This window comes from uncultured Algimonas sp. (assembly GCF_947498175.1).
In the GTDB taxonomy this organism is placed as follows: domain Bacteria; phylum Pseudomonadota; class Alphaproteobacteria; order Caulobacterales; family Maricaulaceae; genus Litorimonas.
This window is the reverse complement of the sequence record NZ_CANMJB010000003.1, coordinates 1-54,959: the sequence shown is the minus strand read 5'-3', so window position 1 is coordinate 54,959 and position 54,959 is coordinate 1. Positions and strand designations below refer to the sequence as shown.

Genomic DNA, 54,959 nt, shown 5'->3' with positions numbered 1-54,959 from the left:
GGCCAGACGGCGGCCAACAGCTTCAAACCCGCCATCCTGACGAACGGCGTTCGCACCGCCGTGCCGCCCTTCGTCGGCACGGGCGAGCGTCTGGTCATCAATACGGAAGACGGCTCCTATGTGACGCGGGCAACGGATTGATGCGCTGGCTTTCGGCCTTCATTCTCAGTGGCGTCATCTATGGCGGCTTCATCTATGGCGGCCTCATCTATGCCGGCCCCGTGGGGCTTTTCAATGCGCATCGATCCGGAGACCCGCTCGACTGGACCCACGCCCTCGTTATGGGCGGCGTGTCCGGGGCTTTCATGATGGGGCTCCTTTATTGGTATCAGAATAGAAAAAGGGAAAAGGCCGAATAGCATGACTGAAAATCTCGGCCGCCGCCTCGCCATATTGCGCTTCATCCCGATCGTCGTTCTGGTGATCGTGGCGTTTGGTCTGGAATACATGTTCGGCGTCGGGCGGCTCTGGGCGGCGGGGGCCGGGCTGGTCGTTGCCGTCCTAGTGCGGCTGGTCCTGCCGAAGATTTGGGCGTCGTGAGCGCTTGGCCGTGAGGTTCCAGTCATGAGCGAGAAAATGAAAACCGCACTGGCGGGCGCGTTCGGCGGGGTCATCATCGCCGTATTCATCTTTCTATTCTTCCGCGACGCGGAAGCCGGGTTCATGGGCAACGTCCTGTTGCTGACGCTTGCGCCGCTGGGTGGATTCGCGGGCGGATGGCTGGGGTACAGGAAGAAATAGGCAGTCGGCGGATGCCGAGGCGTGAAGAAGCGGCTCGCGCTTTTTCGCGGCGCTGCTATAGGCCCGGCTTTTCTCGAAGCTGGAAACGGATTGGAACGAACGCGATGAGCGGAATGTCGGCGATCATGGGCGTCATGCAGGCGGCGGCGCGCAAGGCGTCGCGCAACCTGTTGCGCGACTTCGGCGAGGTCGAAACCTTGCAGGTCAGCCGCAAGGGTCCGGCGGACTTCGTGTCGCGCGCCGACCGCAAGGCGGAGCGGACGATCCACGAAGAACTGAGCCGCGCCCGGCCCGGCTACGGCTTCCTGATGGAGGAAGCGGGCGCGATCGAAGGCACGGACAAGTCCCACCGCTTCATTGTCGATCCGCTCGATGGAACGACCAACTTCCTGCACGGCATCCCGCATTTCTCCATCTCCATCGCGCTGGAGCGCGAAATCGACGGAGACCCGCGCGAATTGGTTGCGGGCATGGTCTATAATCCCGTCACCGACGATATGTGGTTCGCCGAAAAGGGTCGCGGCGCCTACATCAATGACGGCACGCGCGGCGGCGGCGACCGGCGCCTGCGGCCTTCCGGACGGACGGATTTCGCCGACTGCATTTTCGCCACGGGCGTTCCGTTCAAGGGCCGGCCGGGCCATGCCAAATTCCTCAAGGAACTGCATCAGGTCATGGGAACGTCCGCCGGCGTGCGCCGCTTCGGCGCGGCATCGCTCGATCTGGCCTGGGCGGCGGCCGGGCGCTACGACGGCTTCTGGGAACGCGGCCTTACACCGTGGGATGTGGCCGCCGGGATCGTGATCGCGCGAGAAGCGGGACTACAGGTCGAAAGCCTGTCCGGCGGCGACCCGCTGGACGGCGACATCATTTGCGCGAACGAGACGATCTTTCCGCTGTTGAAGGAGCGGGTGACCTAGCGGTCTTGATTCCGCATCCGTGTCCGCCTATGTGCCCGCCTTCGCGGTGGACCGACCAAAGCAAAGCCGTACCCAACATAGAGAAGACCCATGAAAAAAGACGGACATCCCGCCTACCATACCATCACCGTGAAGATGGTCGACGGCACGACTTATGAAACGCGCTCCACCTGGGGCAAGGAAGGCGATACGCTGAGCTTGGACATCGATCCCAAGACGCATCCGGCCTGGACCGGTGGCGAAGCGCGGATTTCGGACCGTGGCCGCGTGTCGAAGTTCAAGGACAAATTCAAAGGCTTCGCCTAGCCTCATCGGAAAGAATGCCCGTTTCGGCGCCTTAGGCGACGAGGCTGTAGCGGCATTTTAACCGGGCCGGAGCGGAGAGCGGCCGTCAGGCCGCATGAAGACATCGGTGTAATCGAGACGGCCCTGCGGGGCCGTTTTGCATTGTGGGCTTGCAAGCATGCGCCGCGGCTTTCCTTCTCGTGCCGCGGCGCGAGCGCCTTATGGGCTGGATCGGCTTTCGGTCCGCTCCGCGGCCCGGTGACAGGGACGACGAAGCCGATGCGTAGGGCTAATCCCGTATGGGCTGCGTCGCGAGCACCTTCCCGTCCTTGCGCATCTGCGTGTAGCCGTCGCGACGCCAGGCGGAGAGATCGCGGCGGTTCTTGCGGAACTTTTCGGACCGGAGATATTCCTCGCCGGTGAATTCCACCATGGTCACGACGATCTCGTCATCATCGACCTGGATGTGGTTGAAGGCGGGATTGTTGTCGCGGCGGCGCGTTGACAGGGTGCCGGACGAAATGGACAGCAGTTCGCTGCCGCCGGGTTCGCGTTCGACCACGAAAGGCACGTGGACGTGTCCGGACAGGACCACGTCGCAATTTCCGTCAGCCAGCCGCTTCAACCCTTCGGGGCCGTTATCGGTCTCCTTCTGCAGCGGCGATTCCGGCGGGTAGATGAAGGGATGGTGGACGTTGAGGAAGCGCAGCTTTTGCCAGTCGGATGTGTTGAAATCGGCGATCTTGGCGTCCAGTTCGTCGAGATCGACGACGCCGACCGACCAGTCGAGTTTCATCTGCACACCTCTGGCCGTATTCTTGGACAAGATGACGACATCATCGTCTTCGTAACGACCGACATCCAGCGGATCGATATAATCGGCGTAACGGTCGAAAGGTTTGAGAATGCGGTCGAGGATGCCGTACATCGGCGTGTCGTGATTGCCCGCCGTGATGACCTTCGGCCCGGCCAGTCCCTCGATCCATTTGGCAGCGGCTTCGAATTCCTCTTCCGACCCGGTCTGGGTGACATCGCCCGAAATGACGGACACGTCGGGCTGAAGACGCTCGATGGTCGCGTCCAGCCGTGCGAGGGCGTCCCCATCCTCGACGCCGAAATGAATGTCGGCGAAATGCAGGATCGAGGTCATGCGGGCCTTCCTGGCATGGCTTTGGCGGAAGGAAAGCTCATGGCCGGCCAAGGCGCCATGACCTGGCCGCACGCCTTGTCGAGCCGGATCGTGACCTCGCCGTCGAATGTATGCGGTTCGCCGTCCAGAAGGGCTTCCATGGGTCGGTCGGCGCGCATGCGGAAGCGATCGGTCTGCACGGTCTCGACCTCCTGGCTCTGGCGCAGATTGCCGAGCATGGCCGACAGGCCCAGGGACAATGTCGCCCCGCCGGTCACCGTGTCGAACAGGGTCAGATCGAACGCATCGGGGTCGAGCGACTCGCCGTCCATGAACGGGCAGGTCACGTTGATGAGTTCCAGGGGCCGGCCGTCATAATCGCCGTCGTTGAGCGCGAAATAGAGCGGCGCGGAGTCGGACGTCCGTTTCAGCGCATCCACCGCGCCCTTGGCCGCCTCCATGACGCGGCCGTCTCGCAGTTCCTCGCGCGCTTCGCTCATGCGCGTGGGCTTGCCCATCATGCAACCGACCAGGAAAGGATGATCCCGACCATCCGCGTCGGTCACGACGCCTGCGGTCATCGGCCGGGGCTGGGCGACGGCGAGCCCGCGCATCAGGCATTCCTGCCAATCGTCGGAGCCGTAGAGCCCGCCCATGAGCATGTTCATCGTGCCGCCAGGCAGCGCGATGAACGGCACATCCTGTTCGCGGGCGATAGAGGCCACGGCGGCGGCCGTGCCGTCCCCGCCATAGGAGACGAGCAGATCGCCGCCCGCCTCGCGCATGCCGTCCATCATCGAGCCCATGTCTTCGGACCGGCCGACGAACATTTCCGGGCGGCCATAACCGAACCGTTCGAAAATGGAGGTGAGCGCGCCGGATATGTCCTCGGAGGACGAGGAGGACAGATTGGTCAGCACGACGGGTTTGCGCGGGGCGGATTGGAAGTTCAAAGCAGGGGGCTCACAAGACGGAGGATGTTCTCTTTCCAACGGAGGAACGGGCCGCGCTGTTCCCATTTCTGCGGGTCGAGCATTTCGGAGTCGCGAATATAGTCTTCGATCAGTCTGTTGATCTGGTCGGCGAAGTTTCTATCGTAGACGCAGAGCGTCATTTCCAGATTGAGGTAGAAGCTGCGCATGTCGACATTGGCCGTGCCGATCATGGTCATCTGGTCGTCGATCTGGACCAGCTTGGTGTGCAGCATTCCGCCAGTGAAGCGGTGGATTTCGATTCCGGCGCCGATGAGGCTGTCGAACGTGCTTTCGCCCGCATGTCGCGCCATGATGGAATCGACTCGGCGCGGCACGATGATGCGCACCGTGACTCCCCGGTGGGCCGCATTGATCAGGGCCAGCTGGATCGTCTCGTCAGGTACGAAATAGGGCGTCACGACGGTCACGGATTTGCGTGCGCCGAAAATCGACGCGGAAATCAGCTCGTGGATGACGGAGCGTTCCATTTCGGGGCCCGACGGGACCAGCTGCATGACGGCGCCGTCGTCGAAGACCGGTGCGTCGTCGCCGTCATCGGACAGTTCCGCCAGATCTTCCTGCGAATAATCCATGCCCTGGCTGTCGAAGATATAGTCCGTATTGAAGACGCAGGACAGGGACGACACGATATGGCCTTCCAGCCGCATCATCACGTCCACCCATTCGCCGAAGCCTTCGCCCTGCTTGAATTTCACCGGGTCGGTCAGATTGAAGCTGCCCGTATAGCCGATGTCCTGGTCGATCACGATCAGCTTGCGGTGGTTGCGCAGGTCGGTGCGCTTGGAAAACGCCTTGAGCGGATTGACCGATAGCGAATGGACCACGTCCACGCCCGCCTTCACGAGGCGGTCATCCCAGTCGGACTTGAAGAAAGGGCGCCCGCCGAAATCGTCCACCATCAGGCGCGTATCCACGCCGCGGCCGGCCGCGCGTTCCAGCGCTTGCAGCACGTCCACGATCGATCCTCGCGGTTCCACGATGTAGAATTCCAGATAGACACTGTCCTGGGCCGCATCGATGTCGCGTATCATGGCCTCGATCAGAGGCGGCGCTTCGGTGTAGAGCTTGTAGCGGTTTCCGGCGGCCGGGAAGAAACCGGTCTGGATGGACAGCATCCAGGACATTTCCTGCAGATAGTCCGCGACGGGCAGGTCTTCGCGGTCCACCCGGCGTTTGCCGATGCCGAAATCCCTTTGGTAGTATTGGCGGATCGCCCAGCCCGCTTTGCGGCGCTTGCGGCCCAGCGACTGGCTGCCGAACAGGAAATAGAGCACCGGCCCGACGATCGGCAGGACCGCCAGCAGGATGATCCAGGACAGGGTGGTGGCGACATTGATCTGCCGGCCGATGACGATGAGCGACAGCGTCACCGTCACGATGATGTGCGCAAGCAGCAGGAGCGGGCTTGTCGGCAGCATTTGTCTTTCCCCGTTCCAGCTTTCACCCTATCGGATGCATTCATCCTCCAGGACCCGGACGGAACGGCTGGCCGCGCCACGGGTTCCTCATAGATCCGGACGCGCCCCTGAAAAGTGGCGGGCGGCAAGTCGAGAAGCAAAGGTGTCCGGACCCGTCAATGAGCCAGACCTTCTCGATATTGTCCTACAACATCCAGGCGGGCATCGGGACCCAGCGGGCGCACCATTACGTCACGCGCGCCCATCACCAGCTCATGTCCACCAAGGCCAAGAAGCAGCGCCTGCGCGCCATCGGCAAGTTCCTGGCGGCCTATGATGTCGTCTGCTTGCAGGAGGTCGATCCGGGCGGGCGACGCGCCGGGTTCGAAAACCAGGGCGAATTGCTGCGCGACGCCAGCCGCCATCCGCATCATGTCTTCCAGGAAAACCGCGCCGTGCGTGCCATTTCGCGGCACGGCAACGCCATCCTGTCGCGCGTGCCGATCGTCAGCTGCGAAGATCTGAAACTGCCGGGGCGAATCGGCGGGCGCGGGGCATTGGTCGTGGAACTGGATATGGAGCCGGCAACCGTGGTGGCGTGCGTGCATCTATCACTTGGTCCGGAGGACCAGACCGAGCAGCTGGACTTCCTCGCCGATCATCTGAATCTGCCGCGCTACGGGCGGGCGCGCAGCATCGTCTGCGGCGATCTGAACTGCACGGCGCGCTCGGCGCCTTTGAGCCGTTTTTCCACGATGACGGGATTGCGGCCGATCACGGTCGGACCGCACAAGACCTTTCCGTCCTGGGCGCCCCGGCTTGGGCTGGATCATATCCTGACCGACGACATGTCGCACGATCACGATGTCAGCGTCGAAGATGCAGACTATTCCGACCATCGCCCGGTCTCGGCGGAGTTCCGGGCGTCCGTCCTGCGGTCCTAATCCAGGATCTCGTAGTCGATCGGCTTATAGGTGAAATTGTTGCTCTGCCCGGCGGAGCAGGCCGTCATGGCGACGACGAGATCCATCAGGGCTTCGAACTCGACTGCGTCGCCGGGTCCGCTTTTGGGCGGCAGGACCTTGATCTCGCCGGTCTGGCCGTTCACATCCACGTGCATGAAGACGTTGAAGGCAATCGGCACGCGGTCGGGCGAAATGCCGTAAGGCGCGAGCGCGGTTTCGAGATTGCCTTGGCAACCGGGCAGGATCGGATGGTCGTCGTAAAGCAGCCGGAACGTATCGCGGCTGCAGGGCGTCAGGGTGAAATCGTGGCGTCCGACATCGTCGCGGCCGATCCTGAACATCGGATTGGAGCGGTTGGAATAGAGCAGATCGCCGGTGGAGAGGAACATCTTCGAGGCGTAATCGATGGAACGACCCGAGGAGATGAATTCTTCCCGGTCGTGGGCATTGTAGGCGACGAGGTCGGAAACCTGCTGCCCGTCCGGATCGATGACGCGCAAGGTCTGCCCGGCTTTCATCTCGAAGGCGGTTCCGCTCTTGGGCGGGATCCTCTGAACGCTCATGAGGCCGCCTTCATCAGGGGCTCGTTCGGCAGTGGAAGATCCGGTTTGAGCGGTAGCTCCACGGGCTTGCGCGCGCTGAAGGGACATTGCCAGTCCTCGCCGACCTGGCGTCCGCTATATTGCGCGGCTTCCGAGCCTTGGCCGAAATCCCTCAGCATCGGGTTGATCGATCCGGCCAGCGCCTCGTCGCGTTCGCGTATGATCCGCTTCATCTGGTCGTAGCGGCCGTCGGCGCGCAAAGCCTCGAACTGGGCATTGGAATTGAAGACGAGCGCCGCATGGTCGAAACGGCGGGCCGGGCGGGACGCGCCGGGATGCAGGCCGATCACGAAGAAGCTCTCGCCTGCGATCGACAGGGAAAAATTGTTCGTTCCGGGGTCGTCGGACGTGTCGTCGGACCATTGCTGGCCCATTTGCGTGTCGATATAGTGCAACCCTTGCAGTCGTGCCCATAGCGCATGTTCGAACGCCGTTTCCGACAAGTCCGGCGTATCCGGGAACATCACGACGAAAGACTGAACCACCATGCATCCCGGTTCCAGTTGTGCGGCGAAGTCCGACAGGGCCAGCCAAAGTGCCAGATCGTCGGCGTTGGATTGCAGGTTGCCGAGCGTCTTCGTTTCCAGCGCGCCGCGTACGAGGGCGGCTTTCGCCCCGACGCAAGGGAAGGCCTTGTCCTGGACGAAGGACTCAAAGCGCGTCTCGCTATCGGGGGCTGGCGGATTGTCGGACGGTCTGGGCACGCTTGCGTCTCCTTATCGGGCTGGCGCCCCTATGATTTGCATCCGGAACGTTGGAATCCGTCAACGGGAAGCAATGCCGCTTCGTTCCGAAAGGGTTGCATCAGTTCCGACTCTCGCAACTTCGATCAAGTCGGGAAGGATCGAGTCTGCAGGAAACCCTGGTGTTGGTGGGTGGAAACGAAAGCGGGCCCGGCTTCCGCCAGGCCCGCAAAAGATGGAACTCGAAAGGGAACGGGGAAGGCCGTGACGAGTCCCGTATCAGCTAGCGTCGCCACTTTCGACTCAACTGACCCGTGTTGTCTACGAAACCGCACAGAACATTGCGATAACCGCAGCTATTATATTTCAACGACTTAGTAAAATGCCAAGGTTGGGATCGAAACTGACTCCCGAATTTAAAGTGTTATAAAACATATCTGTCAGTTTTTAACTGCAATCATTGGACTCAATCTCCGCGATTAACATTAGTTAAACGTCCGATCTCCAAGTCATGTTATGAAGGAATACGGTCGAAAGTCCTATTCCGGGCTCGATTATGAACAGAAATGCCGACATTTTCCTTGAGGACGGGCATCGCCAAGACATGGTGTGCAAGGAGGGTGCGGGGAACGAAACACTTATGCCTACAACACGCCAGAATTTCACGCCCACCATCGTGGAGCCCGCTTCATTTCGAAAACTTGCATCCCTGTCGGACATTTCGCGTGAGGATTTGCAAGCCCTGTCATCCATACCGTTCAACGACCTGACCATCTCGCGCAACCGGTCCTTGGTCGATCCGCTCAACGACCCCTTGAAATGTTTCATTATCGCGACCGGCTGGGCCTATTCCTTCGCCGTCATGCCCAATGGCCGCCGTCAGGTCTTCCAGATCTACCAAGAGGGCGACGTCATCGGCTTCGAGGATCTGATGTTCAAGAAGAACGTCTTTCCGGTCACCGCCATAACCAATTGCCGCCTTGCCAACATATCGACGGACCAGATGCGGTCGTTCCTGGCCCGCAACGTCCGGCTGTCGTCCTATCTCTATGCCATGAACAATCTGAACCACGTCGTCCTGATGGACCGGATGCAGGTCATTGCCAGGTTGGAACCCAAGCCGCGCATGGCCCACTTCCTGATGGAAATCATGAGCCGGACGCGCGTGACGTCCGATTTCCACAATGGCCGGAAGGCCGATTCGATGGTGTTCAACCTGCCCATGCGTCAGGGCCTGGTCGCCGATTGCATCGGCATGAGCGCGGTCCATGTGTCCCGCACATTGTCCTGGTTCGTGGACGAAAAGATCATTTCCCGTCCGGCCCGCCATATCTTCGAAGTCCACGACGAGCAGCGCATGATGGAAATGAGCGGCTTCAGGAACCGGTACGAGACGATCACCCGGATGGGTTGAGCGTCCACGATCCGGCGTCATAATCCGGGTTTCGAAGGGGCGTTATACAATTTTACTGCGAAATGACTGCATGATTGCGCTAACTTAAAGTGCGACAAATTATATCTGCAAGCAAATCATGCGTCTTAACATGCTATAACGACATGGAACCGATATTGGGGCACGAACAGCAAGCAGATTGAGTGCGGTCGGACGGAGATGGCTCTCAGGACATACGAGAAGCAAAGACACCATGCACCCGTTTATCCGGAAAATTTCGAATTTCGCCGATATCAACGCCGACGAAGCGAATATGTTGCTCGCCCTTTTTCACTATGAAAAATCCTATGACGATGGCGAAGCCGTCTTTGCGAACGGGACCGATCAGTCGACCTTCTTCGTCGTTCTCGAAGGCTGGTTCTACTCCTATGTCATCCTTCCGGACGGCTCCCGGCAGGTCCACGATGTCTACCATGCCGGCGATGTGATCGGCCTGGACCATATGTCATGGGCGGTATCGACGACCTCGGTCGCGGCCGCTTCGAACGGACGCCTCGCCGTGGCACCCTTGCTTCCCGCACGCCGCATGTTGCTGCGCAATCCTCATCTGTCGGCGATCTTCTATAGCCTGCACATGCTGACGAACGTGCAGCTGCTCGACCGTATCACCGCCGTGGCGCGTTTGGGGGCGTATGAAAGCCTCGCCTACTTCCTGTCGGACGCGATCGCCAGGCGGCGCGTGCTGGAAGCGGACTTCCCGTCCGAACTCTACCTGCCCCTGTCTCAGAAGTTCATCGCCGACTGCCTCGGACTGAGCGCCGTTCATGTTTCGCGTCAATTCAACAAACTTATCGAAAACAAGCTGTTGCGGCGCCTGTCGCGCTCCTCTATCCAAATTCTCGACGAGGATCGTCTTCGCAAGATCGCAGACTATAATGACCGTTACGCCAATCTCGACCGCCAACGTTTCGAACGCGAACTGAGCCGTGCTCTGGACGGCCAGACCATGTCCGCCGAATAGGCCGTCATGGCCGTGAGCGGCCCGCGCGATCTGATGCTGGATTCCGATCACCCGGATCTGGGCGTGGACATGACCGGCTTTTTCCGGGCGACATCCATTTCCTTCGTCGTGGCCGACCCCAACCGCCCGGACACGCCTATCGTCTATGTCAACCGCGCTTTCGAACTGACGACGGGCTATTCGCACCGTTTCGTCGTCGGGCGCAATTGTCGGTTCCTGCAAGGCCCGGATACGGATCCGCAGGCCGTGAAGAATATCGCGATCGCCCTGTCGCGCAATGACGGCGTTCGCCAGAAGATCCTCAACTACAGAGCCGACGGATCGACGTTCATCAACGATCTCGTCATCACGCCGATCAAGGACGCCGACGGCGAAGTCGCCTATTTCGTCGGCGTGCAGCGCGAAATCGCCTCGTCGGAACAGGACGAGGACAATGCGTTGCGGCAAAAGACGATCGACATCATCAGACAGCAGGTCCAGATCCATCTGTCGGTCGTCATGGAAATGTCTCGGATCCATGCCGAGAACAGTGAAGACGACGGACCGGTCGACTTCATCAGCCTGCTGCGCCGTCTAGAGATCCTCGATCTTCTCTATGAAAATCTCAACGAGACATCCTTGCGCGAAGAATTGCTCGATGTCGGCGCCTATGTCAGCCAGATCGCGGCGAAGCTCGTGGCCAAAAGTCCGCGTCCCGGCGTGCGTATCAATATCTCGACGGAACCGGCTGTCGTGCCGCTCGATATCGCCGTGCGCCTCGGCGTCGTCTTGGCCGAACTGCTCGAAGCGTCTCTCTCGACATCGTTCGAGGGCATGGACTCCGGTCATCTGGACGTCACGTTGCGCAATGAGGGGGAAAGCGTCGAGCTGTCCGTCTTCGATGACGGCCACGGCGACCCCAGCGCGGCGCAATGGTTGGCGTCGGGCGACCTCACATTGCGGGTGATCCGCAAGCTTCTATCCGACATGAACGCCAATATTCTCGCGCCCGATGTCGATCACGGGCGTGAAATCAACGTCAGCGTTCCGATTACGCCGACCGTGAGCTCATAGGGGAGATATCGTCGCTGGCTTTGTCCTGCGCCGCATCCGAAATCTCCTCCGGATCCATACCGCAGATTTCGGACAGGGCGTTCGCGTCCTGCACGACGATGCGGTTGCGGCCGTAATCGATCAGCCCTTCCTTGCGGAAAGCGCTCATCAGTTTGGAGATCGATACGTTCGTCAAGCCCAGCATATTGCCGATCTCTTCCTGCGTCATCGGCAGCCGGATCGTTTTGTGAAGACCGGAATCGCCTGTCTGTTGCGCCACTTCCAGTATGCGCAGCATGGCGAAGGCAAGACGGCCGCGGGCAGGAAGCTGGCCGAGCGCGGTCAGGTGGCGCTGCGTCCTCTGCGATTGGCGCGACAACGTGTCCGACAGCCAACGGGAAACGGTCTCGTCCTTGGCGCTGATGTCGTGCAAGGCGTCGATGTCGATCCGGTAGGCCGAAACGTTCTGCAAAGCGATCGCCGAATAATCGTGGGACCCCATTTCCTCCAGGCGCGTGATGCCGGCAAAGCTGCCCGGGCCCAATATGTCGAGGATTTGCGTATCGCCCGTATCGATGGACATCTTGGATACGGCCCACCCTTCGGAGATCAGGAAGACGGCCGTGACGGGCTGGCCGTCAGCGATGATCGATCGCCCGCGAGCGATATCGGACCGCATATGCTTTGTCAGCCGCAGGCCTTCGACGAAAGTTTTGGGCAATCGCGCCAGAACTGGGTCGGAAGCAGAGGTCTGGTCGGTCGGGGTCATACGGCGCATTCATGTAGCGGCTTCGGACGAGCGGAAGCAAAAGTAGGAGCCGGATTGTCTCAGCATCTGAGTGTTGATGCAAGTCATTCCGGTCAGCACAGACGTGCAGGACAAGCGACGGGACGGTCAATCGCTTTGTGAGCAAACCTGACCTGGATTGGGCCTATTGCAGCATTCATCAGGCAAGCCGCGATTGCATGGAACGGCCTGACGATCGCAAGGCCTGGTCCAATCCCAAGACCTGGGTGCAAACTATTCTTCTTCGAAACGGTTGCCTTTGGGCAGGGTCTGATCGCCAGCGCCGCCGCTATCGGTCCCTGCATCGTCGTTCAAGGCTGGGGAGCTTGTCAGGTCGGCTTCGTTGGCCCGGTCGCGCATCTTTTCGAACTCGGCGTCCTGTTTCTTCTTCGTAGTCTGTTTCGGGTCGCTCATGATCGTCTCCTGCATCTTTTCGGACCTCATCAACGGCTACCCCGGGTGTGCGGTTCCACTTTCTCGCCTCTGCGAAGAGGAGCGCGTCGCCTTGCCTTCAGTCAAGATATTCGGATTTTCATGCGATCGAGGGAATTGGGGCGTTCGAGGCCGATTGCTTTGGGGGTCGGAAGGCGGCAAACCCGGCGGGCATATGAGCGGACGCACACCCTATATGAAGCATGGAGACCCGGACCGGTCGGACGATCGCCACGTCGACGTCGCGGCCCGGCCAGCTCTGGAGGGGGCGGATCCCGGCAACTCTCAAAACTGCCTGGTGGAAAAGCTCTCCCATTATGTCGATCTCGACGCTCTCGAGACCGATGCGCTTCGCGAACTCCAATCGTCGGACCGCTCCTTCGGAAAAGACGAAACCGTGTTTTCGACGATGGATGAGAACCAGGACCTCTACATCGTCCAGCAAGGCTGGCTGTTCAACTATATCGACACGCCCGACGGGCGCCGCCAGATCGTCAACATCTATCTTCCGGGCGACGTCATCGGCTTTCCGGACGTCGCCTTGCCCGAACGCACGACCAATCTCTACGCGGTCGAAAAGGGCTCTCTCTGCCCGTTTCCGAAGAACGGTCTGGGGTCGATCTTCAAGAATTGCCCGCGTCTGGCCGCCTTGTTGTTGACCATAGCCCTGCGCGAGCAAACGGTCCTGATCGACCGGTTGCGGATATTCTCCCGGATGAGCGCTCGGGCGCGCGTCGGCTACCTGTTTCTGGAATTGAACGCCCGGGTCAGGCTTGGCGCCGCGTCGACCGAAGGCAGTTACCATATGCCGCTCAATCAGCAGGAAATAGGCGACATGGTCGGACTGACCAATGTCAGCGTGTCGCGCGCCGTCACGGCGATGGAAGAGGCCGGGCTTCTACGCGTGGAGAATAAAACCGTGAACTTGATCGACATATCGGCGCTGACGCGACTCTGCGATTTCAGAAACCGCTATGCGACGATGCAGACGGACTGGCTTCCATAGGGGCGGAAAAAGCTCCGTCGGGGTGACTCCCCCAAATCAACCTTCGTTCTGATCCGAGCCTATCCCAGCAAGGAAAGCTGGTCGCTGGAAGTGTGCCCGCCCGTTGCCGAAGGCGCCCTGACGCCCATGGCGGCGACAGGCAAGTCCAGCGCGGAACCGCCGGACGACTTTCGCCAGCTATAGACCTTGGCCAGAGCCGATCCGGGCGGACAGTACCAACGCCTGACGGAGGCGTCCCAGCGCGCGCCCAACCGCTTGGCCATCTCGCGGTCCTTGTAGGCAACATTGATGTAACGTTTGGTCATGTCGATTCCCGTATCCAGAAATAGAACATAGGAAGAACACGTAGCTCATTCAAGGAATTTATTCTTATAATGCATCAAGGTTTCATCTAGACGAGATCGGTTCGTAGTAAGGGTCGTCAAAGGTTCGACATTGCCGAAACCTCCGAATTCGTTGGGGTTTATAGCTTCTCTAAAAGCTGTGCATTCGCATCCGGTAGGTGGGAAGTCGCCTATGTGACCGTTCCGAGACATTCCGCATGGTTTTGTGATACACTCACAGGTAATACGGAACGGTGATTGCTTAACCACTTGTTTCAGTTTTAAATGGTTAAAACCCGACTGGAACAGTTTTGCATTTTGCGCTATGGCAAATGCTCTGACGAAGCGAAAAGATGATGACACTGCCCCTTGAAGACATTGAGAGCAAAAGCCCGGTCGGCAAACGCGTTCTCGTGGTCGAAGACGAGCCGTTGATCGCTTATGATCTCGTGTCGGAAATCGAGTCCGGCAATCATGTCGTCATCGGCCAATGCGGCGTCGCGGCCGAGGCGGTCGCGCTCACCGGCGAATTGAAGCCCGACGTGGTCGTCATGGATATCGGACTGCTCGGCAAGCAGACCGGAATCGACGCGGCGCGGGAGATCCGGAAACGTTTCGGTATCGGTTGCGTTTTCGTATCCGCCACGCTCGACCGTGTCGACCCGGACGTGTGGGGCGACATCCAGCCTCTTGCCTTGATCCGAAAACCCTATCGCGACAAGGCGCTGAGCCGGGCCATCGCCCAAGACGACGCGGCATGAGCCGGACTATCCGCCTCGGTGGATAGCGCAGCCGACCAAGGTTTCGAAATTTAAACCAAAAACAACTTGTAAAATTAACTTGCGATAATATCTCGTGTCCGAAATCGATTATCGAACACGTTCGACATGGTCAGCCGGTCGATCGGAAACGACCGGGACCCTCATGGACGACGCGAAACTGCAATTACAAGCGCTTCTGCCGACCAATCTCCGGCATCGCCCATGGATCGACTCCGTATCGTTGCGCCTGCACGACCTGGGCGCGCGCGAACCCATCTTCCGGGCCGGCGAGCCCATGCAACGCCTCTATTTCGTCGCCAAAGGGTGGATCCACGAGTCGACCGTTCTGTCGTACGGCATCAAGCCGATCAGCACGCTGAGGATTCGCGGTGACGCGCTGGGTCTGACCTGGCTCGAACGTGCCAACCGGATGGAAGACGTGGGTACCATCACGCCTTGCGAGCTGATCAGCGTTTCCGCAGAGGCGTTCCGTGACTGCATGCGCCAGGATCCGGTCCTGCAGGCGTTCGTCCATGACGAGCTGGTCCGGGACATGATGAATTTGCGCATGATGAGTGCCGTTGTCGGTCAAATGAAGGCGCCGGACCGTCTCGCCTATTTCCTTTTCATCATGCTCCACCGGTGCAGGCGCACCTATCCGAACACCCTGCGGACCCTGCCTCTGCCGCTGACCCAAGAAGAGATCGGCCGCACTCTGGGTCTGACCAACGTCTCCGTGAACCGGGCCTTCCGGGCCTTGGAGTCCGAAAACCTGATCCAGACGGGACGTCAATCCGTGACCTTCCTGGACGAGCAGAACTTCGCGTGCCGCTTCGACATGGACAAGCGCGAAGACCTAGTCGAACAGCTGACCGTCCCGCTTTCGAAGAGATCGCAAGCCGCTTAGACCTTTTTTAAAGTTTGCTGCGAGTTATCGTTCGCGCTTTATTGAAAAACGCGTTATGGATCCGCACATATAGGGGTGACCCGGTATGGGTTCTCGCCTTGGCAAGGCGGCCTGGCCGGAACAGAGGTCTGGGTGGGAAGACCGCTAATGTGAAGGAGCCCGTGTGCCCGATGAGAGGGACAGTCGCGCAGAACAGGAACAGCTCGAACGCCGCAGGCTTTCGCGTCTGATCGACGCCCTGCCTGTCTTTTCGGGCTTCACCTCGCCCGACGGGCATATCATCCAATCGCGTCCGGAAACTTCGGAATCGTTTCTCTGGGCCGTTCCGAGCTTCGCCTATTCCCACGATTCCATTTCCCAAATCGTCGATCTTTGCGAGCTGGCATCGAAGGGCGAACGGGTCCAGGTCGAGCGGGCCTACCTGAAGGAACGAACCGGGCCGAGCGACATATACGGCCGGGGCCTGCTGACGCTGACGCCGGTCAGGGACGGCAAAGGCCATGTCGACGAACTGGCCGTGACCTTCATCGATTGCGACGATAACGGACTGACGCCGCAGGATCCGTTCGCCAAGTCGCGTCTCACCGAAGCCAATGCCCGCATCGAATCCATGCTCAGCCTCGCCCAGACCGTGATCGAGAATTTCCGATCGGCGGACCGGCCGCAACAGGACCGGGACAAGCTCTCGGACCGGTTGGACGCACTTGCATCGGTCATCGACAGCGTCAGCGATCCCGACATCCAGAGTCTTGGTCTGAATGCGTTGCTCGCGACGGCGTTCGAGACCGTGCCCGCAGCCATGCGCAAGACGCGTCTGAAGACGCTTCTGGACGGCGGGAATGTCCCCGTTGCATCCGTACCGCTGATGACGCTGCTTTTATCCGAATTGGTCGACAATGCCCGTCGTCACGGGGCTTTGCGCGACACGGATGGGCCGTATTGCGGATCCGTGTCCATCCAGTCGGACGTCCTGGATAGCGCGCAGGGCCGGGTTCTCCGGCTGCACTGGATCGAGGATGGCGGCCCCCGCGTCTCGGCCGCGCTGGGCCGCGGTTTCGGTCTCGTTCTGGGCGAACGTCTGTTCCCGCAGATCACGGGCGGGAAATCCCATCTCCTCAATCTCGAAGACGGGTTGAGCTGGACCTTCGAACTGCCCGTGCCGGACGGGGACGATTTCGACTTTGACGGCATCGACGCATGAGCGGCCCGACCGTCGTCCGCCCCAGCGCGTTTCATTCACCGGTCCGCAAGACGCGCCTCCTGCTGGCAAGCTTGCCGATCTTCGCCGGTCTTCTGTCCGAGGACGGCCAGGTTTTGGAATGCAATTTCGGGCCTCTGGGCGGACCGCTGGAAGACCGCACCGACTGGATCGGACGGCCTTTCGAGCACGGTCCGTGGTGGGATTATTCGGAAGGGTCGCGCGCCGCCATCCTGATCATGCTGGGCCGCGCGAAGAACGGCCATCCCGCATCCGAAGAACGGCTCTATCGCAAACCGAATAGCGACATGGGCGTGATGGCCCTTACACTGACACCTCTGTTTGCCCCTTACGGACAACCCGACGCCATCCTGGTCACGGCCGTGGACGTGACCGAGCGGCGACGCGAAACCGACACGGCCGATCACATCGCCCACGACATGGCGCACCGCCTGCGCAACAGCTTCACCATCATGCGGACATTGGCCACACGGGCGGATCCGGATGAGGCCGCGCATCTGTCGCGGCGCCTGTCGCGCGTCCGAGACAGCCATTCGCTGTCTTACCGCTATCTGTTCTTCGATGTGCCCATACAGGATCTGGTCGAGGCGACGATCGACGACCGGAGTCAGTTGACACGCTACGAATTCGATCCCGTCGGAATACCGGCAGAGCATGCAGAGACCCTGATGCTGGCCTTGGGCGAACTGGCCTTGCCCGGTCACAAGGCCGAACTGGTGGCTCAACGCATCGGCGCCGACCGGTTGACGCTGCATTGGACGGAGTCCGCGCCCCGCCCGGAGGCGGACATGCCGCAGGGGCTGTCGCATGTGCTGCTCAAGACCGTGCCGGAGCAGAAGATGCAGGGCACGGTGACGATCGATAACGGCTCCAGCGGTTTCAGCTGGTATCTCGATTTCCCGCTTCAGACGCGGGACGCTGCGGAAACGGCCTAGAAGTTCGGCAGGGAGGGGCTGATGGGATCGGTCGCGATCTGGCTCGCTTGCGGCCAAGCGCAATAGTCGGCTGCGTAATAGGCACCGGGGCGGAAATTGCCCGACAGGCCAGGCCCGCCGAACGGCATGGAACTTGCGGCCCCCGTCGTCGGCTTGTTCCAATTGGCGATCCCGGCGCGCAGTCGCGGCCGGACACGCTTCCACAGCTCTGCATCGTCGCTGACCAATCCGGCGGCCAGACCGAAGCGCGTGGCGTTGGCCTTGGCGATCTGATCGTCGATGCCGTCGATGCGGTGGACCTGCAGGAAAGGGGCGAAGATCTCCTCGTCCGGGGCGTCAGCATAGGTCACGTCCATCAGGCCCGGCCGCAGGAAAGCGCCGTCGCGTTCCAAGGCGACCAAACTGCGCCCGCCTCGCTCGCGCAGTTTCGCTTCGAACTCCATGGCGGCTTTCGCCGCATCCTTGGATACGACGGACCCGATGAAGACGTCCTCGTCCGGCGTTCCTATCTTCATTTCGTCGATCCTTGCGACGATCCGGTCCAGCACGGCATCGCCGAACGCGCCGGTCGGCAGGATCAGACGCCGCGCGCAGGAACAGCGCTGTCCGGCGGAAATGAAGGCGGAGACCGTCGCTATGTCGGCGGCCGCGTCCACATCGGCTGCGTCATGGACGATCAGCGGATTGTTGCCGCCCATTTCCAGCGCGAGAATGACATTGGGCCGCCCGGCGAAATGCTTGTGGAAGAATGTTCCCGTCGCCGCACTGCCCGTGAAAAGCAGTCCATCGATGTCGGCGTCGAGCAAGGCCGCACCCGTCTCGCGCCCGCCCTGCACGACATTCAACACGCCGTCGGGCAAACCGGCGGCCTGTCCGAGTTCGACGAAAAGCCGGCCCAAGCTCGGCGCGAGCTCGCTCGGCTTGAACACGACCGTGTTCCCGGCCAGCAGCGCCGGGACGATATGACCGTTGGGCAGATGGCCCGGAAAGTTGAACGGCCCGAACACGGCCATGACGCCGTGCGGACGGTGATGCAGGCTCATTGCCTCGGACTCGGCCGACCCTGCCCGTTCCGCCTGAGCGCGAATGCTGTGCGCGACCTTGCCCGCCATTGCGCCGGCTTCCGTACGCGCTTCCCACATCGGCTTGCCAATCTCGTCCGATATGGCCCGGGCGATCTCCTCCTTGCGCACCGTAACGGCCTCGGCCCAGCGTTTCATCATCGCCACGCGTTCGGATAGGGGCGTCAGGGAGAAGCCATGGAACGCCTTGCGCGCCGTCGAGACGGCGGCATTCACGTCCGCCGCCGAAGCCGCCGTGCCTTCCCAGACGATCGCGCCTGTGATTGGATTGGTGGATTTCACGACATCAGTCTCTTGATTGCGGGACCGTCCATGCGGCCGTCGGCGAGGCGGTTGAGGATCAACGTCGTCAACCCGGCCCGTTCGCTCAGGCTGTCCACGACCATGAATTCCTCCGCCGAATGAATGCGCCCGCCGCGAACACCCAACGTGTCGATATTGGGCGTCCCGGCAGCGAAGACGTTGTTGCCCTCGCACACGCCGCCCGTATCCTTGAAGACCAGGTCCAGCCCGATCCCCTTGGCCGTTTCGCGCACCTCGCCGATCAACCGGTCCTGCGCGGCGTTGCGGGGCTTGGGCGGTCGGTAAAAACCGCCATGCACATGGGCCGTTATGCCGTCGCGCTGCAGTGTCTGTTCCAGCGCCGCCATGATCTGGGCTTCGGCCCATTCGGCGGCGTCCGGATCGGGCGCGCGGCTGCCGACGCGCAGCACCGCATTGTCCGGCACGATGTTCACGGCCGCGCCCCCGTCCACGCTGCCGACATTGAACACGACGCCGTCGCGCACGCCCATCAACGCTTCGACCTTCAGCGCCATCTCGCACGCCGCCCAGACGGCGGAGCGCCCTTTTTCCGGCTCTCGCCCGGCATGGGCGGAGCGGCCCCGAAAGACGATGTCCCAGATGCCCGAACCCTTGCGCGCCCCGGCCAGAGCCCCGTCTTCCATGGCGGGCTCGAACGTCAGGCCGACATGCGCTTGGGCGGCGGCTTCGCGCAGGAAGGAGTCGGACGCGAAATTGCCCGTTTCCTCGTCCGGCGTCAGAATGACCGTGTAACCGAGCCGGTCCTTCTGGCCGTGCGCTTCGCCCACGGACTCGAAGGTTTTCAGCGCCTCGATCATGACGGTGATCCCGCCCTTCATGTCGGCCAGGCCCGGCCCGTTCAGCTTGCCATTGCCGATCTCGGTGATGTCGGTGAAGGTCTTGGGCGGAAAGACCGTGTCGTAATGGCCGGTCAGCACGATCTGGATGGGGGCGTCCGGACGCTGCACGGCGCGCAGGACCGGGCCGGTGTGGAAGGCGTCGGTCTCGCCCTTGGCGTTGATCTTCTCGATCGGCGGGGCGTCGACGGTTTCGACCGCCGCCCCGGTTTCGCGCAAGGCGTCGGCAATGTCCGGGGCAAGCCGCCTCAGCCCGTCCGCATTCCAGCTGCCCGTATTGATCCGGGCCCACCCCAGCACGCGCTCCAACATCGCATCTTGGCGCGTGGCGACATGGTCGAGCGCGGCGTGATCGGCGGCATTCAGGTCGGACAGCATCAGGCAGCCTCGTTCTGGAAATCATACAGTTTCGGCAAGTCGAGCGCGCTGCTCAGCGCGTCGAGCGCACCGCGCACTTCGGACAGAAAAGCCGCATCGCCGATATCATCCAGCGTCAGCCGGTCGCGATAATGGTCCGTCACGACACGTCGCAGCGCGTCGATCCTGTCTTTCGTCATGATCACGCCCGGATGGACGGCATTCATCGCGTCCTCGCTCATGGCGACGCGCAGGCGCAGGCAAGCCGGTCCGCCGCCATTGCTCATGGACTGGCGCAGATCGAGGTAATGCGCATCGCCGATCATGCCGTCGGCCAGCAGGCGGTCCACATAGGCTTTGGCGCTCGGCGTCTCTTGCGTCTCGGTCGGCAGGATCATCGCCATGCCGCCCTCCGGCAAACTCACGAGCTGCGAATTGAAGACATAGGATGCGACCGCATCGCCAATGGGCATGTCGGCGCGGGCGAAGCGCGGCGCGAAGCCGAGCGGTTCGCAGGCCTTGCGCAGTTCCGCCTCCATTGCGTCCGGATTCTCGAAAGCCAGGGCGTGATAGAGCATCGTGTCTTCGTTCACGACGCAGACCACGTCGTTGTGGAACGCGCCTGCATCGATGGCGGCGGGGTTCTGGCGCAGGAAACGGGCGTGGCTCACCGCGTGGCGCCGTGCGAGCGCCTGGACGCTTTCCAGGGTCTGGCGCGCCGGGAATCGCGGATCGTCACGGCTGGGATTGAGCGCCGCGCGGCCATGGACGAAGACTTCCAGTCCGGGCTCGCCGTGCCTCCGGCACAGGCGATTGTGATTGGCGGCCCCTTCGTCGCCCATCATCGGGTTCATGGGCAGCGCGTCATGGACGGCGAAGTGGGACTCGTCGGCGAAGATGCGGCGCAGCATGCGGGTGGTGAGGCCGTGCTCCAGCGCACGGTGCGGCATGGAGATCAGGTTGGCCGGCGTGAAATGGACGCGTCCGTCTGCCGTATCGGGCGCGGGCGAAACGGTCGCCGCATTCGCGGTCCACATGGACGACGCCGAACTGACGTTCGCGAGCAGCGCCGGATTGGCCTTGTAGGCGGCCGCGACGATATCGCCGTCCGTGCCGGTGAAGCCCAGCGCGCGCAGGACGCCGGTGCGCGGACCGTCATGCGGGGGGATCACCCCTTGCGGCAGGCCGAGACCCAGCAATCGTTCCATCTTGGCCAGACCTTGGAGCGCGGCGGCGCGCGGGTTCGACACGCGCCCCTTATGCGCAGCCGAAGCGATATTGCCCCGGCTGAGGCCCGCATAGTTGTGCGTCGGGCCGACCAACCCATCGAAATTCGTCTCGCGGACCATCAGCCGGCTCTCTCTTCGGCCAGGGCGATGCGTTCGGCCCCGAAGCCCCGGGCGCTTTCGTCCAGAACGCCGGTCGCGATGTCGCCGGTGCTGAGCGTCGCGCGGAAATCCGGGCCTTCGCCGCGGAAGGCCAGGACACGTTGCGTGCCGCTACCATGGAAGGACAGGGTTCGGGCGGTGCGCGCGACCAGCGTTTCCTCGGCGCGGCACTGGATGGCTGGACCGCCGTCGAAGATGTCGCAGAGTTCGGTGTCCTCGAAGCCCGCGCCCATCAGCAGGTTCATGGCCCCGCGCGACACGTCGTGAGGCCGGCCGACGCAGATCCGCGCCGCATCCGGCAACAGGTTCATCAGGATCGGCAGGGACGGCATCAATTCCATGATGAAGCGTCCGTCGCTGGCCGACAGCCGGTCGGCGACGTCGAAATCCGTGGCGATGAACTTGCTCGTCAGATATTCCCAGAACGGGCTGACCCCGCCTTCGTCCACCCAGCCGCGAATGTCGGCCATCAGCTTGTCCGCGAACAGCGCCCGATGGGTTTCGACGAAACAGAGCCGGCCCAGCGACAGCAGGCGCGCCACGCCGCGTCCGCGCGCTTCCGGTGCAAGATAGATCGAGGCCAGTTCGGTCCAGCCGTCGAAGTCGGTCGTCAGCTGCAAGGTTTCGTAGTCGACGCGCAGATCCAGCTGTGAAGAGCGGCGTGCATGGCGCGAGCGCTTGAACGAATAGAAAGGCCGGTCGAGGCCGAGCCGCGGGATGATTCCGGAAATACCCATGACGGCGCCGCCCCGTTCGACCACGAAGAGCAGGCGGTTGGCGTCCGTGTCCCCGCTCAGGAATGCATGCGTGGCATCGATGTAACCGGCGACGCGGTCGGCGCTGCGCGGCACGGTCGTCAGGCCGGTTTCGGCGGACCGGGTGAACCGGGTGATTGCAGCGGCATCGTCCGGTGTGGCGAGGCGGAAGACGTCCAGGGTGGCACTCACAGGGGGGCACTCATTGCTTGCGCCCGCAAGCCGGTCCGTCGGGGCACAGCAGTCGCGAGGGCGTGCAGCGTGTCTAACGCTCTCGCCGGGCGACTTCAAGAGGCCCCGTTGCACGCGCTGTCATCACGCGCGCTGTCGTGACCCCTGTCACGGTCCGATCATAATCCCAGCCTATACTTGCAATTCAAGGTTTGGATTTCATGTGGCCGAAGTCTTCGGCCATGATGGGGTCACCGCAGCCCGCCCCACAAGCATTTGCCAGGAGTCAATCATGAGGCAGTTTTCCAACGTTCTTTGCGTCATCGAAGAGGATGACCCCCGCACCGGTCTCGAGCGCGCGATTGCGTTGACGAAACGTAATGGCGGGGTGCTGACGCTCGTCTCCATTATCGAAACGATGATCAGCGCCGCGTCCGCCGGGCGGTTCCATGACGAATTGTCCGAAGCCTTCGACGCCCTGCGCACCAAGCGTCTGTCGCATCTGAAAGAGCTAGCCGCCAACGTGCCCGACGACATTAAGACCGTGTGCGAAGTGATGGACGGGCGGGCCTATATGGAAGTGATCAAGCGCGTGCAGCTCTACGATCACGATCTCGTCGTCGCCCATGCCCGCGAATTCGGCGGACCGTTGAAACGGCTCTTCGTCAGCGAGGAAATGCAGCTGCTGCGAAAATGCCCTTGTCCGCTGCTGCTCGTGAAGCGTTCGCAGACCAAACCGTTCGAGCGCGTCTTCGCCGCCATCGATTTCGACCGGGACGACGACGAAGCCTCCGTCAAGGTCAAGGCTGGACTGAACGCCAAGATCGTGGACATGGCGGCGACCATCGCCGATCAGGACGGCAGCCGCCTGGATATCGTCAACGTCTTCACCGTGCCGGGAGAGGGCGCCATGGTCGCAGGTTGGATTCCGATGACGCCGGAAAACCTGTCCGATTATTCGCAGACCTGCCGCGCGGAGGCCGAAAAGCATCTAGAGGCGGCCGTAGCGGATGGCGGCAAACGGCTGGACCTGCCGATCTTCGATACGGACCGTATCACGACTCACGTGGTCAAGGGCCGCGCCCGGGTGGAAATCCCCGAAATGGTGCAGGGCATGCAGTCCGATCTGATCGTCATGGGCACGGTCGGCCGCGTCGGCGTGCCGGGCTTCCTGATCGGCAATACGGCCGAGACGATACTGGGATCGATCGACTGTTCGGTGCTGGCGCTCAAGCCCGACGGGTTCGAGAGCACGGTGACGGTGGATCGATAACGGCGTGCAGGCCGCCAATCGGCTCTGGCGCATCGCGATTTTCGATCCTTGGTCTGAGGATCCCGCCTGTAGGACGGATTGCGATACGCGTACCGGTGGTCGGACTCGAACCGACACGTCCCAGGGACACGGGATTTTGAATCCCGCGTGTCTACCAATTCCACCACACCGGCGCGCGGGACAGGGCTTTAGCCGCGATTGCGCGCTGGTCAACGGGGAACGTCACGTCGGCCCGTCCCGATGGGACTCTTCAAGACCCGATTGAGCGATTCAAGGCCAATCGAGAGCCCGAAGCCGCGGGAATCCGTAATCCGCGAAGGCAGCCGCCCGCGCCGCATCCGTGTTCGGCGCCGTCAGCCACGCCGTGCCGTCGATCGACGGCACGCGGCGCGGCGCGTTCATGCCGGACAGCAGGCTGTCCACCCGTCGGGCCACGGCGTCGCCGCTGTCGATCCAGTCCACCGGATAGGGCGCGGCCGCGACGAGTTCGTCCCGCAGCAGCGGGAAATGCGTACAGGCGAGCACGACCGCGCTGATCGGCGAACCCCGAAACAGCGGCGCGATCTCCGCGGCGATCACCGCCGGGTCGGCGGCCTGGCCGCGCAATTTGCGCTCGGCTTCCTCGACCAGCGCGACCGAGCCGCGCAGGCGCACCGCGCAATGGCTGGCATAACGGTCGATCAGCGCATCGACATAGGCGCGCCGCACCGTGCCCGGCGTTCCCAGCACGCCGATGCCACCTGCGCCTTCTGCGCTCCCTGTGCATAATCCCGCGGCCGCCGGCTTGATCGCCGGCACCACGCCGACGACCGGCATGTCCAGCGCCGCGCGGATCGCGGGCAGTGCCGTGGTCGAAGCCGTGTTGCACGCCACGACCACCAGATCCGGCTCTATACGGGCGCAGAGGGTACCAAGCAGGGACGGGATGCGCGCATGCAGCTGCGCCTCGGTCTTGTCGCCATAAGGACGGAACGCATCGTCGGCCAGATAGGTCTGGGCCACGTCCGGCAGGCGCGCCCGGATGGCCGCACTGACGGACAGGCCGCCCACGCCGGAATCGAAGACCAGCACATGCCGGTCGCACGGGTCGCTCGTCCTATCGGGTCGTGAGGGCGTCATGGACGCATATCTAGACACATCATCGCACCAACATGCAGCGAAATTAAGTTTATTTTATGCAAACGACCCCGTAGCCCGAAGCCATGAGCGAGGGGGCGTCCATTCCGGAGCGGCGTTACGGCGCCTGGGCAGCGGGCCTGATCGCCGGTTTGCTGATGTTCCGCATCGCCCTGCTGTTGTTGAGCCCATCGGGCCTGCACGGGGACGAGGCGCAATATTGGACGTGGGCGCAGGATCCGGCTTTCGGTTACTATTCGAAGCCGCCCATGATCGCTTGGATCATCTGGACGACGACCACCCTGTTCGGCGATGCGGAATGGGCGGTCCGGCTGGCTTCGCCCATCCTGCATGCGGGCACGGCGGCGATCGTCTTCCTGACGGCGCGGAGGCTCTACAGCGCCAAGGCGGGATGGTGGGCGGCTGCGCTCTACGCGCTGATGCCAGGTGTCGCCCTGTCGTCGGCGCTGATCAGCACGGACGCGGCGCTGCTGCTGTTCGTGGCACTGTTCGTCCACGCCTGGGTCCGGCTGCGCGACGAGGCCGGATGGGGCTGGGCCATCGGTCTCGGAGCCGCTCTGGGGCTGGGACTGCTGGCCAAATACGCCATGATCTACGTGCTGCCCGCCTTCGGCCTGGCGCTGATCTTCGACCGGCGGACACGGCAGGCAATGCTCGGCCCCAAAGGCGTTTCGGCCGCACTTGTGGCCGCCGCCCTCCTCGCGCCGAACCTCTTGTGGAACGCGCGCAACGATTTCGCCACGCTGGTCCATACATCGGACAATGCCAACATGCAGGACGGGTTGCAGTTCGATCTGGCCGAGTTGGGCGAATTTCTGCTTGGCCAATTCGGCGTATTCGGACCGGTGACGTTCCTGCTGCTGCTCGTCGCACTCTGGCAATGGCGACGGCGCGCACGGCGCGACGGGTTCGAACCGTGGCTGATCATCCTCGTCCTGACGCCTTTGCTGGTCATCTGCGTCCAGGCCCTGCTCAGCCGCGCCAACGCCAACTGGGCCGCCGCCGCCTATGCCAGCGCGCCGGTCCTGCTTGCGGGCTGGGCGGTGCAATGGCGCGTGGCGCAACGCTGGCTGATGATCGGCGTCGCCCTGAATTTCGCCGTCGGCACGATCGGTGCGATGATTCTGATATCGCCGGCCCTCGTGGACCAGGTCGGGTTGGCCAACGCCGTCAAGCGCCTGCGCGGCTGGCCGCAAACCGTCGTGGCCGTGCGCGATCTTCACGAAAGGGGCGACTATGCGGCCATTGCCGTGGACAATCGCCTGCTGTTCTACAACCTGATCTATTACGACATCGAGGCGACCGCGCCGCTGCGCATGTGGCGTTACGAACCGCGTCTGAACAGCCATGCGGAGCTGACATCCGCCTTGCCCCTGAAAGCGGCGGCGGCGGACGACCGGCCCGTTCTGCTGATCTCCCATTTCGAGACCTACGCGCCCTATTTCGAGCGCGACTTCGATCGGACCGAACGGCTGGGCGAAATCGAAATCGAGCTGGGAGGCGGCCGGGTGCGCCGTCTCACGGCCTATGCCGTGTCGGGCTATCGCGGCCCGGCCTGGCGCGACTAGGGCGGTCTCTTTGCCGCCTTCGGCTCGTCCCTTCACTTGCCTCCGTGAGCGGCATCGCCCCATAGGCGCTTCAGCGTCGCATCGCGGCGGCAGCCGAGCCGGTAGGCGCGGTAGCGGATGGGGTTCTTCTTGTAATAATCCTGGTGATAGTCTTCGGCGTCGTAGAAGGTCACGGCGCTCAGCACGGGTGTGACGATATCTTCGTCGAACGGTTTTGTTTCCTGCAACCGCGCCAGGCTGGCCTCGGCCGTCTCCCGCTGTTCGGGCGTGGCGAAGACGGCCGTGCGGTAGGACGATCCGGTGTCGCAGAACTGTCCGTCCGGATCGGTCGGATCGACCGTCGTCCAATAATAGTCGAGCAGCTGCTGGTAGCTGACCTGCGCCGGATCGTAGAGCACTTCGGCCGCTTCGTAATGACCGGTCTCCGTATTGCTGACGGTCTTGTAGTCCGGATCGGCCAATTGCCCGCCCGTATAGCCGGACACGACCTCGAGCACGCCCGGCAGGACTTCGAAATCCTTCTCCACGCACCAGAAACAGCCCCCGGCGAAGATCGCCGTGGCCAGACCGTCCGGCGCGTCCGACAGATAGGGCGCTTGCGGACCTTCCACGGCCGCCGCGACCATGGTCTTGGGTTCGGAGCGCGGTTCCGTCTGTTCGCCGTCCGTCTGGACGCGGCTCGGCGCTTCGGCGCAGGCGGCGGCAAGGGTCAAGACGACAAAGGCGGCGAACAGGGGGCGGTGTGTCATGATGATACTATGGGATCGGGCGGGAAACGGTTCCAAGAAGTTGCGGTGAGACTCGAGTGAAGCGTTCGCGACCGTCTGTCCTCACGCTGCCGCGCGGGCCTCCTTATAGGCGGCCAGGACGCGCTCGCGCGCTGCGCCGTGCTCCACGATCGGCTCCGGATAGGTCTCTCCCAGACTCACGCCGGCGTCGGCCAGAACGTCTTCGGGCGCCATCCAGGGCTGATGGATGTACGCATCCGGCAGATCTTTCAGCTCCGGTACCCAGCGCCGGACATAGTCGCCGTTCGGGTCGAACTTCTCGCCTTGGCCGAACGGGTTGAAAACACGGAAATAGGGCGCGGCATCCGCCCCCGTGCCCGCCACCCATTGCCAGGACGCGGCGTTGGAGGCGAGGTCCGCTTCCAGCAGCGTATCCCAGAACCAGTCCTCCCCGTCGCGCCAATCGATCATGAGATGCTTGATCAGGAAGCTCGCCACCACCATGCGCACCCGGTTGTGCATCCAGCCCGTCGCCCAGAGCTGGCGCATCCCGGCATCGACGAAGGGATAGCCGGTCCGGCCTTTCGTCCACGCCTCGAATGCCTGTTCGTCGTGATCCCAGGCCATCGCGTCATAACCGTCGGCGAAGTTCCGCGTCGCCAGTTGCGGGTTGTAGTAGAGCAGCGTGTAGGAGAATTCGCGCCAGCCGATCTCCGTCAGGAATTTGCGCGACGTGTATTCATTGTCCTTGCAGGCGTCCCAGACGGCGCGCGGGCTGATTTCCCCATGCGCGAAGTGCGGCGACAGTTTCGAAGTCAGGTCCTTGTCCGGCCGGTCGCGCCCCTTGGCGTAGTCCTCGATCGGCCCGTCCAGGAAATCCGCCAGCCGAGCCTTCGCGCCCGCCTCGCCGGGCGTATGGTGGTCCATCATCTTGGACCCCCAATCCGGATCGGTCGGCAGCAGTTCCCAATCGTCCAGATCATCCGAGCCGAGATTGCCGCCGACACTGTCGAGCCGATCGGGCGCAGGCAGCGGTTCGCCCACATCCATCCCCTCCTTGGCCCGGCGCCAGAACGGGGTGAAGACGCGGTAGGGCGTGCCGGATTTGGTTTCCACCTCCCACGGCTCGACCAGGAGATTGCCCTTGAAGCTCTCAACGCTCAGGCCGCGTTCTCGCAAACGTTCCTGTATGGCCGCCTCGCGCTTGCGGTCGGGTTCATGGTAGCGGCGGTTGAAGAACAGCGCGCCCGCGCCCGTCTCCTCGACCAGCGCGTCGATCACGTCTGCCGCCGGTCCCCGGCGCAGGGCCAGCCGCCCGCCGCGGTCTTCGATGTCCGCAGCCAGCGCGGCCAGGGAATGATGCAGCCAGACCCCTCGCGCGCCGCCATGGACCCGGTCCGCATCGTCTTCGAGCACGAACAGCAGCACCAGCGGCCCGCCGCGCTCGACCGCGGCGTGCAGCGCCGGATGATCGGACAGGCGGCGGTCGTCGCGGAACCAGACGATGGAGGGGGAGGTATCGGTCATGGGATGGATACGGCTGGACCGGAGGAATTGTTTCGGAACGACCGCCAAGTTGGGTCGACAGGCCGACCGACCGTGCTTGCCGTTATCGGGCGGACCGGTCGCAGGGGCGTCGGCCGGGACGACTCGCTTCTCCTGTCACGCGACTCCAACCATGGCTCTCCGACGCCACATCACTGTATTTCCGCCACCCGCTTTTGCGACCGACAGTCCGTTTTCAGGATCTTCATCGCCGGGTTCGACCTGGGGTCCACTACGGGACGGTCGGGCTGGCTGGAACCGTTGGGAGATGGATCCCGGATCAAGCCCGGAATGAGGATTGTGGGGATATTGGATGGGCGAACGGCCGTTTGAGCTTTCGGCGCAGTGTTCCCTTTATCGTCCTTTGGGACGAACGTCGGGCCGACGAGCTTTGCGACGACCGGCTGCGTCGGTCTCAGACGCGCATGCAGGACGCAAATTTAAAGAGCCCATCTTATCTGACCTGCACCCACCTCCCATCCGTTCGCCATGCCGTCAGCGGTCCGCCGGCGCGGCGGGTGAAGTCGGTGCAGACGACGTTGGGGGCGCGGTAGGGGGTGTCGTCGTCCAGGCCGTAATGGCCGAAGACGACCGTCGGCGCGTCCGCCGGATAGGCGGCGTCCGTGTCGAGGGGTGGGACGCCATCGCCCAAAGCCTTGCGGTCGGACGGCCCGGCGATCTGCGCGGCGAGGTCGGACGCCCCGGCCGCGTCCCACCAGGCCAGGCGCGCCGTGTCGCGGATAAAGCCGGTCTTGTCCGTATAGGTCCGGCCCTCCGGCAGGGGGAAGCGCGTGCCCTTGGTCACGCGTTCGACCGCCGCGCGCAAGGCGGCGTCGCGCGGCCAGCGGTCCGTCCAGTCCGGCGGCAGGCGGCCTTCGCGGTCGCAGATGCCGCGCAAATAGTCGATCGTGCCAGCGTGCCATTCGGCATGGACGAGGCGGAGGCCGTGCGTCTCGTGAAAGAGCGGCAGGCGCGCGAACCAGCCGATCACATCGGCCGTTTCCGGCGCGCCGACCGGATAGTCGCGCAGGAAGGCCGCGTGCTGTGCAAATGTCTTGGCAGAATGCTCGCGCAGGGGGGCGCCGTCCGGTCCGCGCGTGTGGAACAGCACGGCGTTCAGTTCGTGATTGCCCATCAGACAGGTCGCGCGGCCCGCCCTGACCAAGGCGCGCACGGTTTCGACAACGCCGCGATTGTCATGGCCCCGGTCGACCAGGTCGCCGATGAAGACGAGCTCGTCGCCTCGGCTGTCGTCGTCATGGCTGTCGTCATCCAGGCCATCGTCATCTGACCCGAAATCGTCGTCGATCCGCGCAAGCAGCCTATCAAGCAGGTCCGCTTCGCCGTGAATGTCGCCGATGACGGTAAGATGCCGGGTCGGATGACGGGCCATCAGAATCGCTGCGGCGGCTCCGTGCGGAAGCCGATGCGCGCATGACTGCCATCGCAGAAGGGTTTGTTGGCGCTCGCCCCGCAGCGGCACAGGCGGCAGGTCTGCGTCCGTTCCACGCCGCGGCCCGTGCCCGTGAGGATCTCCAGCGGGCCGGACACCATCAGCGGACCGTCCATTTGCGGATCGATGCGCAGCGGTCCGCCGCGCACGTCCAGCGCGGTCATGTCGCGCGTTACCGGTTCGCCGGATGCGGCGAACGGCTCCACGCCGCCCTCTGCGTCGCCTTTATGCGAGCCGTCGCAATAGGGCTTCTCGGAACTGAGCCCGCAGCGGCACAGCACGCGCCGCGTCCCGGCGGGCTGGCCGTCCAGAATGATTTCGGCGTTCACGGCATAGGGGCCGTTTTCATAGATGCGGGCCGTATTGACCTGCGGCGGCACCTCGTCGGGGCCGTCGTCGCGCCGTTCGATCTGGATCGCGCCGGACGGACATTGCTTGGCGATGTGGACGAGATGTTCGGCGTCGGTCTTGTCGGGATAGAGCCAGTCGCCCTCGACATTGGCGAGGAAGGTCTTCGGCGCGCCCGTCACGCAGTAGCGGGCATGGATGCAGCGCGATCCGTCGAACCACAGGACGACGTCCTCGCCCTCGATGCGCTCCGTGCCCTCGCCGACGATGCGCTCGATGGCCGGGGTGTAATCGGGACCGCTCACGCCGCGCGCTCCGCATCTGCGCCGCAGATGATCGCGACATGGCGCGCGAACGTCTGCGCGACCCCCTCTAGCATGTCGAGCGAGCGGTCCACCTTGGGATGCAGGCCGCGCATCGCCGCCCCGCCTTCGACCAGTTCGTTGAAGCGGCAGTTCAGCACCTGCCATTCCGTGCCCATCGGCAGCGGGGCCAACCCCCGGACCATGGCAAAGCTCATGCCCGCATGGCAGTCCGCCCCGTCATGGGCCGGATACGTGGTCAGCGCTTCGGCCGCCGGGGTCATGGCATGCATCAGGTCGGTCGCCGCATTGACGAGGACGCGCTTCTCGTACGGGTCGCCCGGCCCCGTTTCCGGACGGCCGAAAGCCTGGCTCAGCAGGCGCAGCTGCTGCACGTAGAGCGCATTGGCCAGATCCAGCACCTGCGCCGCGTCGTGATGGGTGATCCAGACCTTGCCGTCGGGCGTGGGCGGGCGCCGCATGACGGGATTGTCCGCGACGGGACGTGCCGGGATGAAGTCGGGATCGTCGGCGAGCAGGTCGCGCCATTCGCTGCGGATCTTGCAGAAGCGGTCGAAATGGCTGTTATCCGTATGGTGGTCCGCGCCCTCCCCCTGTTCCTTGATGATCTCGACCGCCTGTCTGGCATCATCGAGATTGCAGATCGTCATCAAGCCGGGCAGAGGCGTGATGTCGGGGCCGACCTGGCGCGACTTGTCGCCGACGAACAGATGTCCGGCGCCGTAGCGCTCCTGCAGCGTCTCGAGACTGCGCACGATCGTGTCGTACAGCTCGCCGACCGTTTCGTAATCATAGGTCACGGGCATGAGCTGCGTTTCGGGCAGGGGACCGCGTTCATAGTCGCGGTCGCCGCCAAAACCTTCCCCATCGGGCTCGTCGCTGTCGAGCGGACGTTCCAGGAAGATGAAATGCTGCAGCGTGTCCGGCGTGAACCGGGCCAGGCGCACGCACATGGCGGCGGGCAGAGGGCCCGGCGCGATGGGGAAGTTCAGCCGGTTGAAATGGGCCGGGCCCCCGACCGCGACCGACAGGTTGGCGACGATGGCCAGGTGGCTCATCTCCTCGACCGCGACGCGGATGATCGAGGCGCGCCAGCGCCGCACGGCGTCCAGCTGCCGCGCCGTCAGCCCGTCCGCTTCCTCCGTCTTCAGCGAGAAGGCCGCATAGAGATAGGTGCACATCAGCGTGTGTTCGACTTCCGCGGCCTCGCCCAGCATGCCGATCAACTGTTCGCGCGAGGTGATGTGGCCCGCGCCCATGACCGGGATGCCTTCTACGGGGTGTTCTTCGTCCGTGCCGGACCGGTCTCTGCCGCGTTCGTTCTTGTCGAGTCGATCCATGCGTGCCGCCTTGTCTTCGCGCGGGCCGTCCCCGGAACGTTCCTGCCCCGGAACGTTCCTGCAATGTGTCCGCCCATAACAACGCGCCTGTCCCTTGCAGGTTGCGGGGGCAGGCTCAGGAGCGGATTGCGGCCGCCAGGCCGCTCACGGCTTTGTCACGCGGAATGGCTATCGCCGGATACGCTTTCGGTGCATGCCGGGGCGTGAATTCTTCCACACCGACAGAGGCGACGACCGGCACGAAACCGGCGGCGGGCGCAGGTCCGGACGTTGCCGCCAAGCGATCAGGCGCCCGGGTGGACCTGACCCAAGGCTCGATCCAGGGCCACATATTGCGCATGCTCGGCCCGTTCAGCCTGGCCGTGATCGCCCTGATCAGCACCGGACTGGTGGACAGTTTCTTCCTCGGCAATCTCGGCGGGGAGGAAAATCCCAAGGCCGGGACCATCGCGCTGGCCGCGCTGGGGATCGCCTTCCCGCTGACCTTCATCGGCAACAGCGCCAATATCGGACTCGGCGCCGGCACGATGAGCGCGATCAGCCGCGCATTGGGCGAGGGCGAAACCGATCGTGCGCAGCGCCACGGCGCGGCCGCGATCCTGTTCGGGTTGCTGGTGATGAGCGTGCTGGTCACGCTGATGATCCTCGCCGTGCCGAGCGTGACGCGGCTGATGGGGGCGAGCGGAGACGTGCGCGCGGGCGCGCTGTCCTATCTGGCGATCTCTCTGCCTGGTCTGGTGATCGTTTCGGTCGCGTCCATGTGCAACAATACGCTGCGCGCCCACGGCGAAGCGTTGCTGCCGTCCTCGATCATGATCCTGGGCGCGCTTCTGAACATGGCGATCGATCCGTTCCTGATTTTCGGCATCGGGCCGTTTCCGCGCATGGAGGTGGCGGGCGCGGCTCTGGCCACCGTGATCGGCAACGGCGTCGCGGCCCTGTACGGGCTCTATCTGGTGCGCTTCGTGCGCGATGCGGTGCATTTCAGAGGGATCACGATCGCCACGTTGCGCCATGCCTGGGCGACGATCGCGGCGGTCGGTGTCCCGGCCATGGGCACGAACATCATCGTGCCGGTCGGCACGTTCTTCGCGACTGTGGCCGTCACGCGCCTGACTTCCGAAGTCGGGCTGGCCGCGTTCAGCCTCGCCTCGCGGCTGGAACTATTGTCGGTCGGGCTGCTCTACGCCCTGTCGGCCTGCATCGGGTCCGTCACGGGCCAGAACGGCGGCGCGGGACGGACCGACCGGGTGCGCGAAGCGTTTGGCGTCTCTTACAAGATCTGCCTCATCTGGAGCACGTTGATGGCCGTCGTGCTGGCTTTGGCGGCCCGGCCGCTCCTGTCGCTATTCTCCAACGACCCGGCCCTGATCGAGATGGCGGTGCCCTATTTCTACATCGTGCCCGTCACGGTCTTCGCCTACGGCTTCGTCTTCGTCACGGCGGCGGGCTTCAACGCGTTGGGGCGGCCGAAATACGGTTTCGTCTTCACCTTCCTCCGATCGCTCATTCTCTATGCCCCGCTCGTCGCGATCGGTGCCTGGACCTACGGTCTGTTCGGCGCCTTCGTCGGCATCGCCGTGTCCAACATGCTGTCGGGTCTGGCGGCGCGCTACTGGGCGCTCAACCGCGCGCCGATGACCGCGCGAAAGAGCTGACGCCCCCCGTTGACGGCTCCGCTCCCTTCGGACTAAGCGCGCGCGCCGACGCACCGTGCGGGTGTGGTGGAATTGGTAGACACGCCAGATTTAGGTTCTGGTGCTCATCGAGCGTGGAGGTTCAAGTCCTCTCACCCGCACCATCCGGAAATCTGACTCCCTGTATTGCACAGAACGCTGCGGCGTCGTAACTCCGTAACATGGATATGGATTTATGGTGGATGGATCGTTGGCAAGGGAGGGCGCGCGCCCTGTCGGCGACGGGGTTGGTTCTCTTGTTGGCGGGTTGTTCGGACGCCGCCGAAAGGGAGGTTCCGGCGGATGCTTCACAAACCGATCCCGTGGCGACGGAGGCGTCCGAGCCTGCGCCGGAAGTCCGGCCCGATCCGCAAGCGGCCGAGCCGTCCGAGCCCGAAATCCGGCAAGCCGACAGCCATGTTCACGGACTCGCCTCGCTGGCGCTGGCGCTGGACGGCCGCAACCTGGCCATCGAGCTCGAAACGCCGCTCCATAACCTGCTGGGCTTCGAACATGCGCCCGAAACCGAGGCGCAGCACGCCGCCGTCCGTGAGGCCCAAGAGATATTGGCCCGACCCGAAACCCTGTTCCGGTTCGATGCGGAGGCCGGATGCACGGCGCAGCCCGCACAGCGTGTCGATCTGTTCGCGCAAACAGGCCATGATGATGCGGATCACGATCACGATCATGACGAGACGCATGATGCGGATCACGAACATGACACGGACCATGGTCACCACCATGACGACGCGACGGATCATGATCATGAAGATGAGGCCGATCACGATCACGATCACGATCACGAACACGCCCACCGCGACGCATTGCTGAGCTATCAGTTCGTGTGCGAACGACCGGACCGGCTTGGCATGCTGGAATTGGAGCTCTTCGCCGCATTCGAGGAGCTGACCGAATTGGACCTTGTCTATCTCGGCCCGTCGCGACAGACGAGCCGGACTGTCACGCGCGACGAACGGCGCATCGCCCTGGACGGATAGGCCATGAACACACGACTCCTTCTGACGGGCGCGGCCCTTCTCATGCTGGCGGCCTGCGCCGAGAGCGACGCGGTGGTCGAGGACGACACGCCGCTGGAGCGTGTCGTCGAAACGGCCAATTCGGAAGCCGTGCAGCGCGCCGACGAAACCGTGTCCCCGGAAGCGACCGCCACACGCCCGGCGAGCCGGACCGATGCCGGGACCGAGAACGACGCCGGAGACGAACCAGTCGCCTCCGAGGACGGCGCGACCGTCCTGGCGTGGGAAGACCTGATGCCGGCGGGCGAAGAGGAGAAGCTGGCCGAGCTCTATGCCGATTTCTTCGCCGAACTCGAGGCGCGCATGGCCGCGACCCAAGCGCCGCTATCCTCCATGCTGGAGGAGGCCGAGGAATTCGACCTGACAGCCATCGACGAAGGCAGCGACTTGGACACGATGACGCAGATCGGCACGTTCAACGTGGTCGATGATCTGGACGGCATGCAAGTGCGCCTGCCCGGCTATATCGTGCCGCTGGATTTCAGCGTCGATGCCGAGCACCGCGAGTTTCTGCTCGTGCCTTACTTCGGCGCCTGCCTGCATTCGCCGCCGCCGCCGCCCAATCAGATCGTTTTCGTCACGGCCGAACCGCCGGCCCAGATCCCTGACATCTACGAACCCGTCTGGCTGGAAGGCGAGATGAAGACGGGCCGGTTCGACACGGACATGGCCAATAGCGCCTATGAGCTGAAGTTGGCCTCGCTCGAGCCCTATGAATACTGAACCTCATGAGTGCTGAGCCCGTCCTGTCGTTGCAGGACGTCACTTTCGGCTACGCTCCGGGCGACACGCTGATCGATATCGACCGCTTTTGCGTCGCGCCGGGTGAAAGCGTGTTCCTGCGCGGGGCCTCCGGCACGGGCAAGAGCACGCTGCTGGGCCTGATCGGCGGCATACTCGTGCCGCGTTCGGGCCGGATATCGCTGTGCGGAACCGATCTCACGACCCTGTCCGGTGCCAAGCGCGATGCGGCGCGGGTCGATCATCTCGGCATCATCTTCCAGCAGTTCAACCTGCTGCCCTATCTGTCTGTGCTCGGCAATGCCGCTCTGCCCTGCCGGTTTTCCGCCCGCCGCAGACGCCGTCTGGACATGAGCCCGGACACGGCCGCGCGCAAGCTCGTGACCGCGCTGGGCCTGACGGACCGGGAGCTCGACCGGCCGGTCAGCGAACTCAGCGTCGGGCAACAGCAACGGGTCGCGGTGGCGCGCGCCCTGATCGGCGGGCCTGACCTGATCGTCGCCGACGAGCCGACCTCGGCTTTGGACCATGACAATCGCGACCGTTTCATCACCCTGCTCGATGCGCAGCGAAAGCGCTTCGGTTCCAGCCTTCTTTTCGTCAGCCACGACGCCACCCTGGCCGGACATTTCGACCGGGCCGTAGACATGGCGGAACTGACCGGACCAGAGAAGGCGCAGGCGGCGTGAGCGGGTTCACCATCATCCGACTGGCCCTGCGCTCGCTCTGGGCACGGCGCATGACGGCCTTGCTGACGATCTTGTCGATCGCGACGGCCGTCATGCTGTTCGCGGCCGTCGAATCCATTCGCCAAGGTGCGCGGACGAGCTTCGAGCGCACCATCACCGAGACCGACCTGATCGTCGGCGCGCGCTCCAGTCCGATCAATCTCGTGCTCTATTCCGTCTTCCAGATCGGCAACCCGACCAATAACGTCACTTGGGCAACCTATGAGGAAATCGCGGCCCGGCCGGATGTCGGCTGGACCGTACCGATCAGCCTCGGCGACTCGCACCGCGGCTACCGCGTGGTCGGCACGACGGACGCTTATTTCGCCCATTACCGCTATGGCCGTTCGCAGGAAATCGCGTTGGCGGACGGGGTGCTGTTCGACGATCTGTTCGACGTCGTGCTGGGCGCGCAGGTCGCGCGGGAACTGGATTACCGCGTCGGCACGACCCTGACCCTGTCGCACGGGCTCGGCGCGACTAGCTTCGTCAATCATGACGACAAGCCGTTCCGCGTGACCGGCGTGCTGGCGCCGACAGGGACGCCGGTCGACCGGTCGCTTTACGTCAGCCTCGGCGCGATCGAAGCCATCCATATGGGCTGGCAGGACGGCACGCCGACGCCGATGAGCCGGTTGGCGACGCCCGAACGGTTGCGGCAGATGCGGCTGACGCCGGAATCGATCACCGCGATCCTGGTCGGGGCGAAGTCGCGCGTGCAGACGCTGCGATTGCAGCGCGACCTCAACCGCTACGCCAGCGAGCCGTTGCAGGCGGTCATTCCCGGCGTGGCATTGAGCCAGCTCTGGAACATCGTTTCGGTCGTGGAACGCGCCCTGGCGGCGATCGCGGGTTTCGTCGTGGCGGTCGGGCTGATCGGCATCCTGACGTCGATCCTGACCAGCTTGAACGAACGGCGACGGGAGATGGCGATCCTGCGCTCCGTCGGGGCGAAGGGGCGCCATATCGTTGCGCTGCTGGTCAGCGAAGCGTCATTGCTGGCCATGATCGGCGCCGGGCTCGGCATCGCCCTGCTCTATGGCGGACTGGCCCTGTTCCGCCCGCTTCTGGAAGCGCGGTTCAACATGGGCGGGATCGCCCGCGTACCGGGTCTCTACGATCTGGGGGTGATCGCCGTCGTGACGGGCGTGGCGGCTTGCCTGGGGCTTATCCCGGCGCTTCTGGCGTTACGGCGTAGCCTCGCGGACGGGTTGAGCGTCCGTTTCTAGGGCGAGCTCGGGGGCATCAGTTACGGCGTCATCCGGCCGGTCGGCATTGTCAGGCCCGGATCGCATCAGACGCAGCGCCATTGCCGTGCGGGACGCCCGGTCGGCGGCGTTGGAAAAGCTGGGCTTCTTGCGCTCGGGCGCGGTGAATGTCTTGATTTCCGGATCCGTCACATTGTCATGGAATGCCGGGTCCACGGCAGTGCTTCGCGGCGAGAAATTCATCCAGCTGGAGCTCGACGTCCAGAACATCCCGTTGGGACCATGCATATCGCAGGCCGCCGCAGGCATGGCGACGGCACAGGCGCAAAGGATCAAACAGGTTCTCAGAACATATTTCACATAACCCATATAGGCGGAATAGGCTGGAATGTCAAAATTCGGTCACTCCAGCGGCGAGGACCTAGCGGCGTAGGTGCACATGGGACCGCATCCGGATCCGCGTCAGATGGGCGGCCGCGAGACACGATGCGCCGACGACGGTCAGCACGGTTTCGTAATCATGTAGCGCTTCGGCGAAAGCGCCAGCGACCAGCAGGGCCGCGCCCAGAAGCGCAAAGCCGCGCATCGCATATCCGAAGCGCAGCCGGACCGGATTGACGAAAGCGACCGCAGATAGCGGCAATGCGGCGAGGACGAACGCCTTGTGAACCCATTCATTCTCCGCCCACAGTCCGAGCAGGGGCAGCGTCGTGGCCAGGATCGGCAGAAGCAGACAATGCACGACGCAAAGGGCGGACAAGGTCACGGCAATCTTGTCGACAGTGAGGGCAGACGATTTCATGATGGATCTCCGAATGGATCTGGCTTGTTAACTCAAAGGGTCTCGGCAATCTTTGCGGTCGCAAAGTCCCGTGACTTCGATGACGATGTCTTCCTGCTTGAAATTCAACGATTGCGCCGTCTCGCTCAGGACTTGGCCGAACGGCGCGATGTCGACGACCCGGGCCTGTCCGCAATTGCGGCAGAGCAGATAGGCGACGTCGTCACAATCGTCGCCAGCGTGCCGGGCGACGAATTTGGACAGGCTGGCAACGCGCCGGACCAGGCCCATTTTCGTCAGCCAATCGAGGGTCCTGTAGACGGTCGGCGGCTTCTGCGACCCTACGCCTTTCATGGTTTCGAGCAGTTCGTAGGCGCCCAGCGGTTGGCCCGATTCCACTAGCGCGCGGTAGATATGTTCGCGGATCGGCGTCAGGCGCGTTCCCGACCGTTTGGCCAGACGCCGCGCTGCGTCGACGGCAGTATCCGAGGGCGGACCTATGTTGCATCTCCACTGTCGAAAGCGGGCAGGCCGTCCGCGTCTTTCACCGAAAAGTCACGGTCCTCGAACAAGTTCGGATAGTGCCAGGCCCGCAGCCGGGCATGGTAATCCCGCACGCGTGCTTCATAGGCGAGCGAAGCCCGGACATCCGTTTCCGCCAGCCGCTCCAGCCCGCGCTGCAGCGCGGTCGCGGGCGAGACGAGAGAGGCGAAACCGACGAGGCGGTCGCGTTCGGCCCGGCCTTCGCGATAGGCGCGGCTTAGCGGTTCGACCGTCTGGTCGCCGACCTGCTGGAACGCGTAATACCATTTCCATTCGAACGGGCGGTCGATCCCGGACTGCGCTTCCCATTCGGGATGCCGGTCCAGGAAAGCGGACATGGTGGCGTCCTTGGGCAGGTCCCAGGCATCGTTGACGGCCTCGCGCTGCGTCAGGACGATGTCACCGCCATCCGGCAGCGGAACGGCCCCGTCGATCGCCTGTGTCAGCATGGCAGGAATAACGGCGCAAATCAGCAGCCAAAGGCCGAGCAGGATCGTCAGATTGACCGACCCGGTATGCGCTGCCGACCCGGCCGTGCGCGAAAGCCAGGCCCAGAAGGCGAGATAGAGGGTCACGGCCAGTGCGGCGGCGAGCAATGTGAAGACCGACGTGCCCGCCACGGCCCCACCGATCCAGAGCGGCAGGATGAGGGCGACCGCCAACCCCCCGACGCGCAGGATCGTCCGCGTCCGCCAGACGCGCTTCGCGCCAGCACCGCTCGCCTCGATCAGTTCCAGCCGCCCGGCCGCCCGCTCGCCGGACCGAAGGTCGAACAGCAACAGGATGAGCAGCAGAGGCGCAATCAAGGCGGCGACGAAGGCGAAGTCGAACCGTCCTGTCAGGGCGAAATCCGGATTGGTCGCATCCGTTTCGTAGATCTGTCCTTCGAGAGCGAGCATGCGGATGCGGTGCTTCCACGGGCTGACGTCACGCTGGCCCAGCGCGGCGAAGGCGAAGTCCGATGGCGGATCCGACGTCAGATGGAAGGTGGAGTAGGCCGCGCCGCCCCAGTCGGATTGTTCGGACAGAACCTGCGCGCGGTCGGCTCGGTCGAGCCGGTCGATCTCGGCGAGTTCGGCCTGCTGTTGCCGCACTTCCGCGAGGCCCAGCGTCACCGCCGTCGCCGAAAGGATGAAGGCAAGCGCGATCCACAGCATGGCGGCGCGGTCGCGCAGGAGAAAACGGAGTTCGCGGATCATGGCGACATCCTCCGCGCTGCCCAAAGACCGAGACCGATCAGGGCGAACAACCAGACCGTCAGCGCCAGCAGGCTGTCGGCAGCCCGGGCGATGCGCACGTCCGCCGTGTCCGGCGTAAACCGGAAATCCCTCAGGACTTTCCAGTTCTTCGGATCGACCCGCGTCCGCCGCTCGGCTTGCGGATCGCTGCTGCGATTGATGTCGTCCGAATAGGCGAGCTGTTCGGCATGGACCGCGTTGAGGCCCTGGACGAAATCGAAACGCACGCCTTCCGCTTCGCGCAGGAAACGGTGATGCGTGGCGAGGTCCGTTCCGGCCAGAGCGCGGGACGCGGCGCCGACGGCGATATAGGGCGACAGCCAACCGAAGGCGGACAGGCCGTCCGATTGCGCCCGCTCTCGCGCCATGCGCTGTTCGGCATAATCGTTGAGCGTGTCGGTCAGCCGGGCTTCGGCGGTCGAGGCGACGACGCCGCGAAAATTGACGGGCAGTTCTTCGACCGTGTCCACGCCGTATTCGGCGAGCATGTTGGCGCGCAGCTGCGCAAAGGCCGGATCGGCGGCGTTATGGCCGTCACCCGCTTTGCGGATGTCTTCCTTCATGCGCATGTCGGAAACGATCTTGCCGTCCGCCGGCAGGCTCGTCCCGACCGCCGTGACGCCGATGCGCGGGATGATCAGCGCCGTCACGAACCAGACGAGCAATAGCAGGCCGAGCGCGACCCCCCGGCTTCGCACGATGGCGGAGACAAGCACGATCAATGCGCCCCAGACGCAGAGATAGAGCAACTGCCCGGCATAGAGTCCCAGCGCCGTCGAAACCGGCTCGCCCATGGGGATCGCGGACAGGCTGGCGATCAGGGCGGGGACGGAGAGCAAACCGATCATCGCCAGCAGCGCCAGCGACTTGCCCGCATAGAGCTGCCGCCCCGTCACCCCTTGGGACAGGAGCGGGCCGAGCGTGCGGGCTTCGCGTTCGCGCAATATGACGGCGTGGCCAATCGCGATCAGCAGCAGCGGCAGGAAGAGATGGTAGAGCGCGGCGGGCGACAGATCGCCGAACCCGCCCGCCCGTGCCTGCGCGCGCGCATCGGCGAACATGGCCCCGTTCTGACGATGGCCTTCGAGAAAGACGGACTGTCCCGTGACCGCGTCCACGCCCGGATCGAACACGGCCAGCGGGGCGGGCGCACGAAACACATAGTGACCGTAATGCACCATGCGGTGCGGATGACGCGCGGGCTGGTCGAGGAAGGTCGCTTCAGCGTGCGCCTGCTGGTGCAGGCGGTCTTGCCGGGCGTCGAGCATGTCGCCGGCCGTGAGGACGCTTGTTACGATCAACAGAACGCCAAAAATCGTCAGGGCCGCCACCGCCAGGCGGGAGCGTCGCCATTGCCGCCATTCCTCCCGGGCGATGCGGATCGCGGCATTCATGCCGCAGACCGTCCGGTGAAGGCCGAGTGGACCGTTTCCGTGTCGATGCGCGCGCCCTCTGGCGCGTCGAACGTCCCGACCATGCGGCCGCGCCTGAGCAAGCCGATCCGGTCCGCGACCTGGCAGGCACCGTAGACATCGTGCGTCACCATCAGCACGGTGCGCCCTTCGTCGGACAGGCTGCGCACGAGCGCGTTGAATTCGTCGATGGCGACCGGGTCGAGACCGGAAGTCGGCTCATCCAACAGCAGCACCGGCGTGTCGCGCAGCAGGGCGAGCGCGATGGCCACCTTCTGGCGCATGCCCTTGGAATAGGTTTCCATCCGGCGGCCGCGGGCCTCCGCCTGCAAGGCGACGCGGTCCAGGGTCGCATCGACGGCGCCCTGGTCCACCCCCGCTCCGGCGAGGTCGAGGAAATAGTCGAGGTTTTCGTAAGCGCTGAGATGCGGGTAGAGCGTTGCGGCTTCCGGAAGATAGGCGACGGACTGGCGAACCGCCGCCGTATCGGCGGCCACGTTATGTTCCAGCACGCGGGCCGACCCCCCGCTGGGTTGCAGGAAGCCCAACAGCGTGAGCAGCGTCGTGGACTTGCCCGCCCCGTTGCCGCCGAGCAGCGCATAGACGCTGCCTGCCGGCACTTCGAACGACACGCCGTGCAAAACGGGTGAGCCGGCGCGCGAGACATGGAGGTCGTCCACCACAATGGCGGGGGCTGCTATTGTCATGGGCGCTCTCCTAGAAGCTGTAGCGGGCGGTCACTCGAAAGCGGCGCGGCGCTCCGGGCTGCACCCAGACGTTGGCGAAGGAATCCGTATAGTAGGTCTTGTCGAACAGATTATCGACGCTCACCCGAAACGCGATGTTCTCCACCGGTTCGATTTCGCCGAACACACGCATCGTCAGATAGTCCGGCAGGGTGAAATCGGTGCCGAGTTCGCCCGAACGGTCACCGACATAAAGCGCACCGCCGCCCAGTTCCATGGCCATGCCGCCCAGCTCGAACCCCTTGGACAGTTGCAGGCTGAGCTGATGGTCCGGCGAATTGACGAGCGGCGTTCCGGCCTCGAACGCCGTGAAGGTCGACGAGTCGGTTCCGGCATTGGTGTACTCTCCGTCCGTATAGGCGTAGGACAGCCAGAGACTCAGGTCATGCTCGAACGAGACATTGGCGTCGAATTCGAGGCCGCGGCTTCGGGCCTCGCCGGCCGGAACCACCGAACCCGCCGCCTCGGGCCGCGTATCGAACACCAGGATATTGCTCTGGTCGACCTGGAACAATGTCAGAGATGCGGAGCCCTGGACCTGGCCGAACAGCCGTCCGAGATCGGTCTTCAGCCCTATCTCCGCCGACTTCGAGCGATTGGGCTCAAACGACGTGCCTTCGAAGTTCGTGCCCGACAGCTGCCGGATGCCCTCCCCGTAGGATGCGTAGAGGCTGACGGCGTCGCTCGCCGCATAGACCGCCCCGAGCTGCGGCGAGAAATGGCTGTTGGACGACTCGCTACGCGCGGTGGGCGAGCGCCTGCGATTGTCCAGTTCTTGGTCGAAGTCGTCGAAACGACCGCCGATGCGCAATTGGAGCCTGTCGGTCAGATCGATCTGGTCCTGGACGTAGAGACCCAAGCCGCTCAACGTTTCGATCCGGTCGATCTGCGGGGCGGCATCCGGCCGGGCATATCGTCCATAAACGGGGTTGGACACATCGAGGAGCAGATAGGTCTGCGGGTCGAGCGTGCGGCTCGCCGCACCGCGGATGCTGGCTTGCCGGAATCGGGTGGCGACCTGATCGTTTTCGAACCTGTCGTAATCGATACCCGCGATCAGACGATGGCGGAGGCCGGCCGTATCGAACTCGCCCGTGATTTCGCCGCGCATGACGAAATAGTCGGTTTCGTAGTCGCGGGACCGGAAAAACCGCGAAATCGCCTGGCCGTCGACCAGATAGGGTTGGCGACTGCCAAAATTGGTCTCGTAGGCATCGCCGAAGAGTGATGTTTTCCGGTAGCCCGCACCCAGCAGGATCCCCCAATCCTCGGAGAAGTCGTGCTGAACCTCGAAACGGTGACCCAGCACTTCGGTCTCGATCAGCGCGTCCGGTTCCCCCGTGAAAAGCCGGCGCGAGGAGAAACCGAACGTCTCGGAGAAGATGACGCCGCGATCCTGCGGGCGCGTCTGTTCGGTGTACTCCAGCTCGTAGCCGATCGTCGTCGCCGCGTCCGGTGATACGAAGGTCAGGGACGGGTAGAAACCCAGCTTTTCGGTCTCGACTTCGTTGCGGAAGCTTTCCGCATCTTCGTAGAACCCGACGAAGCGGAAACCCAGATCGCCGCCTTCGCCGCTGACGCTATGCTGCGCATCGGCTTCGAAACGGTATTGATCCCAGCTGCCGATCGTGCCCTCGACATAGCCGCCCGTTTCGAAGGTCGGGCGTTTGGTCACAAGATTGATGGTGCCGCCGGGTTCCCCGCGGCCATAGAGGGCGGAGCGCGGTCCCTTGAGCACTTCGACGGATTCGATGCCGACGATGTCGCGCGGCCCGGCAAAGCCCCGGCCCGCATTGAACCCGTTGACCAGGAATCCGCTTGGCAGGTTGATGTCGCCGGAGAAACCCCGGATGGAGAAGCTGTTCCACAGCCCGCCGAAATTGTTCTGCCGTGCGACGGATGCCGACAGGTCCAGCGCATCGTCCAGCGTCACCGCGCCGACGTCTCGCAGGAGCTCCTCGTCGATGCTCTGGTTGACCTGCGGTATTTCCAACGGCGCGAACTCGCCCTGATAGGCTTGGCGCAGGCCGGTGACGACGACTTCGTCCCGGACGGCGTCTCCCGGAACCTGCGCCGAAACGGCTAGGGGAAAAGTCAGAAGGCTCGTGCCCGCAAGCAGCAAGGCAGTATAGGAGATCGGACGCACAAAGGTCCCTTTCGGATTTCGGTCGTGGAGGATGAGGCCGTGCGGCGCAGGGCGTCGCGGTCTTTTTTTTCCGAGCCGGCGTGAGCCGTCCGGATTTGGGTCTGGGAACTAGCGCGGCGGCGCGCGGGAGTCGTCCGGGCAGCGACCGGGATCGCGCGGCGGGCCTTGGCCCGAGGCGGGTAGGCCGGTACCGTGCCCGGACCGGACTTCTGGGCGGAAGATGCGGTCTGAGACGGCAACGAAAGAGCCGACGTCCGGACCGGATCCGGTACAGGCCGCCACGACATCGTCATCGGCTGTCGCGACGAGACAGACATCGCAGACTTCATGTGCCGGATCGTGATCCGGACCGTCGTGAACATGGCCGGCAGACAAGGCCTGGCCATGGAAAAGCGCCGCGATGAAAACGACCAACAAGACACGAAGGATCGGCATGCGAGCGGATGTGAGAAGCAATCTCATGACCGCTCATTATCGCAATATTGTAACATTCACAACCCGGTGTTCAGAACGAGTGTCCGATACGGCACATGCTGGATCAACGACACTCCGGCCCGTTTGCAAACGCCTTCAGCACCGCATCGCCGTTCTGTCAGAATGCCGGAGACGGACCGCCCGTTTCGTCCGTTGCGACCCTCCTGACACGTTTGCGGATAGTGGGGCGACCTTGGGGGAGCCACCGCGCACTCAGAGCTGTCAGCGCGGCGAGCCCGATGAGGCAGGCCATGACGGACTGCACGTCGCCCCGTCCTGACGGCCAGCCATGGACGGCGAGGTTGGCGGTGACCGATATGACAGCCAGTCCGGCCAGACCCCACAGGCCGCGGCGGACGGCGGCATACCCATCGGTGTGGAGCAGGGCGAACAGGACGGTGAGCAGAACGAGACCGAAATAGGCCGTGCCCGTCCAGACTGTGCGCGCCGCTTCGGCGCCTGCATAGAGCGCGTCGAATCCGAGCAGGCCGATGGTCGCGGCCGGAAAGCCCAGACAGATGCCGATGTTCATCCGGCTCAAAGCCTCGTAGAACCGATCGGACTTCGTGCCTTCGGAGCCATAGCGCCTGCGTTCGATCCACAGCATCGTTCCCAGCGCCGTCATGATGCACAGGCCGAGTCCCAGCACGCCGTAGATCCATTTCAATGCCATGCCGCCATAAGTGCCGAAGTGCAGTGGGCTGAGCGCATTGACGATGCGGTTGGCCGGACCCGGATCGGTCAGGCGCGGCGCATCGACCGGCGCGCCCGTCGCGCCGCCGACGGGATGGATTTGGGTGGTCGCCAGATCTTCGGTCTCGAAAAACAGCACGTCGAACCGCGCCGCCGCGTCGCCGTAATGATTGGCGATGACGCGGTAGGGACCGTCCTCCAGACCGGGCACGCGCATGGCTTGGATGTCGGACAGGGATATCATCGCGACCTGTTGTCCAACCGGTTCGAGCGGGGCGCCGACCACTGCCTCGACCAGCGCGTCCGTATCGCCCTTGAAGGCGATGACGGCGATGATCGGCGCAAGGATGGCGATGATGCCGAGATAGGCCCCCGTGAAGGCGATCATGGCCGAAAAGGGCAAGGTGATCACGCCCAGCAGCTTGTGGCTGTCCTGCCATTTCAGGCGCTGGGAGCGCATCAGACGCAGGGTGAAGAATTCGCGGATCAGCTTGCCATGAATGAAAAGACCTGTGATCGCCGCCAGGCCGAGCACGATCCCGGCCAGCCCGACCAGCGTGCGCCCCAGCGGATTGGGCAGCATCAGATCGGTGTGGAATTCCAGGATCCAATGCGCCGCTCCGTCGCCGCGCACGGGCAGGGGCGCACCCGTTCCGGGATGGAACTTGCGTTCGATCTCCCGCAATCCCTCGCCTTCGACGACCGCACCGCCGCGGATCCAGTAGAACGGCATGCGGTCGCGCGGAAAATCAACGATCAGATAGTCGATCCGGCCCAGCGCCGACAGCTCCGCATGGGCGGCGCGCAGATCGGCGTCGATATCGGGTGTCGCGTCTGCCGGCACGGAGTGTCGCAGGGTCGGGTCTTCGAAGGTGACGATATCCTCGACGAACACCGCCGCCGTGCCGGACCAGCAGACCACGAAGAGGAACCAGGCGAACAGGATGCCGGACCAACTATGCAGACCGTAAAGGCGTTTATGGCGATCGCGAGCAAGAGGCATGGTCAGACCTGAGGCGCGGCGGATGTGAGGACGAGGGCAATGCCGAGCGCGGCTGCGCCCGACGGCACCGCCACCGTGCGCCAGCGCCGTTCGTCCCAATAGGCGTGCAGCATGAAGCCTAGCCAGATCAGTGGCACGGCGAGCGAAACCCACAACGCCTTCTGGTCGAACGGGCCCGGGAGTTTCAGCAGGATCGCCGCCGACAGAAAGATCGTCGCGAGCGTGGACAGAAGCAGGCAGCTCAGCAGGCGCATCACGATGCTCCCGTCAGGGCCGTGCCGACCAATCCCGCGCCGACGAGCAGGCAGGACGCCATCAATGCCGACTTTTGCGCACCGGGCCGGATCCCGGCAAAGAAAACCATCGTCATGCCGGACAGGGTCAGCACAGCGAAACCGACGAAGATGCCTCGTTCGATCCCGTAGGCCCGCATGCAGAGCATCAGGGCGGTCGCCGTCAGCAAGGCCCCGGCCCCGCGCAGCCATGCGGCCCCGCGCCGCGTCCGGTTGAGCGCCAGTCCGGGCCAGCGGCGCGGATGGGCGGCGTGGACACCGCTCCAGGCGAGATAGCCCAGTCCGAATGCGGCAAGCTGGATCACGCACCGAACCGTTTCGTGAGGAGAATGCCGTATTCGGTCGGCGAACCCGCCCGTTCGATCACCTGTCCGCGGCCGCCAATGCCCGCGCCGCGGAACGTCGTGTAGCTTTCATCCGTGATGTTGCGCCCGAACAGGGCGACCTCGAAATCGTCGGTCGCATAGCCGGCCTTCAGATTGAGCAGCATCACGCCTTCATTGGCGAATATCCGCGTATTTTCCACGTTGGAGAAGGAGCCGTCGCGGTAGTTGGCGCTGCCGCTGACATAAAGGCGATCGGTGATGTCGAACCGCCCGCCCAGGCTCGCCGTGATGTCGGGCGACATGGCGAAATCGTTGCCTTGCAGATCCGCGCCGATCACACCGTTGACCTCGCAACGCGGCAGGGCTTGGCCCGTGTCGCTACCGGTCAGGCAGAAGGTCTCGAACTGGGTCAACGCATAGCCGACGCTGGCATAAAGAGTGGTGCGGTCATTGGCGCGCAGTCGCGCATCGACCTCCACTCCGGCGATGGTGGACTCACCGGCATTCTGGACGTCCGTATTGAAAATGTTGCCGTCCTGCGGCACCCGGATCTGCTGGTCGGTCCAGATGCCGTAATAGGCATTGGCGTTCAGGACCAGGCGCCCGCCTGCTCCCGTATGGCGCAGCGCCAATTCGAAATTGTCGAGGAATTCGGGATCGTAGAAATCCTGCTCGCCCGAACTGTTCACCTCGACCCCGCCCGCGCGGTAGCCGCGCTTGTAGAACCCGGCGATGGTCGTGCTGTCCGACAGATCGTAAGTCAGGCCGAGTTGCGGCAGGAATGCATCGAAGGACAGGCTGGTCTCCGGAAAGGTGACCGGTGTCAGTTGCGACGACAGTCGGGCGTTCACCCCGGTGACGAAGGCGAAGACCTGCGGACCCGATCCCGGCGCCAGCTGTTCGGCCCGGGCGGCGGCATTGGCCGGATCCGGCAGGGCCGCACCGCCAAGCAGCCTGTTGTCGATGCTCTGCGTCAAGGACTGTTCTTCATTGTCGTAGCGTAATCCCGCCGTCAGCCTCAGCCGGTCGGTCAGGTCGTAATCGGCTTCGGCGAAGAGCGCATAGTTGCGCGTCTGCGTATCGGCGAGATTTCCGGGCGATATCGCGAAATTATCCGGATAGAAGGGCAGGATCAGTTCCGGAACGCCGAGATTGGCGGGCGCGATGTTCACCAGGCCGCCGGAATCGTTGTAGATGTCGATGTCGGCGAAATAGGCCCCGACCACGCCGCGCAGACGCTCGCCCTCGTAATTCAGCCGCAGATCCTGGGTGATGTTGCTGTCGTCGAGAATGCGTCCCCGGAACGCCTGGCCGCCACCCGGACCCAGATCGTCATCGTCACGGCGAATATAGTCGCCGTCCAGGAAAGCCGTGATGGAGCGCAGCGTCCAGCGGTCGTCGACGGCATAGCTGATGTCCAGCGCAGCGGACAAGGCTTCGTAATCGTCGAAGGAGTCGAGATTAGCGACGCTTTCGCGGCTTTCAGATCCGGTCAGGTCGGCGCGGTAGAGGTCTTCGCCGCCTGACGTGTCGGCATATTGACCCATCAGCAGGACGGATAGGGCGTCCGTCGGCTCCCACAGCAACTTGGCGCGGTAGGTCTGGTTGCTCTGGTCGTCATAATCGTCTTCGTTGCGTACCGCGTTGGTGACGAAGCCGTCCGATTCGAAATGCTCCGCCGTGACGCGCAAGGCGAGGTTCCGTGTCAGCGGCAGGTTGACCATGCCTTCGGCCGAATAGGTCTCGGCATTGCCGATCTGCCCGCGCACGGCCGCGCTGAACCCGTCCAGCTGGGGCCGCGCGGTCGTGACCTTGACGGCTCCGGCCAGCGCATTGCGCCCGACATTGGTGGATTGCGGCCCGCGCAGGATCTCGATGCGCTCCACATCCCACAGATCCTTGGGGCCGAACCGATTGGACAGACCCGTATAGGCGACCTCGTCGATATAGAGCTGGGCCAGTTCACCGGCGCCGCCACCCGTACCGAAGGAACTCTGCGTGATGCCGCGCAAACCGAAACTTTGGTCGCCGTTGAAACTGTACACGTTCGCCGTGGCGGCAAAGGCATCTTCGAGGTCCAGTAGCACCAGATCGTCCAGCTGGGCCGGGCCGAGCACGGCTATGGACTCCTTCGTTTCCTGCAAAGTGCGCTCGATCTTCTGGCCGGTCACGATGACTTCGTCCAGAACTGCCAGATCGCCTGACCCAGGCGCTTGGGCCAGCGCCGATGCGCCCGACAGCAGCAATGCCGGCAGCGGCGCGAGCGACAAGCACCGAATCCGGCCCTTGCATGAAGTGAACGACATGTGGATTTCCCTTTAGTTGCGAAAGGCTCGCAAGATTGGGCTTGCCTTTATTGTTCCTGCAATCCATTCGCAACATAAATCCGCAAGGGATTTCAGAAAATGTGAGAGGCGGAAAAATGTCACAGAAACGGTTCGTCCCGGATTGCTGGCTCTCAGATCTCGGTTCGGGCGCAGGCCTGACAGTGTGGGGCTTCCGGATGCAGGCGACCGGGCGCGACCGATGCCGCTGTCTGGTCAAGGCATACGACGACCAACTGATGGGCGCCGGACCTGACACGCTCGAAGCTCTGCAGGCCTGCGTGCGCCTTCTCGGCACGAAAGGGCGGCGCACGATCGCGTTGGCCCATCCGACCGTCAACTGGATCACATATGACGAAGCGGCGATTCTGGACCTCTTCGCCGCCGCGCAAACGGACCGGGAGATCGTGGCGCGCACGCGGTCGCGGCATCTGCTGGGGTGCGACGATACGGCGGCCCTGTGCGGGCTCGCCAATGCATATGGCGACCTGTTCGGCGGGGCCGGGCTTTCCGTCCGATCGCCCTATCCGGTGACGGTGCCGGAAACCTCCGCGTCACGGCGGGCCGGCAAGGCGACCGACCGGTCCTGGTGACCGCCTTGTTCTTTGTCCAGCGTGTCAGGCCGGGCCGGATCTCATTCTAAAATGTCGCGCCAGCGCGCGACCTGTTCGCGGACCCGGTCCGGCGCGGTGCCCCCATAGCTTGTGCGGCTGGTGGCCGAAGCCAACGGGCTGAGCACGGAGACAACGTCGTCCGTAATGCCTGACTCCACACTCTGCATGTCGGACACTTCCAGCGCGTCCAGTGTCACGCCTTTCTCTTCGGCCATTGCGACGATCCGTCCCGTGACGTGGTGGGCGTCGCGGAACGGCATGTCCAGATGCATCACCAGCCAGTCGGCCAAGTCGGTCGCGGTGGAGAACGCCGCCCCGGCCGCCTCGGCCAGCCGGGCCTCGTCCGGCACCATGTCGCGCACCATGCCGGCCATGGCGCGCAAGGCCAGTTCCAGCGCGTCGAACGCTTCGAACACCGGTTCCTTGTCTTCCTGCATGTCCTTGGAATAGGCCAGCGGCAGACCCTTCATCACGACCATCAGCGCGGTCAGACTGCCCAATATGCGACCGACCTTGGCTCGGACCAGCTCGGCCGCATCCGGATTGCGCTTCTGCGGCATGATCGAACTGCCGGTCGTGAACGCGTCCGACAGGGCGATGAAGCGGAACTGGGCCGAGGTCCAGATCACCATCTCCTCGGCCAGGCGCGACAGATGGGTCGCGCAGATCGACGCTGCTGCCAGCGCTTCTAGCGCGAAGTCGCGCGCCGACACGGCATCGAGCGAATTGGCCATGGGCGCATCGAATCCCAAGGCGGCCGCCGTCATGTCGCGGTCGATGGGGTAGGGCGTTCCCGCCAGCGCCGCCGCGCCGAGCGGACTTTCGTTCAGCCGTTTGCGACAATCGCGCATCCGGCCGCGGTCCCGGGCGAACATTTCCAGATAGGCCATCATGTGATGGCCGAAGGTGACGGGCTGGGCGCTCTGCAAATGGGTGAAACCGGGCATGATGGTGGCGGCGTGCGCCTCCGCCTGATCCAGCAACGCCGCCATCAGGTCGCCCAGCAGGCCGTCGAACAAGTCCAGATGCTTGCGGGTCCAGAGGCGGAAATCCGTCGCCACCTGGTCGTTGCGCGACCGGCCCGTATGCAGGCGACCGCCCGCTTCGCCGATCCGCGCCTTCAGCCGCGCTTCGACATTCAGGTGGATGTCTTCCAGCTCTTCGGAGAACGGAAACTCGCCCGCCTCGATCTCGGACAGAATGGCGTCCAGCCCCGACAGGATCGCGCCGCGGTCGGACGCCGTAATGATGCCTTGCGCGGCCAGCATGGTGGCGTGCGCCTTGGATCCGGCAATGTCTTCGGCGGCAAGGCGCTGGTCGAAGCCGATCGAGGCATTGATCGCCTGCATGAGATCGGACGGTCGTGCGCTGAAACGACCGCCCCACATGCTCTGGCCTTTCGCGCGCTGGCCACCTATTTCATCATCCATGCTGTCGCACTCCGTCCTGTCCTTGGCAAATGCCATCAAACTGATGATCTTCGGCGGGCTCCTAACCTTTGCCTTCGCCGGCGTGAAGGCCTGCCAGCAACCGGAAGGCGCGCTCGACCGGTTCGCCGTCGGATCGCTCGGCAAGCTGACGTCGCTGGACGCCCCGCCCACCCAGCCGGGGCTGACCTTCGTGACACCGGACGGCGAGATCATGCTGGCCGATTATCGCGGCAAGGTCGTGCTGGTGAACGCCTGGGCGACCTGGTGCCCGCCCTGTGTCGCCGAAATGCCCAGCCTGGACGAATTGCAGCGCTTGCGCGGCGGGGACGACTTCGCCGTCGTCCCGGTCAGCCTGGACCGCACGATGGAAGAGGCGGCCGACTTCTACGACCGGACCGGACTGACCGATTTGCCGCTGGTCCATGACGGCAGCTTCGCCATCAATGCACAGCTGGAACTGCCGGGGCTGCCGACCTCGGTCATCTATGACGAACATGGCCGCGAACTGGCGCGCCTGCCGGGCGAAGCCGACTGGGCGAGCGAGGAAGCGCTGGCCCTGATCGACCATCTGACGGGCCGGTGAGCGGGGTCGACCCTGCGATATGCGCGCTGTGCGACCGGCCGCTGGGCCGCAAGCGGGAGCGCCATCACGTCGTGCCCAAGAGCAAGGGCGGGCGGGCCGTGGTGGATATCCATCCGATCTGCCACCGCAAGATCCACCGCGTCTTCACCAATGGCGAACTGGCCGGGCTCGGCACGATCGAAGCGCTGAAGGGCTTTCCCGAAATCGCCAAATTCATTCGCTGGCTGGCGAAGAAGCCGCCGGATTTCCATGCGCCGACACGCTAGGGGCGACTAGCGTCCGGGCACCACCACGATCGAACCGCTCGTCCGGCCGCGACGAGCGCGCAACGGGCTGTTCGCATCGCGGTAGAGATAGCCCTGGTTGCGCACCCGTTCGCGTTCGATCCAGAGCCTTTGCGCCTGCAACCGCGCCTGCCGCGTCGCCAGGGCGTGCCGGGCCGCCAGGCGCTGTCGTTCCAAGGCCGCCTGCTGGCCGACCGCAAGGTCAAGGCGCGGCAGCGCGCCCGGCGACTGCCGCACGACCCGCACGCCCTGTTCGCAGGACACGCTGGCCGATCCGGCCGAGGACGGCAGGCAATGGGCGGACGCGGAAAGCGGAACCAAGGTCGCGCCGAGAGCGGCGATCAAAAGGGTTTTCATGACGGACCTCCAGAACATCTGGTGGCCATCATGGCGCAGCACGGCCCTGATTTCAAACCGCTTCGCCCGTGGGGGGAATCGACGTCCCCGCTTCCAGCGCCAACAGGCGCGCCTTGCGGTCCACCCCGCCCGCATAGCCGCCCAGCCCGCCGTCGGAGCCGATCACGCGGTGGCACGGAATGACGATGGCAAGCCCGTTGGCACCGTTGGCGGACGCGACCGCGCGCACGGCGCGGTCATTGCCGACGCGCCGCGCCAGATCGGCATAGCTCCACGTTTCGCCGTAGGGAATGGTGCGCAGCGCCTCCCACACGTCCGACTGGAATGCGGTCCCGGCGGTTTCGATCGCGACGGAGAAATCGCGGCGCGCGCCAGAGAAATATTCGGCCATCTCCCGCCGGATCGTGTCCGTCACCTGCGTCGTTCCCGGCACGACGGCACGGCCATGAATGCGGCGCAGCCGCTCGAACTGGCGCGGCAGGCGGACCCGGTCCACGAATTCGACGAGATAGAGCGCGCGGTCGTCCGCCACGACGATCATCCGGCCCTCCTGCGTCTCCAGCCAGTCCACGAAGAGCGGATCGGGCCGCCCCCTGGACGGCGCGACGCCGAACGTCTTGGCGAACGCCGCACGGAAGCCCGACGCGCTCTCGAACCCGGCGTCGAGCTGCGCATCGATCACGCTGGCGCCCCGTTCCATCGCCTGCGCCGCCAAGCCCAAGCGCCGCAGGCGTCCGTAATCGGCCACGCTCATGCCCAGACGGGCCTTGAAGCGGCGACGCGCGGTGGACGGATCGATCCCGGCTTGGCGCATGGCCTTTTCCGTCACGCGTCCGTCCGCGCTGTCTTCGACCATCTGGATCAGGGCGCGCACCAGCCTGTGGTCCTCGCCCGCCGGATGGCAGCGTTTGCAGGCGCGGTAGCCCGCCCGCAGCGCGGCTTCTGCGCTGTCGAAAAATTCGCAATTCCCGAATTTCGGCGCCCGCGCCGGGCAGCCCGGACGGCAGAACACGCCCGTCGTGCGCACGCCGATGATCGCGCCGGGACCCTCATGGGCCAAAGCGGTCCGGGTCAGGAACGCCTCGTAGATATCGCGGTCGGTCGGCATGCGCATGAGGGCGTCTAACATGGCCGCGAACACCGTGGCGCCGAAAATCGGGCATTGTTGTTGCGCGCCCGAGCCATTAGGCCGCGCGGATGACCAACCATCTGCACAAGCACGACCTGCCGGACGGCCTCGACTTCGGCCGCGCCGTCGCCATCGACACGGAAACCCAAGGCCTCTCCCTCGTGCGCGACAAGCTCTGCCTGGTGCAGCTCTCGGCCGGGGACGGCGACGCCCATATCGTCCAGATGGACCGCGACCGCTACGACGCGCCGAACCTGAAGGCGCTCATCCAGAACGAGGACGTCACCAAGATCTTCCACTTCGCGCGCTTCGACGTCGCCATCATGCAGCGCGATCTGGGCGTGGACACGCAGAACATCTTCTGCACCAAGATCGCGTCCGGTCTGGTGCGGACCTATACGGACCGGCACGGGCTGAAGGACATCTGCCGCGAACTGCTCGGCGTCGACCTGTCCAAACAGCAGCAGAGCAGCGACTGGGCGGCCGACGAACTCACCGACGCACAGCTCGACTATGCGGCGTCCGACGTGCTGCACCTGCACCGCCTGCGCACCATCCTGACCGCGCGCCTGATCCGTGAAGGCCGCCTCGACGTGGCGCAGAGCTGCTTCGACTTCCTCAACACGCGCTGCCGCCTCGACCTGATGGGCTGGAACGACGTCGACATCTTCAGCCACCGCATGCGCCGCGCGGATTGATCGGATCGGGAAAACCCCTGAGCCGAGAACACCGACTTGGCCCCCGCCTTCAACACCTCACCAATCCCTTCGCCATAGTCTCCGTGCATGAGTGCATCGGACGGACTTCTTCTCACGCTTCATCCCGGACCCGACCCGGGCTTCCTCTCCTGCCGTCTCGTCTGGCTGCAAGGGTCGGGCAATGGACCCCACGGGACCGCGCGAGGGCATCCCTATCCGGGGTCAAGGGGCTGATTGATCATAATGCATGTTTCATCGTGCGACCGGGCATCGGGGCCCCGGCGGGGTGTGTGTCGCGTCCTGGTTCGTGTCGGGTGACACGAGGCGCGGGCCC

At 63.9% G+C, this 54,959-nt stretch carries 59 protein-coding genes and 2 tRNA genes (1 of these 61 running past the window's edge); 27 read left to right on the top strand and 34 right to left on the bottom strand.

All coding sequences use genetic code 11. From position 1 onward, the window contains the following. The 6 genes from efp to rpmE form a co-directional block, all read left to right on the top strand. Window positions 1–141, top strand: partial view of an elongation factor P gene (gene efp / locus Q0718_RS05100; RefSeq protein WP_298914455.1) — the final stretch only. It extends 426 nt beyond the left edge of the window; only the last 141 of its 567 coding nucleotides appear in the window; its start codon lies off the left edge, out of view; it ends in the stop codon at window positions 139–141. Beyond that, complete coding sequence (locus Q0718_RS05095) at window positions 141–359, top strand: hypothetical protein (RefSeq protein WP_298914452.1); 219 nt, start codon at window positions 141–143, stop codon at window positions 357–359. Before efp ends, Q0718_RS05095 begins: the two co-directional genes overlap by 1 nt. Before the next feature lies 1 nt (window position 360). Continuing rightward, on the top strand, window positions 361–540 hold the full coding sequence (locus Q0718_RS05090) for a hypothetical protein (protein WP_298914449.1): 180 nt from the start codon (window positions 361–363) through the stop codon (window positions 538–540). A gap of 24 nt (window positions 541–564) precedes the next feature. After that, window positions 565–741 carry a hypothetical protein gene (locus Q0718_RS05085; protein ID WP_298914446.1) on the top strand — a complete coding sequence of 59 codons (177 nt, stop codon included), beginning with the start codon at window positions 565–567 and terminating at the stop codon, window positions 739–741. A 104-nt stretch (window positions 742–845) separates the two neighbouring features. After that, window positions 846–1,661: an inositol monophosphatase family protein gene (locus tag Q0718_RS05080; protein ID WP_298914444.1), complete on the top strand. Its 816-nt coding sequence runs from the start codon at window positions 846–848 to the stop codon at window positions 1,659–1,661. Between the two features lie 90 nt (window positions 1,662–1,751). Then, window positions 1,752–1,967: a 50S ribosomal protein L31 gene (gene rpmE, locus Q0718_RS05075; RefSeq protein WP_298914439.1), complete on the top strand. Its 216-nt coding sequence runs from the start codon at window positions 1,752–1,754 to the stop codon at window positions 1,965–1,967. 268 nt (window positions 1,968–2,235) lie between these two features. Here the strand turns inward: rpmE and Q0718_RS05070 are convergent, their stop codons facing one another. Genes Q0718_RS05070 through cls form a run of 3 tightly spaced genes read right to left on the bottom strand, consistent with a single transcriptional unit; the run spans window position 2,236 to window position 5,488 of the window. Beyond that, window positions 2,236–3,096, bottom strand: coding sequence for a metallophosphoesterase (locus tag Q0718_RS05070; RefSeq protein ID WP_298914436.1), 861 nt, complete (start codon window positions 3,094–3,096; stop codon window positions 2,236–2,238). Continuing rightward, entirely contained in the window at window positions 3,093–4,028 is a 936-nt protein-coding gene (locus tag Q0718_RS05065) for a diacylglycerol kinase family protein (RefSeq protein ID WP_298914433.1), read from the bottom strand. Before Q0718_RS05065 ends, Q0718_RS05070 begins: the two co-directional genes overlap by 4 nt. Then, on the bottom strand, window positions 4,025–5,488 hold the full coding sequence (gene cls / locus Q0718_RS05060) for a cardiolipin synthase (RefSeq protein WP_298914430.1): 1,464 nt from the start codon (window positions 5,486–5,488) through the stop codon (window positions 4,025–4,027). Before cls ends, Q0718_RS05065 begins: the two co-directional genes overlap by 4 nt. A gap of 158 nt (window positions 5,489–5,646) precedes the next feature. Between cls and Q0718_RS05055 the strand changes: the two genes are divergently transcribed. Then, window positions 5,647–6,411, top strand: a complete 765-nt coding sequence (locus Q0718_RS05055) for an endonuclease/exonuclease/phosphatase family protein (protein WP_298914427.1) — start codon at window positions 5,647–5,649, stop codon at window positions 6,409–6,411. Here Q0718_RS05055 and Q0718_RS05050 read toward each other — a convergent pair. Next, window positions 6,408–6,995 carry an urea carboxylase-associated family protein gene (locus Q0718_RS05050; RefSeq protein WP_298914424.1) on the bottom strand — a complete coding sequence of 196 codons (588 nt, stop codon included), beginning with the start codon at window positions 6,993–6,995 and terminating at the stop codon, window positions 6,408–6,410. The two genes, Q0718_RS05055 and Q0718_RS05050, sit on opposite strands and share 4 nt — an antisense overlap. Further along, window positions 6,992–7,738 carry a guanitoxin biosynthesis heme-dependent pre-guanitoxin N-hydroxylase GntA gene (gene gntA, locus Q0718_RS05045; protein ID WP_298914421.1) on the bottom strand — a complete coding sequence of 249 codons (747 nt, stop codon included), beginning with the start codon at window positions 7,736–7,738 and terminating at the stop codon, window positions 6,992–6,994. Before gntA ends, Q0718_RS05050 begins: the two co-directional genes overlap by 4 nt. A 619-nt stretch (window positions 7,739–8,357) precedes the next feature. Here gntA and Q0718_RS05040 point away from each other — a divergent pair. The 3 genes from Q0718_RS05040 (at window position 8,358) to Q0718_RS05030 (ending at window position 11,184) form a co-directional block, all read left to right on the top strand. Further along, window positions 8,358–9,131, top strand: a complete 774-nt coding sequence (locus tag Q0718_RS05040; protein ID WP_298914418.1) for a Crp/Fnr family transcriptional regulator — start codon at window positions 8,358–8,360, stop codon at window positions 9,129–9,131. A 292-nt stretch (window positions 9,132–9,423) separates the two neighbouring features. Further along, window positions 9,424–10,131: a Crp/Fnr family transcriptional regulator gene (locus Q0718_RS05035; protein ID WP_298914415.1), complete on the top strand. Its 708-nt coding sequence runs from the start codon at window positions 9,424–9,426 to the stop codon at window positions 10,129–10,131. 12 nt (window positions 10,132–10,143) lie between these two features. Beyond that, complete coding sequence (locus Q0718_RS05030) at window positions 10,144–11,184, top strand: PAS domain-containing protein (protein WP_298914412.1); 1,041 nt, start codon at window positions 10,144–10,146, stop codon at window positions 11,182–11,184. Here the strand turns inward: Q0718_RS05030 and Q0718_RS05025 are convergent. Together Q0718_RS05025 and Q0718_RS05020 are read right to left on the bottom strand one after the other, a co-directional pair. Next, entirely contained in the window at window positions 11,162–11,941 is a 780-nt protein-coding gene (locus Q0718_RS05025) for a Crp/Fnr family transcriptional regulator (protein ID WP_298914408.1), read from the bottom strand. The genes Q0718_RS05030 and Q0718_RS05025 overlap by 23 nt on opposite strands. Window positions 11,942–12,184: 243 nt before the next feature. After that, the gene (locus Q0718_RS05020) at window positions 12,185–12,364 is read right to left on the bottom strand and encodes a hypothetical protein (RefSeq protein ID WP_298914405.1); all 180 of its coding nucleotides are present in this window, start codon (window positions 12,362–12,364) and stop codon (window positions 12,185–12,187) included. A gap of 193 nt (window positions 12,365–12,557) precedes the next feature. On the opposite strand from Q0718_RS05020, the gene Q0718_RS05015 reads away from it, so the two are divergent. After that, a complete protein-coding gene (locus Q0718_RS05015) occupies window positions 12,558–13,388 on the top strand; it encodes a Crp/Fnr family transcriptional regulator (protein ID WP_298914402.1) in 831 nt (276 codons plus the stop codon). 59 nt (window positions 13,389–13,447) lie between these two features. Here Q0718_RS05015 and Q0718_RS05010 read toward each other — a convergent pair whose 3' ends face one another. Then, window positions 13,448–13,693, bottom strand: coding sequence for a DUF5710 domain-containing protein (locus tag Q0718_RS05010; protein WP_298914399.1), 246 nt, complete (start codon window positions 13,691–13,693; stop codon window positions 13,448–13,450). Between the two features lie 371 nt (window positions 13,694–14,064). Here Q0718_RS05010 and Q0718_RS05005 point away from each other — a divergent pair, with 371 nt between their 5' ends. The 4 genes from Q0718_RS05005 to Q0718_RS04990 all read left to right on the top strand — a co-directional run bounded on the left by Q0718_RS05005 (window position 14,065) and on the right by Q0718_RS04990 (window position 17,533). Then, window positions 14,065–14,472, top strand: coding sequence for a response regulator (locus Q0718_RS05005; protein WP_298914396.1), 408 nt, complete (start codon window positions 14,065–14,067; stop codon window positions 14,470–14,472). Between the two features lie 163 nt (window positions 14,473–14,635). Further along, on the top strand, window positions 14,636–15,379 hold the full coding sequence (locus tag Q0718_RS05000) for a Crp/Fnr family transcriptional regulator (RefSeq protein WP_298914392.1): 744 nt from the start codon (window positions 14,636–14,638) through the stop codon (window positions 15,377–15,379). A 163-nt stretch (window positions 15,380–15,542) separates the two neighbouring features. Further along, window positions 15,543–16,580, top strand: coding sequence for an HWE histidine kinase domain-containing protein (locus Q0718_RS04995; RefSeq protein ID WP_298914389.1), 1,038 nt, complete (start codon window positions 15,543–15,545; stop codon window positions 16,578–16,580). Next, window positions 16,577–17,533, top strand: a complete 957-nt coding sequence (locus tag Q0718_RS04990; RefSeq protein ID WP_298914386.1) for a PAS domain-containing protein — start codon at window positions 16,577–16,579, stop codon at window positions 17,531–17,533. The genes Q0718_RS04995 and Q0718_RS04990 overlap by 4 nt, the downstream gene beginning before the upstream one ends. On the opposite strand, the gene astD is transcribed toward Q0718_RS04990, so the two are convergent. From astD to Q0718_RS04970, 4 genes are read right to left on the bottom strand one after another with little or no spacing between them, the layout of a single operon-like run. After that, complete coding sequence (gene astD, locus Q0718_RS04985) at window positions 17,530–18,897, bottom strand: succinylglutamate-semialdehyde dehydrogenase (RefSeq protein ID WP_298914384.1); 1,368 nt, start codon at window positions 18,895–18,897, stop codon at window positions 17,530–17,532. The genes Q0718_RS04990 and astD overlap by 4 nt on opposite strands. Then, window positions 18,894–20,153: a hydrolase gene (locus Q0718_RS04980; RefSeq protein ID WP_298914381.1), complete on the bottom strand. Its 1,260-nt coding sequence runs from the start codon at window positions 20,151–20,153 to the stop codon at window positions 18,894–18,896. Before Q0718_RS04980 ends, astD begins: the two co-directional genes overlap by 4 nt. Continuing rightward, complete coding sequence (locus tag Q0718_RS04975; protein ID WP_298914378.1) at window positions 20,153–21,481, bottom strand: N-succinylarginine dihydrolase; 1,329 nt, start codon at window positions 21,479–21,481, stop codon at window positions 20,153–20,155. Before Q0718_RS04975 ends, Q0718_RS04980 begins: the two co-directional genes overlap by 1 nt. After that, window positions 21,481–22,467 carry an arginine N-succinyltransferase gene (locus Q0718_RS04970; RefSeq protein WP_298914376.1) on the bottom strand — a complete coding sequence of 329 codons (987 nt, stop codon included), beginning with the start codon at window positions 22,465–22,467 and terminating at the stop codon, window positions 21,481–21,483. The genes Q0718_RS04975 and Q0718_RS04970 overlap by 1 nt, the downstream gene beginning before the upstream one ends. 271 nt (window positions 22,468–22,738) lie before the next feature. Here Q0718_RS04970 and Q0718_RS04965 point away from each other — a divergent pair, with 271 nt between their 5' ends. Then, entirely contained in the window at window positions 22,739–23,719 is a 981-nt protein-coding gene (locus tag Q0718_RS04965; protein WP_298914375.1) for a universal stress protein, read from the top strand. Window positions 23,720–23,809: 90 nt separating this feature from the next. Here the strand turns inward: Q0718_RS04965 and Q0718_RS04960 are convergent. Both Q0718_RS04960 and murI read right to left on the bottom strand, forming a co-directional pair. Then, window positions 23,810–23,892, bottom strand: a tRNA-Leu gene (locus Q0718_RS04960). A 97-nt stretch (window positions 23,893–23,989) separates the two neighbouring features. Continuing rightward, window positions 23,990–24,838, bottom strand: coding sequence for a glutamate racemase (gene murI, locus Q0718_RS04955; RefSeq protein ID WP_298914373.1), 849 nt, complete (start codon window positions 24,836–24,838; stop codon window positions 23,990–23,992). Between the two features lie 83 nt (window positions 24,839–24,921). Between murI and Q0718_RS04950 the strand changes: the two genes are divergently transcribed. Then, window positions 24,922–26,424 carry a glycosyltransferase family 39 protein gene (locus Q0718_RS04950; protein WP_298914371.1) on the top strand — a complete coding sequence of 501 codons (1,503 nt, stop codon included), beginning with the start codon at window positions 24,922–24,924 and terminating at the stop codon, window positions 26,422–26,424. Window positions 26,425–26,456: 32 nt separating this feature from the next. Here Q0718_RS04950 and msrA read toward each other — a convergent pair whose 3' ends face one another. The 5 genes from msrA to Q0718_RS04925 form a co-directional block, all read right to left on the bottom strand. Beyond that, the gene (gene msrA, locus Q0718_RS04945) at window positions 26,457–27,173 is read right to left on the bottom strand and encodes a peptide-methionine (S)-S-oxide reductase MsrA (RefSeq protein WP_298914368.1); all 717 of its coding nucleotides are present in this window, start codon (window positions 27,171–27,173) and stop codon (window positions 26,457–26,459) included. A gap of 81 nt (window positions 27,174–27,254) precedes the next feature. Further along, entirely contained in the window at window positions 27,255–28,679 is a 1,425-nt protein-coding gene (locus tag Q0718_RS04940; RefSeq protein WP_298914365.1) for a deoxyribodipyrimidine photo-lyase, read from the bottom strand. Window positions 28,680–29,151: 472 nt separating this feature from the next. Beyond that, window positions 29,152–30,090, bottom strand: coding sequence for a metallophosphoesterase (locus tag Q0718_RS04935; RefSeq protein WP_298914362.1), 939 nt, complete (start codon window positions 30,088–30,090; stop codon window positions 29,152–29,154). After that, complete coding sequence (locus tag Q0718_RS04930) at window positions 30,090–30,803, bottom strand: CDGSH iron-sulfur domain-containing protein (RefSeq protein WP_298914360.1); 714 nt, start codon at window positions 30,801–30,803, stop codon at window positions 30,090–30,092. The genes Q0718_RS04935 and Q0718_RS04930 overlap by 1 nt, the downstream gene beginning before the upstream one ends. Beyond that, complete coding sequence (locus tag Q0718_RS04925; RefSeq protein WP_298914357.1) at window positions 30,800–32,161, bottom strand: ferritin-like protein; 1,362 nt, start codon at window positions 32,159–32,161, stop codon at window positions 30,800–30,802. Before Q0718_RS04925 ends, Q0718_RS04930 begins: the two co-directional genes overlap by 4 nt. A 203-nt stretch (window positions 32,162–32,364) precedes the next feature. On the opposite strand from Q0718_RS04925, the gene Q0718_RS04920 reads away from it, so the two are divergent. The 6 genes from Q0718_RS04920 (at window position 32,365) to Q0718_RS04895 (ending at window position 37,572) form a co-directional block, all read left to right on the top strand. Beyond that, entirely contained in the window at window positions 32,365–33,819 is a 1,455-nt protein-coding gene (locus Q0718_RS04920; RefSeq protein WP_298914354.1) for an MATE family efflux transporter, read from the top strand. A 57-nt stretch (window positions 33,820–33,876) separates the two neighbouring features. Further along, window positions 33,877–33,962: transfer RNA gene (locus tag Q0718_RS04915), tRNA-Leu, on the top strand. Window positions 33,963–34,160: 198 nt separating this feature from the next. Then, the gene (locus Q0718_RS04910; RefSeq protein ID WP_298914351.1) at window positions 34,161–34,835 is read left to right on the top strand and encodes a DUF2796 domain-containing protein; all 675 of its coding nucleotides are present in this window, start codon (window positions 34,161–34,163) and stop codon (window positions 34,833–34,835) included. Window positions 34,836–34,838: 3 nt separating this feature from the next. Further along, entirely contained in the window at window positions 34,839–35,597 is a 759-nt protein-coding gene (locus Q0718_RS04905) for a DUF3299 domain-containing protein (protein ID WP_298914348.1), read from the top strand. 5 nt (window positions 35,598–35,602) lie between these two features. Continuing rightward, a complete protein-coding gene (locus Q0718_RS04900; protein WP_298914345.1) occupies window positions 35,603–36,304 on the top strand; it encodes an ABC transporter ATP-binding protein in 702 nt (233 codons plus the stop codon). Between the two features lie 50 nt (window positions 36,305–36,354). Then, window positions 36,355–37,572, top strand: coding sequence for an ABC transporter permease (locus Q0718_RS04895; protein ID WP_366523831.1), 1,218 nt, complete (start codon window positions 36,355–36,357; stop codon window positions 37,570–37,572). On the opposite strand, the gene Q0718_RS04890 is transcribed toward Q0718_RS04895, so the two are convergent. The 12 genes from Q0718_RS04890 to Q0718_RS04835 form a co-directional block, all read right to left on the bottom strand. Beyond that, window positions 37,531–37,821 carry a hypothetical protein gene (locus tag Q0718_RS04890; RefSeq protein WP_298914339.1) on the bottom strand — a complete coding sequence of 97 codons (291 nt, stop codon included), beginning with the start codon at window positions 37,819–37,821 and terminating at the stop codon, window positions 37,531–37,533. The genes Q0718_RS04895 and Q0718_RS04890 overlap by 42 nt on opposite strands. Window positions 37,822–37,972: 151 nt before the next feature. Next, entirely contained in the window at window positions 37,973–38,353 is a 381-nt protein-coding gene (locus tag Q0718_RS04885; RefSeq protein WP_298914336.1) for a MerC domain-containing protein, read from the bottom strand. Window positions 38,354–38,380: 27 nt separating this feature from the next. Continuing rightward, window positions 38,381–38,767, bottom strand: a complete 387-nt coding sequence (locus Q0718_RS04880; RefSeq protein ID WP_298915496.1) for a Fur family transcriptional regulator — start codon at window positions 38,765–38,767, stop codon at window positions 38,381–38,383. A gap of 62 nt (window positions 38,768–38,829) precedes the next feature. After that, window positions 38,830–40,074 (bottom strand): DUF3526 domain-containing protein, encoded by a 1,245-nt coding sequence (locus tag Q0718_RS04875; RefSeq protein WP_298914333.1) that lies wholly within the window; start codon window positions 40,072–40,074, stop codon window positions 38,830–38,832. Beyond that, window positions 40,071–41,507, bottom strand: coding sequence for a DUF3526 domain-containing protein (locus Q0718_RS04870; protein ID WP_298914330.1), 1,437 nt, complete (start codon window positions 41,505–41,507; stop codon window positions 40,071–40,073). The genes Q0718_RS04875 and Q0718_RS04870 overlap by 4 nt, the downstream gene beginning before the upstream one ends. Beyond that, the gene (locus Q0718_RS04865) at window positions 41,504–42,232 is read right to left on the bottom strand and encodes an ABC transporter ATP-binding protein (protein WP_298914327.1); all 729 of its coding nucleotides are present in this window, start codon (window positions 42,230–42,232) and stop codon (window positions 41,504–41,506) included. Before Q0718_RS04865 ends, Q0718_RS04870 begins: the two co-directional genes overlap by 4 nt. 10 nt (window positions 42,233–42,242) lie before the next feature. Continuing rightward, a complete protein-coding gene (locus Q0718_RS04860; RefSeq protein WP_298914324.1) occupies window positions 42,243–44,417 on the bottom strand; it encodes a TonB-dependent receptor in 2,175 nt (724 codons plus the stop codon). 108 nt (window positions 44,418–44,525) lie between these two features. Further along, complete coding sequence (locus tag Q0718_RS04855; protein ID WP_298914321.1) at window positions 44,526–44,879, bottom strand: hypothetical protein; 354 nt, start codon at window positions 44,877–44,879, stop codon at window positions 44,526–44,528. A gap of 130 nt (window positions 44,880–45,009) precedes the next feature. Beyond that, window positions 45,010–46,587: a PepSY-associated TM helix domain-containing protein gene (locus Q0718_RS04850; RefSeq protein WP_298914318.1), complete on the bottom strand. Its 1,578-nt coding sequence runs from the start codon at window positions 46,585–46,587 to the stop codon at window positions 45,010–45,012. Between the two features lie 2 nt (window positions 46,588–46,589). Further along, window positions 46,590–46,844, bottom strand: a complete 255-nt coding sequence (locus tag Q0718_RS04845; RefSeq protein WP_298914316.1) for a hypothetical protein — start codon at window positions 46,842–46,844, stop codon at window positions 46,590–46,592. Beyond that, entirely contained in the window at window positions 46,841–47,185 is a 345-nt protein-coding gene (locus Q0718_RS04840; protein ID WP_298914314.1) for a DUF3325 family protein, read from the bottom strand. The genes Q0718_RS04845 and Q0718_RS04840 overlap by 4 nt, the downstream gene beginning before the upstream one ends. Beyond that, window positions 47,182–49,512, bottom strand: coding sequence for a TonB-dependent receptor (locus Q0718_RS04835; protein ID WP_298914312.1), 2,331 nt, complete (start codon window positions 49,510–49,512; stop codon window positions 47,182–47,184). Before Q0718_RS04835 ends, Q0718_RS04840 begins: the two co-directional genes overlap by 4 nt. Window positions 49,513–49,628: 116 nt before the next feature. Here Q0718_RS04835 and Q0718_RS04830 point away from each other — a divergent pair, with 116 nt between their 5' ends. Further along, window positions 49,629–50,123 (top strand): hypothetical protein, encoded by a 495-nt coding sequence (locus Q0718_RS04830; RefSeq protein ID WP_298914309.1) that lies wholly within the window; start codon window positions 49,629–49,631, stop codon window positions 50,121–50,123. A 41-nt stretch (window positions 50,124–50,164) separates the two neighbouring features. Here the strand turns inward: Q0718_RS04830 and argH are convergent, their stop codons facing one another. Next, on the bottom strand, window positions 50,165–51,574 hold the full coding sequence (argH, locus tag Q0718_RS04825) for an argininosuccinate lyase (RefSeq protein ID WP_298914307.1): 1,410 nt from the start codon (window positions 51,572–51,574) through the stop codon (window positions 50,165–50,167). Between argH and Q0718_RS04820 the strand changes: the two genes are divergently transcribed. Both Q0718_RS04820 and Q0718_RS04815 read left to right on the top strand, forming a co-directional pair. After that, window positions 51,573–52,157 carry a TlpA disulfide reductase family protein gene (locus Q0718_RS04820; protein WP_298914304.1) on the top strand — a complete coding sequence of 195 codons (585 nt, stop codon included), beginning with the start codon at window positions 51,573–51,575 and terminating at the stop codon, window positions 52,155–52,157. The two genes, argH and Q0718_RS04820, sit on opposite strands and share 2 nt — an antisense overlap. Beyond that, window positions 52,154–52,423 (top strand): hypothetical protein, encoded by a 270-nt coding sequence (locus Q0718_RS04815; RefSeq protein WP_298914301.1) that lies wholly within the window; start codon window positions 52,154–52,156, stop codon window positions 52,421–52,423. Before Q0718_RS04820 ends, Q0718_RS04815 begins: the two co-directional genes overlap by 4 nt. 6 nt (window positions 52,424–52,429) lie before the next feature. Here Q0718_RS04815 and Q0718_RS04810 read toward each other — a convergent pair whose 3' ends face one another. Together Q0718_RS04810 and Q0718_RS04805 are read right to left on the bottom strand one after the other, a co-directional pair. Beyond that, window positions 52,430–52,798, bottom strand: coding sequence for a hypothetical protein (locus Q0718_RS04810; protein ID WP_298914299.1), 369 nt, complete (start codon window positions 52,796–52,798; stop codon window positions 52,430–52,432). A 52-nt stretch (window positions 52,799–52,850) separates the two neighbouring features. Continuing rightward, a complete protein-coding gene (locus Q0718_RS04805) occupies window positions 52,851–53,927 on the bottom strand; it encodes a methylated-DNA--[protein]-cysteine S-methyltransferase (protein WP_298914295.1) in 1,077 nt (358 codons plus the stop codon). A gap of 68 nt (window positions 53,928–53,995) precedes the next feature. Between Q0718_RS04805 and Q0718_RS04800 the strand changes: the two genes are divergently transcribed. Beyond that, window positions 53,996–54,625, top strand: a complete 630-nt coding sequence (locus Q0718_RS04800; RefSeq protein ID WP_298914292.1) for a ribonuclease H-like domain-containing protein — start codon at window positions 53,996–53,998, stop codon at window positions 54,623–54,625. Window positions 54,626–54,959 lie beyond the last annotated feature (334 nt).

Excerpts from the sequence above, each read along its gene's own strand:
- Q0718_RS05010 (WP_298914399.1), bottom strand. The coding sequence starts at position 13,693 with ATGACCAAACGTTACATCAATGTTGCCTACAAGGACCGCGAGATGGCC.
- Q0718_RS04810 (WP_298914299.1), bottom strand. The coding sequence starts at position 52,798 with ATGAAAACCCTTTTGATCGCCGCTCTCGGCGCGACCTTGGTTCCGCTT.
- argH (WP_298914307.1), bottom strand. The coding sequence starts at position 51,574 with ATGGATGATGAAATAGGTGGCCAGCGCGCGAAAGGCCAGAGCATGTGG.
- Q0718_RS04800 (WP_298914292.1), top strand. The coding sequence starts at position 53,996 with ATGACCAACCATCTGCACAAGCACGACCTGCCGGACGGCCTCGACTTC.
- Q0718_RS04975 (WP_298914378.1), bottom strand. The coding sequence starts at position 21,481 with ATGGTCCGCGAGACGAATTTCGATGGGTTGGTCGGCCCGACGCACAAC.
- Q0718_RS04940 (WP_298914365.1), bottom strand. The coding sequence starts at position 28,679 with ATGACCGATACCTCCCCCTCCATCGTCTGGTTCCGCGACGACCGCCGC.
- murI (WP_298914373.1), bottom strand. The coding sequence starts at position 24,838 with ATGACGCCCTCACGACCCGATAGGACGAGCGACCCGTGCGACCGGCAT.
- Q0718_RS05025 (WP_298914408.1), bottom strand. The coding sequence starts at position 11,941 with ATGCGCCGTATGACCCCGACCGACCAGACCTCTGCTTCCGACCCAGTT.
- Q0718_RS04870 (WP_298914330.1), bottom strand. The coding sequence starts at position 41,507 with ATGAATGCCGCGATCCGCATCGCCCGGGAGGAATGGCGGCAATGGCGA.
- Q0718_RS05055 (WP_298914427.1), top strand. The coding sequence starts at position 5,647 with ATGAGCCAGACCTTCTCGATATTGTCCTACAACATCCAGGCGGGCATC.
- Q0718_RS05015 (WP_298914402.1), top strand. The coding sequence starts at position 12,558 with ATGAGCGGACGCACACCCTATATGAAGCATGGAGACCCGGACCGGTCG.
- Q0718_RS04875 (WP_298914333.1), bottom strand. The coding sequence starts at position 40,074 with ATGATCCGCGAACTCCGTTTTCTCCTGCGCGACCGCGCCGCCATGCTG.
- Q0718_RS04895 (WP_366523831.1), top strand. The coding sequence starts at position 36,355 with ATGACGGCCTTGCTGACGATCTTGTCGATCGCGACGGCCGTCATGCTG.
- Q0718_RS05090 (WP_298914449.1), top strand. The coding sequence starts at position 361 with ATGACTGAAAATCTCGGCCGCCGCCTCGCCATATTGCGCTTCATCCCG.
- Q0718_RS04980 (WP_298914381.1), bottom strand. The coding sequence starts at position 20,153 with ATGCTGTCCGACCTGAATGCCGCCGATCACGCCGCGCTCGACCATGTC.
- Q0718_RS04865 (WP_298914327.1), bottom strand. The coding sequence starts at position 42,232 with ATGACAATAGCAGCCCCCGCCATTGTGGTGGACGACCTCCATGTCTCG.
- Q0718_RS05050 (WP_298914424.1), bottom strand. The coding sequence starts at position 6,995 with ATGAGCGTTCAGAGGATCCCGCCCAAGAGCGGAACCGCCTTCGAGATG.
- Q0718_RS05020 (WP_298914405.1), bottom strand. The coding sequence starts at position 12,364 with ATGAGCGACCCGAAACAGACTACGAAGAAGAAACAGGACGCCGAGTTC.
- Q0718_RS04820 (WP_298914304.1), top strand. The coding sequence starts at position 51,573 with ATGCTGTCGCACTCCGTCCTGTCCTTGGCAAATGCCATCAAACTGATG.
- Q0718_RS05070 (WP_298914436.1), bottom strand. The coding sequence starts at position 3,096 with ATGACCTCGATCCTGCATTTCGCCGACATTCATTTCGGCGTCGAGGAT.
- cls (WP_298914430.1), bottom strand. The coding sequence starts at position 5,488 with ATGCTGCCGACAAGCCCGCTCCTGCTGCTTGCGCACATCATCGTGACG.
- Q0718_RS04890 (WP_298914339.1), bottom strand. The coding sequence starts at position 37,821 with ATGTTCTGGACGTCGAGCTCCAGCTGGATGAATTTCTCGCCGCGAAGC.
- Q0718_RS05005 (WP_298914396.1), top strand. The coding sequence starts at position 14,065 with ATGATGACACTGCCCCTTGAAGACATTGAGAGCAAAAGCCCGGTCGGC.
- Q0718_RS04935 (WP_298914362.1), bottom strand. The coding sequence starts at position 30,090 with ATGGCCCGTCATCCGACCCGGCATCTTACCGTCATCGGCGACATTCAC.
- Q0718_RS04855 (WP_298914321.1), bottom strand. The coding sequence starts at position 44,879 with ATGAGATTGCTTCTCACATCCGCTCGCATGCCGATCCTTCGTGTCTTG.
- Q0718_RS04850 (WP_298914318.1), bottom strand. The coding sequence starts at position 46,587 with ATGCCTCTTGCTCGCGATCGCCATAAACGCCTTTACGGTCTGCATAGT.
- Q0718_RS05035 (WP_298914415.1), top strand. The coding sequence starts at position 9,424 with ATGTTGCTCGCCCTTTTTCACTATGAAAAATCCTATGACGATGGCGAA.
- Q0718_RS04900 (WP_298914345.1), top strand. The coding sequence starts at position 35,603 with ATGAGTGCTGAGCCCGTCCTGTCGTTGCAGGACGTCACTTTCGGCTAC.
- Q0718_RS04925 (WP_298914357.1), bottom strand. The coding sequence starts at position 32,161 with ATGGATCGACTCGACAAGAACGAACGCGGCAGAGACCGGTCCGGCACG.
- msrA (WP_298914368.1), bottom strand. The coding sequence starts at position 27,173 with ATGACACACCGCCCCCTGTTCGCCGCCTTTGTCGTCTTGACCCTTGCC.
- Q0718_RS05095 (WP_298914452.1), top strand. The coding sequence starts at position 141 with ATGCGCTGGCTTTCGGCCTTCATTCTCAGTGGCGTCATCTATGGCGGC.
- Q0718_RS04905 (WP_298914348.1), top strand. The coding sequence starts at position 34,839 with ATGAACACACGACTCCTTCTGACGGGCGCGGCCCTTCTCATGCTGGCG.
- Q0718_RS04835 (WP_298914312.1), bottom strand. The coding sequence starts at position 49,512 with ATGTCGTTCACTTCATGCAAGGGCCGGATTCGGTGCTTGTCGCTCGCG.
- Q0718_RS05040 (WP_298914418.1), top strand. The coding sequence starts at position 8,358 with ATGCCTACAACACGCCAGAATTTCACGCCCACCATCGTGGAGCCCGCT.
- Q0718_RS04965 (WP_298914375.1), top strand. The coding sequence starts at position 22,739 with ATGAGGCAGTTTTCCAACGTTCTTTGCGTCATCGAAGAGGATGACCCC.
- Q0718_RS04990 (WP_298914386.1), top strand. The coding sequence starts at position 16,577 with ATGAGCGGCCCGACCGTCGTCCGCCCCAGCGCGTTTCATTCACCGGTC.
- rpmE (WP_298914439.1), top strand. The coding sequence starts at position 1,752 with ATGAAAAAAGACGGACATCCCGCCTACCATACCATCACCGTGAAGATG.
- Q0718_RS05085 (WP_298914446.1), top strand. The coding sequence starts at position 565 with ATGAGCGAGAAAATGAAAACCGCACTGGCGGGCGCGTTCGGCGGGGTC.
- Q0718_RS04830 (WP_298914309.1), top strand. The coding sequence starts at position 49,629 with ATGTCACAGAAACGGTTCGTCCCGGATTGCTGGCTCTCAGATCTCGGT.
- Q0718_RS05080 (WP_298914444.1), top strand. The coding sequence starts at position 846 with ATGAGCGGAATGTCGGCGATCATGGGCGTCATGCAGGCGGCGGCGCGC.
- Q0718_RS05000 (WP_298914392.1), top strand. The coding sequence starts at position 14,636 with ATGGACGACGCGAAACTGCAATTACAAGCGCTTCTGCCGACCAATCTC.
- Q0718_RS04805 (WP_298914295.1), bottom strand. The coding sequence starts at position 53,927 with ATGTTAGACGCCCTCATGCGCATGCCGACCGACCGCGATATCTACGAG.
- Q0718_RS04950 (WP_298914371.1), top strand. The coding sequence starts at position 24,922 with ATGAGCGAGGGGGCGTCCATTCCGGAGCGGCGTTACGGCGCCTGGGCA.
- Q0718_RS04885 (WP_298914336.1), bottom strand. The coding sequence starts at position 38,353 with ATGAAATCGTCTGCCCTCACTGTCGACAAGATTGCCGTGACCTTGTCC.